The organism is Bradyrhizobium sp. 195 (assembly GCF_023101665.1).
GTDB lineage: Bacteria > Pseudomonadota > Alphaproteobacteria > Rhizobiales > Xanthobacteraceae > Bradyrhizobium.
In genome coordinates this window covers 5,573,920-5,626,628 of record NZ_CP082161.1, presented here as the reverse complement: position 1 = coordinate 5,626,628, position 52,709 = coordinate 5,573,920, and the positions used below count along the sequence as shown (strand labels likewise).

Annotated in this window: 60 protein-coding genes, 2 tRNA genes and 2 pseudogenes (2 of these 64 only partly in view); 34 read left to right on the top strand and 30 right to left on the bottom strand. The window is 64.8% G+C overall.

The window, feature by feature from the left end; all coding sequences use genetic code 11:
* Both IVB26_RS26385 and IVB26_RS26380 read left to right on the top strand, forming a co-directional pair.
* On the top strand, positions 1–683 hold the 3' portion of the coding sequence (locus IVB26_RS26385; RefSeq protein WP_247968065.1) for a metallophosphoesterase family protein. It extends 58 nt beyond the left edge of the window; the window shows 683 of its 741 coding nt (coding positions 59–741); its start codon lies off the left edge, out of view; it ends in the stop codon at positions 681–683.
* 5 nt (positions 684–688) lie between these two features.
* Positions 689–2,128, top strand: a complete 1,440-nt coding sequence (locus IVB26_RS26380; protein WP_247968064.1) for a serine/threonine protein kinase — start codon at positions 689–691, stop codon at positions 2,126–2,128.
* Between the two features lie 25 nt (positions 2,129–2,153).
* Here IVB26_RS26380 and IVB26_RS26375 read toward each other — a convergent pair whose 3' ends face one another.
* The 5 genes from IVB26_RS26375 to IVB26_RS26355 form a co-directional block, all read right to left on the bottom strand.
* The gene (locus IVB26_RS26375; protein WP_247968063.1) at positions 2,154–2,345 is read right to left on the bottom strand and encodes a hypothetical protein; all 192 of its coding nucleotides are present in this window, start codon (positions 2,343–2,345) and stop codon (positions 2,154–2,156) included.
* A 24-nt stretch (positions 2,346–2,369) separates the two neighbouring features.
* On the bottom strand, positions 2,370–2,549 hold the full coding sequence (locus tag IVB26_RS26370; RefSeq protein ID WP_247968062.1) for a hypothetical protein: 180 nt from the start codon (positions 2,547–2,549) through the stop codon (positions 2,370–2,372).
* 5 nt (positions 2,550–2,554) lie between these two features.
* Positions 2,555–2,698: a hypothetical protein gene (locus IVB26_RS26365; RefSeq protein WP_247968061.1), complete on the bottom strand. Its 144-nt coding sequence runs from the start codon at positions 2,696–2,698 to the stop codon at positions 2,555–2,557.
* A gap of 165 nt (positions 2,699–2,863) precedes the next feature.
* Positions 2,864–3,565 carry a ribulose-phosphate 3-epimerase gene (gene rpe, locus IVB26_RS26360; RefSeq protein ID WP_247968060.1) on the bottom strand — a complete coding sequence of 234 codons (702 nt, stop codon included), beginning with the start codon at positions 3,563–3,565 and terminating at the stop codon, positions 2,864–2,866.
* 163 nt (positions 3,566–3,728) lie between these two features.
* A complete protein-coding gene (locus IVB26_RS26355) occupies positions 3,729–3,959 on the bottom strand; it encodes a hypothetical protein (protein WP_247968059.1) in 231 nt (76 codons plus the stop codon).
* Between IVB26_RS26355 and IVB26_RS26350 the strand changes: the two genes are divergently transcribed.
* The gene (locus tag IVB26_RS26350; RefSeq protein ID WP_247968058.1) at positions 3,958–4,596 is read left to right on the top strand and encodes an EF-hand domain-containing protein; all 639 of its coding nucleotides are present in this window, start codon (positions 3,958–3,960) and stop codon (positions 4,594–4,596) included. The two genes, IVB26_RS26355 and IVB26_RS26350, sit on opposite strands and share 2 nt — an antisense overlap.
* Before the next feature lie 13 nt (positions 4,597–4,609).
* On the opposite strand, the gene IVB26_RS26345 is transcribed toward IVB26_RS26350, so the two are convergent.
* From IVB26_RS26345 to IVB26_RS26335, 3 genes are read right to left on the bottom strand one after another with little or no spacing between them, the layout of a single operon-like run.
* Positions 4,610–4,822 (bottom strand): KTSC domain-containing protein, encoded by a 213-nt coding sequence (locus IVB26_RS26345; RefSeq protein WP_247326913.1) that lies wholly within the window; start codon positions 4,820–4,822, stop codon positions 4,610–4,612.
* A gap of 50 nt (positions 4,823–4,872) precedes the next feature.
* Positions 4,873–5,868, bottom strand: coding sequence for a P1 family peptidase (locus IVB26_RS26340; protein WP_247968057.1), 996 nt, complete (start codon positions 5,866–5,868; stop codon positions 4,873–4,875).
* 58 nt (positions 5,869–5,926) lie between these two features.
* On the bottom strand, positions 5,927–8,734 hold the full coding sequence (locus tag IVB26_RS26335; protein WP_247968056.1) for a PAS domain S-box protein: 2,808 nt from the start codon (positions 8,732–8,734) through the stop codon (positions 5,927–5,929).
* A 242-nt stretch (positions 8,735–8,976) separates the two neighbouring features.
* On the opposite strand from IVB26_RS26335, the gene IVB26_RS26330 reads away from it, so the two are divergent.
* Entirely contained in the window at positions 8,977–9,363 is a 387-nt protein-coding gene (locus tag IVB26_RS26330) for a response regulator (RefSeq protein WP_246924951.1), read from the top strand.
* Between the two features lie 77 nt (positions 9,364–9,440).
* On the opposite strand, the gene IVB26_RS26325 is transcribed toward IVB26_RS26330, so the two are convergent.
* The 5 genes from IVB26_RS26325 to IVB26_RS26305 all read right to left on the bottom strand — a co-directional run bounded on the left by IVB26_RS26325 (position 9,441) and on the right by IVB26_RS26305 (position 14,532).
* Positions 9,441–10,559 carry a branched-chain amino acid ABC transporter substrate-binding protein gene (locus tag IVB26_RS26325; protein ID WP_247968055.1) on the bottom strand — a complete coding sequence of 373 codons (1,119 nt, stop codon included), beginning with the start codon at positions 10,557–10,559 and terminating at the stop codon, positions 9,441–9,443.
* A gap of 162 nt (positions 10,560–10,721) precedes the next feature.
* Positions 10,722–11,465 carry an ABC transporter ATP-binding protein gene (locus IVB26_RS26320; protein ID WP_247968054.1) on the bottom strand — a complete coding sequence of 248 codons (744 nt, stop codon included), beginning with the start codon at positions 11,463–11,465 and terminating at the stop codon, positions 10,722–10,724.
* A complete protein-coding gene (locus IVB26_RS26315) occupies positions 11,462–12,295 on the bottom strand; it encodes an ABC transporter ATP-binding protein (protein ID WP_247968053.1) in 834 nt (277 codons plus the stop codon). Before IVB26_RS26315 ends, IVB26_RS26320 begins: the two co-directional genes overlap by 4 nt.
* The gene (gene livM / locus IVB26_RS26310) at positions 12,292–13,587 is read right to left on the bottom strand and encodes a high-affinity branched-chain amino acid ABC transporter permease LivM (protein WP_247326921.1); all 1,296 of its coding nucleotides are present in this window, start codon (positions 13,585–13,587) and stop codon (positions 12,292–12,294) included. Before livM ends, IVB26_RS26315 begins: the two co-directional genes overlap by 4 nt.
* Before the next feature lie 27 nt (positions 13,588–13,614).
* The gene (locus IVB26_RS26305; RefSeq protein ID WP_246924939.1) at positions 13,615–14,532 is read right to left on the bottom strand and encodes an ABC transporter permease subunit; all 918 of its coding nucleotides are present in this window, start codon (positions 14,530–14,532) and stop codon (positions 13,615–13,617) included.
* Positions 14,533–14,808: 276 nt separating this feature from the next.
* Between IVB26_RS26305 and IVB26_RS26300 the strand changes: the two genes are divergently transcribed.
* Entirely contained in the window at positions 14,809–14,988 is a 180-nt protein-coding gene (locus IVB26_RS26300) for a hypothetical protein (protein WP_247968052.1), read from the top strand.
* Positions 14,989–15,172: 184 nt separating this feature from the next.
* Positions 15,173–15,712 (top strand): hypothetical protein, encoded by a 540-nt coding sequence (locus tag IVB26_RS26295; protein WP_246924934.1) that lies wholly within the window; start codon positions 15,173–15,175, stop codon positions 15,710–15,712.
* On the opposite strand, the gene IVB26_RS26290 is transcribed toward IVB26_RS26295, so the two are convergent.
* The 3 genes from IVB26_RS26290 to IVB26_RS26280 all read right to left on the bottom strand — a co-directional run bounded on the left by IVB26_RS26290 (position 15,674) and on the right by IVB26_RS26280 (position 18,330).
* A complete protein-coding gene (locus IVB26_RS26290; RefSeq protein WP_247968051.1) occupies positions 15,674–16,066 on the bottom strand; it encodes a carboxymuconolactone decarboxylase family protein in 393 nt (130 codons plus the stop codon). The two genes, IVB26_RS26295 and IVB26_RS26290, sit on opposite strands and share 39 nt — an antisense overlap.
* A gap of 106 nt (positions 16,067–16,172) precedes the next feature.
* Positions 16,173–16,955, bottom strand: coding sequence for a 3-oxoadipate enol-lactonase (gene pcaD, locus IVB26_RS26285; RefSeq protein WP_247968050.1), 783 nt, complete (start codon positions 16,953–16,955; stop codon positions 16,173–16,175).
* Between the two features lie 19 nt (positions 16,956–16,974).
* Complete coding sequence (locus tag IVB26_RS26280; RefSeq protein ID WP_247968049.1) at positions 16,975–18,330, bottom strand: 3-carboxy-cis,cis-muconate cycloisomerase; 1,356 nt, start codon at positions 18,328–18,330, stop codon at positions 16,975–16,977.
* 171 nt (positions 18,331–18,501) lie between these two features.
* On the opposite strand from IVB26_RS26280, the gene IVB26_RS26275 reads away from it, so the two are divergent.
* The 10 genes from IVB26_RS26275 (at position 18,502) to IVB26_RS26230 (ending at position 26,452) form a co-directional block, all read left to right on the top strand.
* The gene (locus IVB26_RS26275; RefSeq protein ID WP_247968048.1) at positions 18,502–18,948 is read left to right on the top strand and encodes an SRPBCC family protein; all 447 of its coding nucleotides are present in this window, start codon (positions 18,502–18,504) and stop codon (positions 18,946–18,948) included.
* Positions 18,949–19,083: 135 nt separating this feature from the next.
* On the top strand, positions 19,084–19,569 hold the full coding sequence (locus tag IVB26_RS26270; protein ID WP_212081488.1) for a (2Fe-2S)-binding protein: 486 nt from the start codon (positions 19,084–19,086) through the stop codon (positions 19,567–19,569).
* A gap of 27 nt (positions 19,570–19,596) precedes the next feature.
* Complete coding sequence (locus IVB26_RS26265) at positions 19,597–20,403, top strand: FAD binding domain-containing protein (RefSeq protein ID WP_247968047.1); 807 nt, start codon at positions 19,597–19,599, stop codon at positions 20,401–20,403.
* Positions 20,404–20,465: 62 nt separating this feature from the next.
* Positions 20,466–21,389, top strand: coding sequence for an AAA family ATPase (locus IVB26_RS26260; protein WP_247968046.1), 924 nt, complete (start codon positions 20,466–20,468; stop codon positions 21,387–21,389).
* Between the two features lie 138 nt (positions 21,390–21,527).
* Positions 21,528–22,730 carry a vWA domain-containing protein gene (locus IVB26_RS26255; protein ID WP_247968045.1) on the top strand — a complete coding sequence of 401 codons (1,203 nt, stop codon included), beginning with the start codon at positions 21,528–21,530 and terminating at the stop codon, positions 22,728–22,730.
* A gap of 10 nt (positions 22,731–22,740) precedes the next feature.
* The gene (locus IVB26_RS26250) at positions 22,741–23,064 is read left to right on the top strand and encodes an XdhC family protein (RefSeq protein ID WP_007602422.1); all 324 of its coding nucleotides are present in this window, start codon (positions 22,741–22,743) and stop codon (positions 23,062–23,064) included.
* A 2-nt stretch (positions 23,065–23,066) separates the two neighbouring features.
* Positions 23,067–23,768 (top strand): XdhC family protein, encoded by a 702-nt coding sequence (locus IVB26_RS26245; RefSeq protein WP_247968044.1) that lies wholly within the window; start codon positions 23,067–23,069, stop codon positions 23,766–23,768.
* Positions 23,765–25,369 carry an NTP transferase domain-containing protein gene (locus IVB26_RS26240; protein ID WP_247968043.1) on the top strand — a complete coding sequence of 535 codons (1,605 nt, stop codon included), beginning with the start codon at positions 23,765–23,767 and terminating at the stop codon, positions 25,367–25,369. Before IVB26_RS26245 ends, IVB26_RS26240 begins: the two co-directional genes overlap by 4 nt.
* A 217-nt stretch (positions 25,370–25,586) precedes the next feature.
* Positions 25,587–25,976: a DUF4189 domain-containing protein gene (locus IVB26_RS26235; protein WP_247968042.1), complete on the top strand. Its 390-nt coding sequence runs from the start codon at positions 25,587–25,589 to the stop codon at positions 25,974–25,976.
* A 65-nt stretch (positions 25,977–26,041) separates the two neighbouring features.
* On the top strand, positions 26,042–26,452 hold the full coding sequence (locus tag IVB26_RS26230; protein ID WP_247968041.1) for a DUF2000 family protein: 411 nt from the start codon (positions 26,042–26,044) through the stop codon (positions 26,450–26,452).
* 120 nt (positions 26,453–26,572) lie between these two features.
* On the opposite strand, the gene IVB26_RS26225 is transcribed toward IVB26_RS26230, so the two are convergent.
* Genes IVB26_RS26225 through IVB26_RS26215 form a run of 3 tightly spaced genes read right to left on the bottom strand, consistent with a single transcriptional unit; the run spans position 26,573 to position 27,795 of the window.
* Positions 26,573–26,986 carry a GFA family protein gene (locus IVB26_RS26225; RefSeq protein WP_247968040.1) on the bottom strand — a complete coding sequence of 138 codons (414 nt, stop codon included), beginning with the start codon at positions 26,984–26,986 and terminating at the stop codon, positions 26,573–26,575.
* Between the two features lie 12 nt (positions 26,987–26,998).
* Positions 26,999–27,463: an SRPBCC family protein gene (locus IVB26_RS26220; protein WP_247968039.1), complete on the bottom strand. Its 465-nt coding sequence runs from the start codon at positions 27,461–27,463 to the stop codon at positions 26,999–27,001.
* Positions 27,460–27,795 (bottom strand): ArsR/SmtB family transcription factor, encoded by a 336-nt coding sequence (locus IVB26_RS26215; protein ID WP_247968038.1) that lies wholly within the window; start codon positions 27,793–27,795, stop codon positions 27,460–27,462. Before IVB26_RS26215 ends, IVB26_RS26220 begins: the two co-directional genes overlap by 4 nt.
* Positions 27,796–27,905: 110 nt before the next feature.
* On the opposite strand from IVB26_RS26215, the gene IVB26_RS26210 reads away from it, so the two are divergent.
* The 7 genes from IVB26_RS26210 to IVB26_RS26180 all read left to right on the top strand — a co-directional run bounded on the left by IVB26_RS26210 (position 27,906) and on the right by IVB26_RS26180 (position 34,366).
* Positions 27,906–28,592, top strand: a complete 687-nt coding sequence (locus tag IVB26_RS26210; protein WP_247968037.1) for a TetR/AcrR family transcriptional regulator — start codon at positions 27,906–27,908, stop codon at positions 28,590–28,592.
* On the top strand, positions 28,589–29,377 hold the full coding sequence (locus IVB26_RS26205) for an HlyD family secretion protein (RefSeq protein ID WP_247968036.1): 789 nt from the start codon (positions 28,589–28,591) through the stop codon (positions 29,375–29,377). Before IVB26_RS26210 ends, IVB26_RS26205 begins: the two co-directional genes overlap by 4 nt.
* Positions 29,374–30,306, top strand: a complete 933-nt coding sequence (locus IVB26_RS26200) for an ABC transporter ATP-binding protein (RefSeq protein ID WP_247968035.1) — start codon at positions 29,374–29,376, stop codon at positions 30,304–30,306. The genes IVB26_RS26205 and IVB26_RS26200 overlap by 4 nt, the downstream gene beginning before the upstream one ends.
* Complete coding sequence (locus IVB26_RS26195; protein WP_247968034.1) at positions 30,303–31,466, top strand: ABC transporter permease; 1,164 nt, start codon at positions 30,303–30,305, stop codon at positions 31,464–31,466. Before IVB26_RS26200 ends, IVB26_RS26195 begins: the two co-directional genes overlap by 4 nt.
* 107 nt (positions 31,467–31,573) lie before the next feature.
* A complete protein-coding gene (locus tag IVB26_RS26190; RefSeq protein ID WP_247968033.1) occupies positions 31,574–32,881 on the top strand; it encodes an adenylate/guanylate cyclase domain-containing protein in 1,308 nt (435 codons plus the stop codon).
* A gap of 143 nt (positions 32,882–33,024) precedes the next feature.
* The gene (locus IVB26_RS26185; protein ID WP_247968032.1) at positions 33,025–33,252 is read left to right on the top strand and encodes a hypothetical protein; all 228 of its coding nucleotides are present in this window, start codon (positions 33,025–33,027) and stop codon (positions 33,250–33,252) included.
* A 199-nt stretch (positions 33,253–33,451) separates the two neighbouring features.
* Positions 33,452–34,366, top strand: coding sequence for a PhzF family phenazine biosynthesis protein (locus tag IVB26_RS26180; protein ID WP_247968031.1), 915 nt, complete (start codon positions 33,452–33,454; stop codon positions 34,364–34,366).
* 180 nt (positions 34,367–34,546) lie between these two features.
* Here IVB26_RS26180 and IVB26_RS26175 read toward each other — a convergent pair whose 3' ends face one another.
* Positions 34,547–35,008 carry a DUF488 domain-containing protein gene (locus tag IVB26_RS26175; protein ID WP_247968030.1) on the bottom strand — a complete coding sequence of 154 codons (462 nt, stop codon included), beginning with the start codon at positions 35,006–35,008 and terminating at the stop codon, positions 34,547–34,549.
* Between the two features lie 7 nt (positions 35,009–35,015).
* The gene (locus IVB26_RS26170) at positions 35,016–35,852 is read right to left on the bottom strand and encodes a DUF72 domain-containing protein (protein ID WP_247968029.1); all 837 of its coding nucleotides are present in this window, start codon (positions 35,850–35,852) and stop codon (positions 35,016–35,018) included.
* 103 nt (positions 35,853–35,955) lie between these two features.
* Between IVB26_RS26170 and IVB26_RS26165 the strand changes: the two genes are divergently transcribed.
* The 4 genes from IVB26_RS26165 to IVB26_RS26150 all read left to right on the top strand — a co-directional run bounded on the left by IVB26_RS26165 (position 35,956) and on the right by IVB26_RS26150 (position 39,587).
* Complete coding sequence (locus IVB26_RS26165) at positions 35,956–36,336, top strand: hypothetical protein (protein WP_247968028.1); 381 nt, start codon at positions 35,956–35,958, stop codon at positions 36,334–36,336.
* A 132-nt stretch (positions 36,337–36,468) separates the two neighbouring features.
* Complete coding sequence (locus IVB26_RS26160; RefSeq protein WP_247968027.1) at positions 36,469–36,672, top strand: hypothetical protein; 204 nt, start codon at positions 36,469–36,471, stop codon at positions 36,670–36,672.
* Positions 36,673–36,944: 272 nt separating this feature from the next.
* On the top strand, positions 36,945–38,078 hold the full coding sequence (locus IVB26_RS26155; protein ID WP_247968026.1) for a glycosyltransferase family 2 protein: 1,134 nt from the start codon (positions 36,945–36,947) through the stop codon (positions 38,076–38,078).
* Between the two features lie 6 nt (positions 38,079–38,084).
* On the top strand, positions 38,085–39,587 hold the full coding sequence (locus IVB26_RS26150; RefSeq protein WP_247968025.1) for a glycosyltransferase family 39 protein: 1,503 nt from the start codon (positions 38,085–38,087) through the stop codon (positions 39,585–39,587).
* A gap of 80 nt (positions 39,588–39,667) precedes the next feature.
* Here IVB26_RS26150 and IVB26_RS26145 read toward each other — a convergent pair.
* A pseudogene (locus IVB26_RS26145) lies at positions 39,668–41,553 on the bottom strand (CHASE2 domain-containing protein).
* A gap of 104 nt (positions 41,554–41,657) precedes the next feature.
* Positions 41,658–42,179, bottom strand: coding sequence for a FecR domain-containing protein (locus IVB26_RS26140; protein ID WP_247968024.1), 522 nt, complete (start codon positions 42,177–42,179; stop codon positions 41,658–41,660).
* A gap of 667 nt (positions 42,180–42,846) precedes the next feature.
* Between IVB26_RS26140 and IVB26_RS26135 the strand changes: the two genes are divergently transcribed.
* Positions 42,847–43,941: a DUF2778 domain-containing protein gene (locus IVB26_RS26135; RefSeq protein WP_247968023.1), complete on the top strand. Its 1,095-nt coding sequence runs from the start codon at positions 42,847–42,849 to the stop codon at positions 43,939–43,941.
* Between the two features lie 76 nt (positions 43,942–44,017).
* Here IVB26_RS26135 and IVB26_RS26130 read toward each other — a convergent pair whose 3' ends face one another.
* The 6 genes and pseudogenes from IVB26_RS26130 to IVB26_RS26105 all read right to left on the bottom strand — a co-directional run bounded on the left by IVB26_RS26130 (position 44,018) and on the right by IVB26_RS26105 (position 48,149).
* Entirely contained in the window at positions 44,018–44,839 is an 822-nt protein-coding gene (locus IVB26_RS26130; protein ID WP_247968022.1) for an SDR family NAD(P)-dependent oxidoreductase, read from the bottom strand.
* Between the two features lie 160 nt (positions 44,840–44,999).
* Positions 45,000–45,134: pseudogene (locus IVB26_RS26125) on the bottom strand (SIS domain-containing protein); the annotation flags it as partial.
* Positions 45,110–45,418 carry a MurR/RpiR family transcriptional regulator gene (locus tag IVB26_RS26120; protein WP_247968021.1) on the bottom strand — a complete coding sequence of 103 codons (309 nt, stop codon included), beginning with the start codon at positions 45,416–45,418 and terminating at the stop codon, positions 45,110–45,112. The pseudogene IVB26_RS26125 and the gene IVB26_RS26120, both read right to left, overlap by 25 nt.
* A 35-nt stretch (positions 45,419–45,453) precedes the next feature.
* Entirely contained in the window at positions 45,454–46,698 is a 1,245-nt protein-coding gene (locus IVB26_RS26115) for a caspase family protein (RefSeq protein ID WP_247968020.1), read from the bottom strand.
* 219 nt (positions 46,699–46,917) lie between these two features.
* The gene (locus IVB26_RS26110; protein WP_247968019.1) at positions 46,918–47,544 is read right to left on the bottom strand and encodes a glutathione binding-like protein; all 627 of its coding nucleotides are present in this window, start codon (positions 47,542–47,544) and stop codon (positions 46,918–46,920) included.
* 11 nt (positions 47,545–47,555) lie between these two features.
* Positions 47,556–48,149 (bottom strand): cysteine hydrolase family protein, encoded by a 594-nt coding sequence (locus IVB26_RS26105; protein ID WP_247968018.1) that lies wholly within the window; start codon positions 48,147–48,149, stop codon positions 47,556–47,558.
* A 130-nt stretch (positions 48,150–48,279) separates the two neighbouring features.
* Between IVB26_RS26105 and IVB26_RS26100 the strand changes: the two genes are divergently transcribed.
* The 6 genes from IVB26_RS26100 to IVB26_RS26075 all read left to right on the top strand — a co-directional run bounded on the left by IVB26_RS26100 (position 48,280) and on the right by IVB26_RS26075 (position 52,191).
* A complete protein-coding gene (locus tag IVB26_RS26100; RefSeq protein WP_247968017.1) occupies positions 48,280–49,110 on the top strand; it encodes a LysR family transcriptional regulator in 831 nt (276 codons plus the stop codon).
* A gap of 187 nt (positions 49,111–49,297) precedes the next feature.
* Positions 49,298–49,367, top strand: a tRNA-OTHER gene (locus tag IVB26_RS26095).
* A gap of 6 nt (positions 49,368–49,373) precedes the next feature.
* A tRNA-His gene (locus tag IVB26_RS26090) sits at positions 49,374–49,437 on the top strand.
* A 335-nt stretch (positions 49,438–49,772) separates the two neighbouring features.
* A complete protein-coding gene (locus tag IVB26_RS26085; protein WP_247968016.1) occupies positions 49,773–50,936 on the top strand; it encodes a slipin family protein in 1,164 nt (387 codons plus the stop codon).
* Positions 50,937–51,093: 157 nt separating this feature from the next.
* Entirely contained in the window at positions 51,094–51,840 is a 747-nt protein-coding gene (gene lepB / locus IVB26_RS26080) for a signal peptidase I (RefSeq protein ID WP_247968015.1), read from the top strand.
* A 63-nt stretch (positions 51,841–51,903) separates the two neighbouring features.
* Positions 51,904–52,191, top strand: coding sequence for a GIY-YIG nuclease family protein (locus IVB26_RS26075; protein ID WP_247968014.1), 288 nt, complete (start codon positions 51,904–51,906; stop codon positions 52,189–52,191).
* 132 nt (positions 52,192–52,323) lie between these two features.
* On the opposite strand, the gene groL is transcribed toward IVB26_RS26075, so the two are convergent.
* A protein-coding gene (gene groL / locus IVB26_RS26070) for a chaperonin GroEL (RefSeq protein WP_247968013.1) crosses the window boundary here: on the bottom strand, positions 52,324–52,709 show its 3' portion. Its footprint extends 1,255 nt past the window's final position; the window shows 386 of its 1,641 coding nt (coding positions 1,256–1,641); its start codon lies beyond the right edge, outside the window; it ends in the stop codon at positions 52,324–52,326.

Genomic DNA, 52,709 nt, shown 5'->3' with positions numbered 1-52,709 from the left:
TGAAGGTCGCCCGTGCGAAGGGCGCGGAGCGGTTCGTCCTGCTCGGCGATTTCGTCGGTTATGGCGCCGATCCCGAGTGGGTGGTGGATACCGCGATGGAGCTCGTCGCCCAGGGTGCTGTCGCCGTGCGCGGCAATCACGACCAGGCGGTCAATTCCTCGGCAGAGACCATGAACGCCGAGGCGCAAATCGCGATCGAGTGGACCCGCGGCCGGCTCGACACCGCGCAGCGGCGGTTCCTGGCTGACTTGCCGATGCTGGTAGAGGACAGCGATCGTCTCTTTGTGCATTCGGAAGCTTCTCACCCCCAGCGCTGGCACTATGTCCGCTCGACGGTCGAAGCCGCCAAGAGCCTGATTGCGACGCCGGCCCATGTCACCTTCTGCGGCCATATCCACCGTCCCGCGCTCTATTCGATGTCGGTGACGGCGAAGATGACGAGCTTCGTGCCGAAGACCGACGTCCCGGTGCAGCTGCTGCGCGGACGGCAATGGCTCGCCGTGCTCGGCTCGGTCGGCCAGCCCCGCGACGGCGATCCGTCGGCAGCCTTCGTCTTGTTCGACACCGAATCGTGCCAGATCACCTATTGCCGCGCGCCCTATGACATCGCGACCGCAGCAAGCAGGATCCGCGACAACGGCCTGCCGCACTGGCTTGCCGACCGCCTGTCGCAGGGCCGCTGACGGCTATGCCGAAATCACTGGTCAAATCCGGCGCGGAGATCGACGGTTATACCATCGGAGAATGCGTTCATGCCGGCGGCATGGCGACGCTGTGGACGGTCACCCATCCCGGCATCGACGTGCCCTTGCTGATGAAGATCCCGCGGGTGTCGGAGGGCGAGGATCCTGCCGCGATCGTCTCCTTCGAGATGGAGATGATGATCCTGCCGCGGCTCGCGGGTCCGCACGTCCCGACCTGTTTCGGCACCGGCGATTTCGCGCGTCAGGCCTATGTCGTGATCGAGCGCATCGGCGGCACCACGCTCTACAAGCGGCTGCCCGAGCTGCCGCTGCCGTACGACGAGGCGCGGCAGCTCGTCGCCAAGATCGCAACCGCGCTTGCCGATCTCCACCGGCAGAATGTGATTCATCACGACATCAAGCCGAGCAGCATCATGTTCCGCGAGAGCGGCGAGGCGGTGCTGATCGACTACGGCCTGTCGCATCACAACCACCTGCCGGATCTCTTGCAGGAGGAGTTCCGCCTGCCTTACGGCACCGCGCCCTACATGGCACCCGAGCGACTGTCGGGGGTGCGCGACGATCCGCGCAGCGATCTGTTTTCGCTCGGTGTGCTGCTGTATTTCTTCACGACCGGCGAGCGGCCATTCGGCGAGGGCGAGACGCTGCGTGCGATGCGGCGCCGGCTGTGGCGCGATCCGTACCCGCCGCGCACGCTCCGCGCCGACTATCCGCCCTGGCTTCAGGAGGTGGTGTTGCGCTGTCTCGAGATCGAGCCGGTGTGGCGCTATCCGACGGCGTCCCAGCTCGCCTTCGATCTCGCCCATCCGGACCAGGTCAAGCTCACCACGCGCTCGGAGCGGATCAAACGCGACTCCCTCGGCGTCGCATGGCGCCGCCGCTTCAATCAGGGCGTCATGGCGCCGCGCGCGAAATCGGATGTCGCCGCCCAAATCGCGTCGAGCCCGATCCTCGCTGTCGCGCTCGACACGGTGGAAGGCGCACCGGAGCTGAACGAGGCGCTACGCGTGACCACCGAGCGCATCCTCGCCACCTTGCCGTCGGCGCGGCTTGCCTGCGTCAACGTGCTCAAGCTGAACCGGATCGCGATCGACCGGACGCTGGACGAGCAGGGATCCAACAAGCATATCGACCGTCTGGTGGCGCTCAGGCATTGGGCGACGCCGCTCAAATTGGACGAGAGCCGGCTGTCGGCTCATGTGCTGGAGGCGGTCGATCCCGCCGCCGCGATCCTGGAGTTTGCCGAGGCCAACCAGGTCGACCATGTCATCATCGGCGCGCGGCAGGGCTCGTTCAGACGCACGCTGCTCGGCAGCGTGTCGGCCAAGGTGGCCGCGGAAGCGGCCTGCACCGTCACCGTGGTGCGGCCGCCGCGGATGGCTGGGGAAGTCGGCGAGCCCGATGTAGGCGAAGAGCCGGGATAGGCCGCCTGCCGACTTGAGAAGTGGATCAGGCCGCGTGAGCGGTGCGGGCGACGCGCTTGCGGCGGATCGGCCAGGAGAAATGCGGGCCGGGCTCGCCGTGATCCGCGCTGCCGCCAAAATACTGGATGATCTCGCGGCAAGGCTCGCAATTGAACAGGTTGCGCGAGGCGGATGCCTTGGTCATTTCCTTCAAGCAGTTCGGGCAGTGCGGTTTCATGGGAGGGGTCCGGAAAAGGAAGTCTCAGTGTCGTCGCTGCGAGGAAAACGAATGATCGAGATCCGAATTGTCGAGCCGGGCATCGTCGTCGGGCGCGCCATCGGCACGCTCGAGGCGGCCGAAGAAATAGTCGAGGCCCGGATGCGGGCGGCGCGGGATCCGGCACCTGCGCTTCGGCTGGCGCTTCACGAGTGCGATCTGCATGGCGCTCAGCCCCGGCGACGATGAAGGTGGATGATGCGGGCAGAAGCCACGACCTTCACCGGTCGTGCCACGTAGAAGCTGCGCGCCGCAATCGCCGCATTGAACCCCAACCACAACGCTACGCCAGTCCAAACCAGGGTCGTCGTCATGATGTGCTCCCGTCAAAAGCAAGCAGGAGTCACTTGCGGTGATTTGCGCGAATCAGTGAAGTCCGGATGAGTACGGATCAAGAGTGCATTTTTAGGCGTCGCGCGTTGCAACACCCGTAAAAGCCGCGGGATTTTCCGCCGTCCGCCTGCGCGGCTTGATGCAGCTCAAATCGCTTCGCCGCGGGCCCCCAGCGCAGCGTTGCGGATCGCGGCGATGTTGGTCTTGTAGGCTTCCTGCGTGCCGCCCCTGAACACTGATGTGCCGGCGACGAAGGCGTTGGCGCCCGCCGCGGCGAGCGCGCCCGCAACGTCGGCGCCGACGCCGCCATCGACCTCGATGTCGATCGGACGTCCCGCCGTCATCGCGCGGATATCGCGGATCTTGCCGATGGCGGAGGGAATGAAGGCCTGGCCGCCGAAGCCGGGATTGACCGACATCACGAGCACGAGGTCGACGAGGTCAAGGACGTATTCGAGCGTGCTGACCGGCGTGCCGGGATTGAGCGAGACGCCGGCCTTCTTGCCGAGCGCGCGGATCGCCTGAAGCGAGCGGTGCAAATGGGGACCGGCTTCCGCATGCACGGTGATGTGGTCGCAGCCGGCTTTCGCAAACGCCTCGAGAAAGGGGTCACAGGGCGAGATCATCAGATGCGCATCGAACACCTTCTTTGTGTGCGGGCGCATCGCCTTGATGACGTCGGGGCCGTAGGAAATGTTGGGAACGAAGTGACCATCCATGACGTCAAGATGGATCCAGTCGGCGCCGGCGGCGTCCACGCTGCGCACCTCCTCGCCGAGCCTGGAGAAATCCGAAGCCAGGATCGAGGGCGCGATTGCCAGGGGGCGGGGGACGAAGGCTTGGGTCATGGCGCGATTTCCCGTGGCGGCCGTGAAAGATGGCCTCGCCTAACATGGGCCTCCGTGGCGGGCAATGCATGGGAGGCGTGCTTCCTGTGGGCGGAAATTTCTGCCGCGACCGGCACGAATTGCCGGTGTTCCCGGGCCGTCCAAGCCGCGGCGGCGGCGGATTTCATTGAACTTTTTGCGCTGGCATGACGCTTGCTGACATCACCTGCAGAACATTGGCTGCGGCATGCCGCATCGGTTGGAGTTGTGCAATGTTGTTGGCCCTTGGCGCCGTATCCAGCGCGCTCGACGCGATCCAGTCGCTGACGAACTCGAAGGCGTCGTCGTCGACGCAGAAGGCGGGATCTTCGCAAGGCGCAACCAATCCGTTCGCGATCGACAGCACGGGCAGCATGACGACCTCGTTGGTCAGCTCAGGCAGCCCCCCACAGATCGCGCCGGCGACCATGAGCGCGCTGCTGGCGGCGCAGAGCCAGTCCACCGACGGCGCGAGCAGTTTGGCGACCTCGACCTCGTCGAATTCGTCGTCCTCCGTGTCGAAGGGCCGGGAGGCGGCGCTCAAGGATCTGTTCGCGCAGATCGATGCGGATGGCGACGGCAGCATAACCAAGTCCGAGTTCGAAGACGCGCTGGGCGCCGGCGGCACCAACCTCGCGCAGGCCAGCGACGTGTTCTCGAAGCTCGATGCGAACTCCGACGGCAGCGTCAGCCTTGACGAGATGTCGAAGGCGCTGAAGAGCGGCCACCACGGACACCATCACGCGCAAGGTGCCGGCGGCTCGGGCGATGGATCGGATTCCTCGTCGAAGTCCAAGGGCGGATCGACCTCGACCACGACGACAGCCGCCGACGGCTCGACCACGACGACCGTCACCTATGCCGACGGCTTCAAGATGTCGACGACGGTGCCGGGTGCCTCCAGCCCCCGTAATTCGGCCTATGATCTGTTTGCGCAATTGATGCAGCGGCAAGGCGGGCAGGGGCAGGCCGCCTCAGTGACAGCCGGCTCGTCGATGTCGATGAGCGTGTGAGCGGCATCCGAGACTAGCCGGCATATTCGTGCGTGATGTCACGATAGACATACCGGTCGCGGATTTCGTGGTTGAAGAACGTCCCCTTTGCGCGCGCGTCCCTGAACGCGGCGGCGACCTCTGGCGGAACGTCCTCGTAGACATAGAGACGTCCGCTGACAAAGGTCACCTTGAGCTCACGCGTGTCGGGCGCATAGCGAAAGAAGCGGATCACGGAAGACGGCATGACGGTAAACCTTGGCCTGCCAGGGTAACGCCGCATCCGCCGTTTCGTTTCTAACCGAATCTGTCCTTCCACGCCGGCTGCGCCCCCGGAAATGGCAGCGCGGTCGCGTTGTACACGCCGCTTGCAATCGCGCGCGCGACCACGTTGGCGGCGACCATGCCGAGCTCGGTGAGCTCAACCAGCGGCTCGATCGGTTTCTCGCAGGTGGCCGCGGCGAACAGCACGTCGCCATCCAGTGGAGCGTGCACCGGATAGATCGAGCGTGCAAATCCGGTCTGGGCGATCATCGCGAGCCGTTTGGCCTGTGCCTTGCTCAGAATCGCGTCGGTGACGACAAGGCCGATCGTCGTGTTCTCGCGCTCACTCGCGGCCGGACCGCCCTTGATACGCATCGCCAGCATGTCGGGCGTGAAGCTTGGCGGCAGGCCGCGCCTGCCGAACTCGCCGTTTTCCTCGAATGGTGCGGCCCAGAACCAGGGGCCGTTGCCGACAGTGACGCTGCCGACCGCATTCACCACCATGATCGCGCCGACCTTGATGCCGTTCGCGGTCACGGCCGACGCCGAACCGATTCCGCCCTTGAAGGTGGCGGTGGTGGCACCCAGGCCCGCGCCGACGCTGCCGAGCGCGAAGTCGGCGCCGGCGGAAGCCGCAGCGGCGTAGCCGAGGTCGCGATAGGGCGAAAAGCGGCCCCAGGCCTTGTCGCCGCCGTTGAGCAGATCGAACACGATCGCGCCGGGGACGACGGGGATGACGGCCTCCCTTACTCTGAAACCGCGGCCCTGTTCGGCGAGCCAAGCCTGGACGCCGCCACCGGCATCGAGACCGAAGGCGGAGCCGCCGGAGAGTGCGATCGCGTCGATCCGCTCGACCGTATTGGCGACGTCGAGCAGCGAGACCTCGCGCGTGCCCGGGCCGCCGCCGCGAACATCGATGGCTGCGACCGCCGGGGAATCGAAGATGATCGCGGTCGTGCCGGAGGCGACTTTGGCATCCTCGGCATGACCGACGCGGACGCCGGGGATATCGGTGAGGAGGTTGTTCAAACTGGCCTCGCGAGCTCAAAGGAGTTCGCCTCTGCGATAGCGCAGAGAGGTCGCGGGCTCAACTGGCCAGCGCCGTTCTGAGCATCTTGGCGAGCTCGGACTTGCGGTAGGGCTTGGCCAGCAGCAACACGCCGGAATCGAGCCGGCCATGATGGACGATGGCATTTTCGGTGTAGCCCGAGGTGAACAGCGTCTTGAGGTCGGGGCGGCGCCGGACCGCTTCGTCGGCAAGCTGGCGGCCGTTCATGTTGCCCGGCATGATGATGTCGGTGAAGAGCAGGTCGATGGCCTTGTCGCTGTCGATGATGGTGAGGGCCTCCGCGCCGTTGGCGGCCTCGAGCGCGGTATAGCCGAGGCTCTTGACCTGCGTCACAACATATTGCCGCACCAGCGCGTCATCCTCGACGATCAGGATCCTCTCGTTGCCGCCGGTGATGGGCGCGTTCTGGAGCACCTCGAAATCGGTTTCCTGCACCCCGGTCGAGCGCGGCAGGTAGATCTTCACGCTCGTGCCGTGGCCTACCTCGCTGTAGATCTTGATGTGGCCGCCCGACTGCTTGACGAAACCGAACACCATGCTCAAGCCGAGGCCGGTGCCCTTGCCGACCTCCTTGGTGGTGAAGAACGGGTCGAAGACCCGGTCGATCAGGTCCGGCGGAATTCCGCTGCCGGTGTCGCTGACGGCAATCATCACGTAATTGCCGGCGACGACGTCGGGGTTCATGCTGGCATAGCCGTCGTCGAGGAAGATGTTGCGGGTCTCCAGCACCAGGGTGCCGCCGTCGGGCATGGCATCGCGCGCGTTCAATGCGAGATTGAGGATCGCGGTGGATAGCTGGCCAGGGTCGACCAGCGTCGGCCAGGCGTCCTCGGTAAGCTGCGGCATGATCGTGATCTGCTCGCCCAGCGTCGGGTGCAGCAGCTTGGCGGCTTCGAGCGCCAGCGCGTTGACGTCGATCTCGCGCGGCTGCAGCGGCTGCTTGCGGGCGAAGGCGAGCAGATGCTTGGTCAGCTGCGCGCCGCGTTCGGCTGCGTCGTCGATCAGCTTGGTGATGGCGGCAAGCTCGGGCCGGTCGGCGACGGCGTCGCTGAGAATGCCGATCGTGCCGGTGATGACGGTCAGCACGTTGTTGAAGTCGTGGGCGACGCCGCCGGTCAACTGGCCGATGGAGTCCATCTTCTGAACCTGCCGGAACTGGGCTTCGGCGGCCTGCTTCTCCGTGAGATCTCGGCCGATGAAGAAATGGCGCTTCACCGGCTCGGACCAGGTGCCCATCCAGTTCAGCGTGACCTCGTGACCGTCGTAGTGATAATAGCGAGCCTCGAAGCTGCGCTTGACCGCGCCGCGCCGCGCCGCGCGCATTTCCTCCCGCGTCTTGTCGAGGTCGTCAGGGTGGATGAACTCGGTCGCACTGTGCCCGATCATGTCTTCCGGGCTGAAGCCGAGGATGTCCTTCACGCTCGGGCTGACCTGGATGAAATTGCCGAAGCCGTCAGTGACCAGGATCAGATCCTGCGAAGTCTCGAAGATGCGCTGGCGTTCCTCGATCTCGCGGCGAAGCTTCTCCTGCGCCTGCTTCTCCTCGGTGATGTTATGGGCGATCTTGGAAGCGCCGATGATCTCTCCGTTGTCCGACTTCAATGGCGAAACATTCAGGACAACGTCGAGCGCGCGGCCGTCCTTGCGAATCCGCACCGTCTCGTGCTGGGCAATCGTCTCGTTGTCGGCGATCCGGTTGAGGATACTCCGGACTTCGCCCTTTCGCTCCGTCGGCACGATAATGTCGATCGACCTGCCGACGGCCTCCGCGGCGGAATAGCCGAACAAGTGCTCGGCGGCCTTGTTCCACCCGGTGATGATGCCGTCGAGCGTCTTCGTGATGATGGCGTCGTTGGAGGATTCGACGACGGCGCCGTACAGCGCGAGGCGCTTGCCGTAGAAGTCGCGATCCGACGCCGATTGCTCGCGCAGCCTGCCGACGAGGCCCACCGTCCGGGCCTGAAGGCGGACGTTCTCGATCAGCAGCACCGCGAGCACGAAGCTCGACGCGCAGAGGCCATAGAGACGGCCGGCGTAGAAACCGAGATCGAAGCGCGCGACGTTGACGATTGCAGACAGCGCGATGTCGAACAGCCATGCGCACATCACCACCATGAGCCAGATGTCGATCACCGAATGCGGGCGGCGGAACCACAGCGACACGAGCGCGGCGAAGCTCAGCGACCACACAAAGGATACGACCCCGATCATGGTCGGTGTGTAACGGCCGTCGCGGAGCAGGACCGGCAACAGATCGTGCTGGACGGTGACAATCCAGGTGAAGGCGGCGATGGTCGCGACGACGCCGAGCACGATGGCGTAGATCGGGCTGATTGTCGCGCCCCGGATCCTGGGGCCGCCGTCCTTTTCCTTCAGCCAGGCATAGCCCAGCACGAACAGCGGGAAGCCGCCGTGCCAGATCATGTAGAGCCAGACGGTGGTCTGGCTGCCGGCGCCGAACAGCCCGGTCGGTGTGAACAGGCCGGGGAAGGTGAGGGCATGGACCAGCGCTGCCGCGGCGGTGAACAGGTAGGCCGTCGACAGCCACAGCAGTGCGCGGGTCCGCAGCACCGAAAACTGCGACAGCAGCAACACTGCCGTGATGATGTCGCTCACGGCCAGGGCGGATTGATAGCTCGCGACGAAGGCAGGGACCGGCGGCAGCGAGATACCTGCGAACGGAACGGCCAGTGCGAACAGGATCGAGGACACACCGACGATCCACAATGCCGCGGTCCGGTCGGCCGACGTGGCCGGCAGCGTTGAAAGAAATGTGCTTCGGTCGATCGTAGGCGCGTTCATCTCTTGCAGACCCGTTTTGAGCATCCCGCAGTTCCAAGATCCGGCAGATTTGACCTTCGACCTCCACGGTAGCCCGTTCCGGGAGCGTGTCGTGGACCGTTGCAGCGACGACTCAACCGAAGGTTACAGCTTACTTAATTTTGGTGAGAACGCGGAGTAGGTACCGGGTAAGATGCGCTTTACTGGGGCGGTGTCATAATGCCCTCCCGCCGCGGCGGGTTCCAGGTTTGAATCACACGAATTGATCGATCTGCGGGATTGTTCCCATGCCTCGCGTTCTCATCATCGACGACCAGAAGGCCGTGCGCGCGATGGTCGCGATCGTGCTTCGGGTCAACCAATACGAGGTCGCCGAGGCCGAAAGCGGCGCGGCCGGGCTGAAAACCTTCACGGAAAGCCCCTTTGACGCGGCGATCGTCGATATTTTCCTGGGTGACACCAGCGGCGTCGACGTCATCGCGACCCTGCGCGAACGTGTGCCGGGGCTGCCGGTCGTGGCGGTGTCCGGGATGACGACGCTGGATTTCATGGACCAGGCGCCACACCTCGCCAACGTGGTCTGCCTGCAAAAGCCGTTTCGGCCGAACGACCTCCTGCAAGCGCTGCGGAAAGCCCAGGCCGCGGCCGGCGGCGAACTGCCTGCAGCCGTCTGACACTCCCGCCAGAAGAAACGCCCCGGGCAAGCCGGGGCGTGGTGATGATTGGATGCCTTCAGGCCCGGCAGGCGGGCTCAGGTGCCGTCACTCTTGATCTCGGAGTAGCCGCCCTTGGCATCCCATTTGTAGACGACGTAGTCGAGCTGCTTGATATCGCCCTTGGCATCATACTCGATCGGGCCGATCACGGTGTCCCACTTACCGGCCTTGATCGCTTCCATGACCTTCTTGGCGTCGGTGGAGCCAGCCTTCTTGGCCGCCTGCGACCACACCTGCATCGCCGCATAGGTGTAGAGGGTGTAGCCCTCGGGGTCGATGTTCTTGGCCTTGAAAGCCTCGACGATCTTCTTCGCGGTCGGCTTATTGCGCGGATCGGGGCCGAAGGTGAACAATGTGCCTTCGCCAGCCGGGCCGGTGATGGAGGCGTACTCCTTGTCGGCGAGGGCGTCGCCGGCCATCAGCACGGTCTTGAGGCCCTGGTCGCGCATCTGACGCAGGATCAGGCCGCTCTCCTGATGGTAACCGCCGACATAGACGAGGTCGATGTTGTCGCGCTTCAGACGCGAGACGATCGCGTTGAAGTCCTTGTCGCCTTTGTTATAGGACTCGTACATCTTCTCGGTGACGCCGGCCTTGTTGAGCGCCTTCTTCGTCTCGTCGGCCAGACCCTTGCCGTAGGTGGTCTTGTCGTTGAGGATCGCGATGTTCTTACCCTTGTAGTTCTTGGCGATGTACTGGGCCGCGATCAGGCCCTGCTGATCGTCACGGCCGCAGACGCGCGCCACGTTCCAGAGCTTGCGCTCGGTGAACAGCGGGTTGGTCGAGGCCGGCGTGATCTGGAGCACGTTGCCGTCGGCATAGGCTTCCGAGGCCGGAATCGACGACGACGAGCAATAATGCCCGGCCACGAAGGGGATCTTCGCGCCGGCGATCTTTTCGGCGATCGAACGCGCCTGTTTCGGGTCGCAAGCGTCGTCCTCGACGGACAGCGCGAGCTTCTTGCCGTTGACGCCGCCGGCGGCATTGATATCGGCCACGGCCATTTCGGCGCCGTTCTTCATCTGGCGGCCGAAGGCGGACTCGCCGCCGGTCATCGGGCCTGCGACTGCGACGGTGACATCCTGCGCGAATGCCGCGCTCGACAGCGCGAGCGATGCGCCGAATGCCAGACCGATGAGCTTCAGTGATTTCATGAGATACCTCGCGGGTGGTCGCCTGTGGACGTTGCCGGGCATGCCCGGTTCAAACCGGCGCCATTCTTGAATGAATTCGAGGAGAAGTCACCGGCAAAATACGGGCATTGGCGCAGATATCTCGCCGCATTCGGCCGCACGGGGGGCGGGCTTGCGGCTCGGTCAGCCGTGCCGGCCGCCTTCCAGGTAGGCGGCGCGAATCTCGGGGCGCTGCAACAATTCGGCGCCGGTGCCGGCCAGCGTGATCAGGCCGTTGACCATGACATAGCCGCGATGGGCAAGCTTGAGGGCGTGGTTGGCGTTCTGCTCGACGATCAGGACGGTCAGGCCGTCCTGCCGGTTCAGGGTGCGGATCGCATCGAAAATCTGACGCGCGATCAGCGGCGCCAGGCCAAGCGAGGGCTCGTCGAGCAGGAGCAGGCGGGGGCGGCTCATCAAGGCGCGGCCGATCGCCAGCATCTGCTGCTCGCCGCCGGACAGGGTTCCGCCGCGCTGGGCGTAGCGTTCCTTCAGCCGCGGAAACAGCGTGAAGACGCGCTGGAGCGTCGCCTCGCGTTCGGCCTCGGTGCATTCGGTGGCATCCGCCCCCATCTGGAGATTTTCCGCCACGCTCATACGCGGGAAGATGCGGCGGCCCTCGGGCGATTGCGCGATGCGCAAATGCGCGATTGCGTGGGTGGGGACGTCGGTGATGTCGCGGCCTTCATACAGGATCTGGCCGGCGCGGGCGCGCGGCTTGCCGAAGATCGTCATCATCAGCGTCGACTTGCCGGCGCCGTTGGCGCCAATCAGCGCGACGATCTCGCCGGCATTGATCTCGACGTCGACGCCCTTCAGCGCCTCGATCTTGCCGTAGGCGGCGCGCAAGCCCCGGATCGCGAGCAGAGGAGAGGGCGCCGGCGTCACGAGCCGCCCTCCATCACGGCTGCCGCCTCTTCCTCGTCGGCGCCGAGATAGGCGGCGATCACCTTGGGATCGTCGCGGACCTCGCGCGGCGTGCCTTCCGCGATCTTGACGCCATGGTCCATCACCACGATGTGGTCGGAGATCGCCATCACCACCGACATGTCGTGCTCGATCAGGAGGATCGAGGTACCGAGCTCGTCTCTGATCGAGAGCAGAAGCTCGCTCAAGGCCGCGCTCTCACGCGCATTGAGGCCGGCGGCGGGCTCGTCCAGGCACAACAGAGCAGGCTCGGTGCACATGGCGCGCGCGATCTCGAGCCGGCGCTGATCGCCATAGGCGAAATTGCCGGCGGCATCGTCGGCGCGGTCGAGCAGGTTGACCCGCTTGAGCCAGTCCGTGGCGAGATCAATCGCGCGCTTCTCGGCATCGCGATAGCCGGGCGCGCCGATGAGGCCGAGGAAAGTGAAACCGGAGGCGCGCATCAGCGCGTTGTGCTGCGCCACCATCAGGTTTTCCAGCGCGGTCATGCCGGGAAACAGCCGGATGTTCTGGAAGGTGCGGGCCACCTTGGCTTGCTTGGCGATGCGGAAATCGTTCAGCCGCTCCAGCGCGATCGTCCTGCCGTCGTCATGGGTGAGGCGAATGGCGCCGCCGCTCGGTTTGTAGAAGCCGGTGATGCAGTTGAACACCGTGGTTTTGCCGGCGCCGTTCGGTCCGATCAGCGCGGTGATCTTCTTCCGCTCGGCGGCGAAAGAAAGGTCCTGCACGGCAACGATGCCGCCGAAGCGCATGGCGAGCCGGTCGACGCTAAGAATCTTGTCGCCGCTCATCCGTGCCCTTCCTTGACGAGGTCGGAGGAGATCGCCTTCGCCTTGGTCAGATACACGGTGGGGGCTCGATGGCCGATCAGGCCGCGCGGCCGCCAGATCATGATCAGCACCATCGCCATGCCGAACACCAGCATGCGATAGGTCTCTAGGCCGCGGAACAGCTCGAAGCCGCCGATCATGGCGAGAGCGGCCAGCGCGACGCCGAGCTGCGAGCCCATGCCGCCGAGCACGACGATGGCGAGCACCAGCGCCGATTCCTGGAAGGTGAAGGATTCCGGGCTGATGAAGCCCTGGCGGGTGGCGAAGAACGCGCCGGCAAAGCCGCCGAACATCGCCCCGGTCGCGAACGCCGTGAGCTTGGTGGTCGTGGTGTTGATGCCGAGCGCGCGGCAGGCGACCTCGTCCTCGCGCAAGGCTTCCCAGGCCCGCCCGATCGGCAGGCGGCGCAGGCGGATCGTCGCCCAGTTGGTAAGCAGCGCGAGTGCCAGGATCAGATAGAACAGGAAGACGATGCGGTGCGTCGGCGAATATTCGATGTCGAGCTTGGCGGCGAGCCCGTCGTCGCTGTTGTCGAGCGGGATGCCGAAGAAGGAGGGGCGGGGAATGCCGGAGACACCGTTGGGCCCGCCGGTGAGATCCTGCCAGTTGATGATGACGAGGCGGATGATCTCGCCGAAGGCGAGCGTCACGATGGCGAGATAGTCGCCGCGCAGGCGGAGCACGGGGAAGCCGAGCAGCACGCCCCAGAACGCTGCGAGGATGCCGGCCAGCGGGAGGCAGACCCAGAACGACCAGCCGAAATTGGTCGCAAGCAGTGCGTAGGAATAGGCGCCGACCGCATAGAATGCGACATAGCCGAGATCGAGCAGGCCGGCGAGCCCGACCACGACGTTCAGTCCCCATCCCAGCATGACATAGGTGAGCACGAGGATCGCGAGGTCGAGGATGTAGCGCTGGTCATAGAAGATCACCGGCACCAGCAGCGTGAAGATCAGAAGTGCCGGCGCAAGGTAGCGGCCGATAAACGACATGCCGCTCTTCACCGCTGGCGGCACCAGGTTCTCGGCACCGGTCGGGCCGATCCATTGCCGCAGCAGCTCGATCACGATCGAGCCGCCGAATACCGCACCGACGAGGGAGGCAAGTTCGCCGAAGCGCGTCCAATAGGTGAGTTGGCCCGAGGCGCCCGCCTCGGTGCGGATGCCGACCATCAACGAGAACAGCACCAGCGCGACCAGCGCGTTGATGAAAGCCGTCTTCAGGATGGAGGGGATGCCCGGTTTGGCCTTCATGGGTAAGGAAGCTGCCACGCGCGACCGTCAGACTTTTTCGACTTCGGGACGACCGAGCAGGCCGGTCGGCATGAAGATCAGCACGACGATCAGGATCGAGAACGCCGCGACGTCCTTGTATCCGACCGAGAAATAGGCCGACCAGAACGTCTCGATCAGGCCGATCGCAAGGCCGCCGAGCATGGCGCCCGGCAGCGAGCCGATGCCGCCCAGCACGGCCGCGGTGAACGCCTTGATGCCGGCGACGAAGCCCATGAAGAAATCGACCGTCCCGTAGTAAAGCAGGTACATCAGGCCGGCGACTGCGGCGAGCGCGGCGCCGATCACGAAGGTCATGGAGATGGTGCGGTCGACGTCGACGCCGAGCAGCGCCGCCATGGTCTGATCCTGCTCGCAGGCGCGCATGTCGCGCCCGAGCCGGGTGCGCGACACCAGCCAGGTGAAGAGCGCCAGCAGCACGACGGTGGTGACGACCACCATGATCTGGATGTTGGAGAGCTGGATCACGAAGCCATCCGTGCTCTCATGCAGGGTGTAGCCACCGGTGATGAAGGGCGGGATCGGCTTGACGCGCGCGCCTTGCGCAACCTGCGAATAGTTGGTCAGAACGAAGGACATGCCGATCGCCGACAGCATCGGGGCGAGGCGAAAGGAATGGCGCAGCGGCCGGTAGGCGATGCGCTCGATGGTCCAGCCATAGAGCGCCGTGATCGCCATCGAGACCAGCAGCACGACGAGCAGGATCAGCGGGATCGCGGTCAGCCCGAACGAGATCAGGATCAGGAAGGTGATCAGGGCAATGAAGCCGCCGATCATGAAGACGTCGCCATGGGCGAAGTTGATCATGCCGACGATGCCGTAGACCATCGTGTAGCCGATGGCGATCAGGCCGTAGATCGAGCCCAGGACCAGGCCATTGATGAGTTGCTGGGTGAAATAATCCATGGGCTGCCGTACCAAACCTGACGCGGGCTCAAAGAGAGCTCTTAGGAGAGTGGGTTGGAGTGTGGTTTTCTTGGGCCCCGGCAGCCCCTAGGCATTCTTCCGGTTTTGTAACAGGAGGGAACTGGCGGCTGCAACTGGTCACGCTACGCCAGAAGGTCTTGTACAGAGGTCATTTAGCCTTGGGTTCCGCAACTGCGAGGAACCGGGTTCCGCGGGCAACCAAAATGGATGCCGGCCGTTATCTCGCCTCTGACGTCCAACAAGGGAGTTCCCCGAATGACGAAGCAGCAGAACCAGAATCCGGGTCAGCAGAGTCAGAACCCCGGCCAGCAGCGCCCAGGTCAACAGCCGGGCCAGCAGGGTGGCGGTCAGAAACCTGGACAGCAGCAGCAGAACGATCCGATGCGTCAGGGCGATCGCCCCGGTCAGCAACAGGGTGGTCAGCAGGACAAGTAATCTGGGAGCCCAAGCGTAAAGAGGGTGATGAGGGCCCCGCCGAGAGGCGGGGCTTTTTTTGTGTTCGCCCGGGCAATTAAGGTAAACAAAGGGTTTAAATTGCCGCCACAGTCTGATGCGAGTTAGCTCCCGTGAAGCCGCTGCCTTCCGTCGAAGGCCTTCGGCAAATCAAGTGGGAAGCGGCATGTTCGGGAATTGGCGGATCGGCTCGGTCAACGGCGCGCTGCTGGCGGCCTATTTCATTCCGGCCTGGAGCCTCGTTGCCTTCAACATCATGGTCGCGCCGGTGCATGGCCTCTTTGAGCGGCCGAGTGTCGCAGTTGCGCTGTTCCTCAGCGACCATCTCGAGATGGCGGGGATGAGCACGGTGCGGGCCGCCTGGCTGTTGGCGCTAGGCCGGATGACCGTGGTGGCGTTCTTTGCGATCTACCTCGTGCTTCTGTGCATCCCCCGCGCCCGCAAGGGCGGCGGCAGCGACGAGGCGCTTGGCATTGCGCTCGCGATCGGCAGCCTGATCTCGTTTGCCAGCATGGTAATGGCTTCGAAGGTCGGCGAGATGGCCGCGCTCCGGCTCCATGCCACCGAGCTGCTGCTCCTGCTCGGCGCTGCCATCGTGGTGGTGATCGAACGGCCCGAGCCTGCGCCGAAGATCGTCGAGAACGTCGCGCCGCCGAGTCTTCAGCCGCTAGGTCTTGAGCAGGCCGAGCTCCTGCACAATCGCTGAGGCCTCCTTCACGGCGTGGTTCGCGGCCGGCACGCCGCAATAGATCGCCTGCTGCAGCAGGATCTCCTTGATGTCGTCGGGGGTGAAGCCACCCTCGGCGAGCGCCGCGCGCACGTGCAGGCGGAATTCGTCCCATTGCCCGAGCGCGACCATGGTGCCGATCACCAGCACGCGCCGCGTGCGCTCGTCGAAATGCGGCCGCGTCCAGATCTCGCCCCAGGCGTAGCGCGTGATCAGGTCCTGGAAGTCGGTGTTGAAGGCGTTGCGGTTGGTAATCGACTTGTCGACCCAGGCATTGCCCAGCACCTTTCGGCGCACGTTCATGCCGGCATCGCGGCGCTTCTGGTCGTCCATTCTATCCTCCTCTCAGTCATTGCGAGCGAGCGAAGCAATCCAGAAACTTTCCGCCGAGACGGTCTGGATTGTTTCGTCGCTTCGCTCCTCGCAATGACGGCTGCGGTTAGCGCTGCGTCAAGAATCCCACCACCGCATCCGTAAACGCATGCGGCTGCTCGACGTTGGAAATGTGCGCGGCGTCGATGATGGTCATGCTGGCGCCGGGAATGTTCGAGCGGATCAACTCTCCCGCCGAGATCGGCGTCGCCATGTCGTGGCGGCCGGCGATCACCAGTGTCGGGCTCTTGATCTTGGGAAGCAGTTCGCGCTGGTCGAGCGTCGACAGCGCCTCGCAGCAGGCGAGATAACCTTCGACCGGGGAGGCGAGCAGCATCGATTTCATCCTGGCGGTGATGTCAGGCTCGCGCTCGCGAAAATCTTGTGTCAGCCAGCCTGCGATCACGGCATCGGCAACCGCGGCGATGCCGCCTTTCTTCACCGCGTCGATGCGCTCCAGCCATTTGGTCGGCTCGGCATAGTAGCAGGAGGTGTTGGCGAGAATGAGCTTGCCGAAGCGTTCCGGTGCGTTGGCGCCCAGCCATTGCCCGACCATACCGCCCATCGACAGGCCGCACCAATGCACCTTCTCGATGTTGAGGTCGTCGAGGATCGCGAGCACGTCGCGGCCGAAGCGCTCCATCGTGTAGGGACCAGGCGGAACGTTGGACTTGCCGTGGCCGCGGCGGTCGTAGCGGATGACGCGGAACACCTGCGTCAGCGCCTTCATCTGCGGCTCCCACATCTGCAGCGTGCAGCCGAGCGAATTGGACAGCATCAGGGTCGGCCCGCCGTCGCGGCCCTCGACGGAGACGTTGATCAGGCAACCGTCGGCATCGATCATGGGCATGAAGGCGTCTCCGTCGTATTTATTCGGGGTCGAGGCTGTCGAGCAGCCGGTCGATCAGGGCTTGGGAGGCCCCTTGATAGGCCATCGGCTCGAACAATGCCGCAATTTTTTCCGGAGAAAGGTGCGCAGTGACCTGCGAATCGGCCGACAGCACCTCGCGCAGATGTTTCTTCTCGGCGACTGCACGCTTGCTGGCGCCCTCGATCAGATGATGCGCATCGCTCTTGCCGATCTTTTCGGCCAGCGCAAAGGTGACCGCTTCCGCCATGATCAGCCCCTGCGTCGCGTCGAGATTGCTGCGCATGCGCGCGGCATCGACGTCAAGTCCTTCGGCGATGTCGACGACGGCGGCAAGCGCCCCCGAGGTGACCAGCATCAATTGCGGCAGCGTCGGCCATTCTGCGTGCCAGGGGCCGGCGCTGCGCTCGTTGTCCTGCACTTGAGCAGCAAAAATTGTCGCGGCGAGCTGCGGAGCCATTGTAGCGGCGCCCAGCGCACTGGCAGCGGCGACCGGGTTGCGCTTGTGCGGCATGGTCGAGGAGCCGCCGCGGCCTTCGCCGGCCGGCTCGAACGCTTCGGCGACGTCGGTCTGCATCATCAGTGAGACGTCGCGCGCGATCTTGCCGCAGCTTCCGGCCAGAATAGCGAAGCAGGAAGCGGCCTCTGCGATGCGGTCGCGATGGGTGTGCCAGGGCGCCTCCGGCAGCGGCAGCTCGAGCTCGCGTGCGAGACGTTCCGCCACGGCAAGCCCCTTGTTTCCGAGCGCGGCGAGCGTGCCGGCGGCGCCGCCGAATTGCAGCGCGAGCCCCTCGCGGGAGAGCCGCCGCAGGCGGCAGCGGGCGCGGGCGAGGCTCGACGCATATTCGGCGGCTTTCAGGCCGAACGGCATCGGCAGCGCGTGCTGGAGCCAGGTCCGTGCCACCATCGCGGTGTTGCGATGGTTGCGCGCCAGCGCGGCAAAGCCCTTGATGGCGCGGCTGAGGTCGGCGTCCAGCGTATCGATGCCGGCGCGAAGCGTGAGCATGGTCGCAGTGTCGATGACGTCCTGGCTGGTTGCGCCCCAATGCACGTAGCGCGCGGCCTCCGTGTCGGCCTTGCCGACATTGGCGGTGAGCACCTTGACCAGGGGAATCGCGAGATTGCCCGATCGCGTCGCGGCCTCTGCCAGTGCAGCCATGTCGAAGGAATCGGCCTTGCACGCGGCCTCGATCGGGCTCACCGCGGATGCGGGAATCACACCCGCGGCCGCTTCGGCCCGGGCCAGGGCTGCCTCGAAATCGAGCATGTTCTGGAGGGTCGACCGGTCGTCGCAGACCGCGCGCATGGCTGGGCTCGACAGCATTGGCGCGAGCAGGGGGGAGAGGGATGTGCTCATATTGTGCGGGACCTAACCACCATGGCCCGCCTGTGCCAATCCCCAACCATCAGCGCAAGCTTTTTGCAGTTGCGAATATGCATTGCACGTGACCGGGTGCCACCCTTTCCTTTGCGGCTCCCGTGCGTTACTTGATCAGCATTATAGTTGCGCGATCCCGGGAGGCACCCCATGGCCATGACGATGAACGGCGAAGTCCAGCTTGCGGCGCCGCGCGAGGCCGTGTGGGAGAAGCTCAACGATCCCGAGGTGCTGAAGGCCTGCATCCCCGGTTGCGAGGAGCTTGAGAGGACCGACGACGGCGGTTTTCGCGCAACGGCGAAAATGAAGGTCGGCCCGGTGTCGGCACGCTTCAAGGGCAAGGTCACGCTCTCCGATCTCGATCCGCCGAACGGCTATAGGATCTCGGGTGAGGGCGAGGGCGGGGTCGCCGGCTTCGCCAAGGGTGGCGCGGTGGTCAAGCTGGCGGAGAAGGACGGCGGCACGCTGCTCTCCTACGAGGTCGAGGCGCAGATCGGCGGCAAGTTGGCGCAGCTCGGCCAGCGCCTGATCAACGGCGCCGCCAAGAAACTTGCCGACGAGTTTTTCGCGAACTTCGCCAAGGCGGTACAGGGCTGAAGGCTATCGCCTTTCGGCATGGCGCCTTGCATCCCGGGCGATGTTGCCCCGGGGCATAATGGCCCATATGATGGGTTGGAATAATTATAAGAACCGCTTCGATGGGACCCGTCGGGGCGCTGATAGAGAGTGCTTATGGCAAAAATCTCCCTCATCGTGAACGGCAATCCTGTCACGGCCAACGTCGATCCCCGCACCCTGCTGGTGCAGTTCCTGCGCGAGAATCTGCACCTGACCGGCACCCATGTCGGCTGCGACACCTCGCAGTGCGGCGCCTGTGTCGTGCATCTCGACGGCAAGGCCGTGAAGTCCTGCACCACGCTGGCGGTGATGGCTGACGGCCACGAGGTCAAGACGATCGAGGGGCTGGCCGCAGACGGCGCGCCGCTGCATCCGATGCAGGAGGCCTTCCGCGAGCACCATGGCCTGCAATGCGGCTTCTGCACGCCGGGCATGATCATGACCGCGATCGACATCGTGCACCGCAAAGGCAACGAGCTCGACGACCATACGATCCGGGAAGAACTAGAAGGCAATCTCTGCCGCTGCACCGGCTACCAGAACATCGTCGCCTCGATCTCCGCCGGCGCCAAGGCGATGGCGAAATCCGATCTCGCGTAACGCGCATCCCGCGATCAGGACACTCAGATGTACGAATTCAAATATCATCGCCCCGGGACCGTTCGGCAGGCCGCCAACCTTCTGGTGAAGAACGAAGACGCCAAGGTGATCGCCGGCGGCCACACGCTGATTCCCGTCATGAAGCAGCGCCTCGCCAGCCCCCCACACCTGGTCGACCTCTCCCATATCGAGGGGCTCAACACGATCGAGATGAAGGGCCGCGCGCTCGTGATCGGCGCCACCGCCAAGCACGCCGAGGTCGCAAGCTCGCCGATCGTCGGTGAAGCCATTCCGGCGCTGGCGAACCTTGCCGGCGGAATTGGCGATCCCGCCGTGCGCCACAAGGGCACGATCGGCGGCTCGCTCGCCAACAACGATCCGACCGCGGACTATCCGGCCGCGGTGTTCGCGCTGGGGGCGACCATCGTCACCAACAAGCGCCGTCTCAAGGCCGAGGAGTATTTCCAGGGCCTGTTCACGACCGCGCTGGAAGCCGACGAGATCATCACCAAGGTGATGTTCCCGCTGCCTAAGAAGGCGGCCTACGTCAAATTCCGCAACCAGGCCTCGCGCTATGCGCTGGTCGGCGTGTTCGTGGCACGGCGTCCCTCCGATGTGCGGGTTGCCGTGACCGGCGCCGGCTCCGAAGGCGTATTCCGTGTCAGCGCGTTCGAGGAGGCGCTCAAGAAGCGCTTCGCCGCCAAGGCACTTGACGGCATCGAGGTGCCGGCCGAAGGCCTCAACAGCGACATCCACGGCAGCGCCGAGTACCGCGCGCATCTCATCGGCGTGCTGACGCGCCGCGCCGTCGATGCTGCCAACGCCAAGGAGTGAGGTGATCTCACGCCTCGGCCCAAACTTGTCCCCGGTGAGGGCGTAGCGAGACTGGCTTTTTCATGACTTCAGCGGCCAATTCTTCCGGTGCTTTGCCGGCATCGGTCGATGCGATGCTCGAACTCCTGACATCGCGCGGCTACCTCGCGGAGCGGTCACTGGCGACGGTGACGTATCTGTCGCTGCGCATGGGTCGGCCGCTGTTCCTGGAAGGCGAGGCCGGCGTCGGCAAGACCGAGATTGCAAAGGTCTTGTCGGCCGCGCTGGGGCGGAAGCTGATCCGCCTGCAGTGCTACGAAGGCCTCGACGTCTCCTCCGCAGTCTACGAGTGGAATAGCGCCGCGCAGATGATCGCGATCCGGATGGCGGAAGCGGCCGGCGACACCGATCGCGACCAGCTCTCGAGCGACATCTTTGCCGACCGCTACATGATCAAGCGGCCGCTGCTGCAGGCGCTGGAGCCCGACGTTGCGGGCCCACCGGTGCTGCTGATCGACGAGCTCGACCGCGCCGACGAGGCGTTCGAGGCGTATTTGCTTGAAATCCTCAGCGACTTCCAGGTGACGATTCCGGAGTTCGGCACGGTGAAGGCGCCGAGCCCGCCGATCGTCATCATCACCTCCAACCGCACCCGAGAGATTCACGACGCGCTGAAGCGGCGCTGTCTCTATCACTGGGTGGATTATCCCGCCGCCGAGCGCGAGCTCGCCATCGTGAAATCGCGCGTGCCCGGCATCTCCGCGAAGCTGTCGCAGCAGGTCGTGCGCTTCGTCCAGGCGCTGCGCAACCAGGATTTCTACAAGTCGCCGGGCGTCGCCGAGACCATCGATTGGGCCACCGCGCTGTCCGAGCTCGACGCCCGCTCGCTGACCCCGCAAGTGGTCGGCGACACGCTGGGCGCGCTGCTCAAGTACCAGGACGACATCACCCGGATGCAGGGCGACACCCTGCAGAAGGTGCTGAAGGAAGTGACGAGCGAGAATTGATGCGCGTGCGTCATAATGAACTCGTCATTCCGGGGCGCGCGTAGCGCGAGCCCGGAATCCATACTCCCGATCGTGGTTATGGATTCCGGGCTCGCCGCTGACGCGGCGCCCCGGAATGACGGCTGAGAGTGTTGAACCATGGCCATCAACCACCTTGCCCCCGAGCAGACCGAGCAGTTCGCCGACAACATCGTCGGCTTCGCCCGCGCGCTGCGTTTGGCGGGCATGCCGGTGGGCCCAGGCGCCGTCATCGACGCCATGAGCGCGCTGCAGGCGATCGACATCGGCAACCGCGCCGACGTCTTCACCACGCTGGAGGCGATCTTCGTCAAGCGCCACGAGCACGCGCTGATCTTCAAGCAAGCCTTCAACCTATTCTTCCGTGCCTCCGAGGAATGGAAGCACATGCTCGATTCGGTGCCGCTACCGGACGAGGCCAAGAAGAAGCCGCAGGCCGGCTCGCGCCGTGTCCAGGAGGCGATGTCGCGGCCGCGCATGACCGAGACGCCGCAGCATCAGGAGCAGGATCTGCGGCTGTCGGTCTCCGACAAGGAAATCCTCCAGAAGAAGGATTTCGCGCAGATGAGCGCCGCCGAGATCACCGAGGCGCTACGTGCCGTCGAGCGGATGCGGTTGCCGCAGGCCGAGCTCCTGACGCGCCGGCACCGACCCGATCCGCGCGGGGTTCGCCTCGACCTGCGCCGCACGCTGCGTGCATCCTTGCGCACCGGCGGCGACATCATCGACATCCATCGGCTCGGGCGGATCGAGAAGCCGGCGCCGATCGTGGCGCTGCTCGACATCTCGGGCTCGATGAGCGAGTACACCCGGCTCTTCCTGCATTTCCTCCATGCCATCGGCGATGCGCGCAAGCGTGTCTCGGTGTTCCTGTTCGGCACCCGTCTCACCAACGTCACCCGCGCGCTGCGCCAGCGCGACCCGGACGAGGCGCTGGCGAGCTGCTCGGCCTCGGTCGAGGACTGGGCCGGCGGCACAAGGATCTCCGCCTCGCTGCACAACTTCAACAAATTGTGGGCGCGGCGCGTGCTGAGCCAGGGCGCCATCGTGCTGCTGATCTCGGACGGGCTGGAACGTGAGGCCGATTGCAGGCTTGCCTTCGAGATGGACCGGCTGCACCGCTCCTGCCGGCGGCTGATCTGGCTCAACCCGCTATTGCGGTTCGGCGGCTTCGAGGCCAAGGCGCAGGGCATCAAAATGATGCTCCCGCACGTTGACGAATTCCGCCCGGTACATAATTTGAGTTCGATCCAGGAGCTGATCACGACGCTCTCCCGGCCGCTGCCGCCGCATCACCGCAGCCTGATCCGCTCTGCAGCTTGAGAGGCACCCCATGCTCGATCGCGACGAGGATATCCTGAAGGCGGCGGAGGACTGGCAGAAGGCCGGCCGTGGCGTCGCGCTGGCGACGGTGGTGGAGACCTGGGGCTCGGCGCCGCGCCCGGCGGGCTCGAGCCTCGTCATCAACGACGAGGGCACGTTCCTGGGCTCGGTCTCCGGCGGCTGCGTCGAGGGTGCCGTGGTCACCGAGGCCATGGATGTGATCCAGAGCGGCAAGCCGCGCATGCTTGAGTTCGGCGTGGCGGATGAGACCGCCTGGAATGTCGGGCTGTCCTGCGGCGGCACCATCCGCGTCTTCGTCGAGAAAGTCGGCTAGCCGTGAAGCTCGAGATCCTGCACGAACTCAATGCCGAGCGGGCCGCGCGCCGGCCGGCGATCCTGGTGACGGACACCGAGAGCGGCGAGCAGCGCCTCGTGAAGGCTGCGGCTTTTTCCAAGGACCCGTTGCGTGCCGAGCTTGAGAAGCAGCTTCGCATGGGCAAGAGCGCCAGTGTCGAAGTTGGCGGCAAGAAGCTGTTCCTCAACGTCTATGCCCCGACCGCAAAGCTCGTCATCGTCGGCGCGGTCCATATCAGCCAGGCCTTGGCGCCGCTGGCGCGCTCGCTTGGCTACGACGTCACCGTGGTTGATCCGCGCACGGCGTTCGCCAGCCCCGAGCGCTTTCCCGACGTTCCGCTGGTCGCCGAATGGCCGGATACCGCGCTGCCGCCGCTCAATGTCGATGCCTACACGGCTTTCGTCGCGGTGACGCACGATCCGAAGATCGACGACCCCGCGCTGCTGCACGCCTTCGAGCGCAATTGCTTCTATATCGGCGCGCTCGGGTCCCGGAAAACGCACGCCAAGCGCGGCGACCGGCTGCGGGCGCAGGGCGCGAAGGAGAGCGACATCGCGCGCATTCACGCGCCCATCGGGCTTGCGATCGGCGCGGTCTCTCCGTCCGAGATCGCGGTGGCGATCATGGCCGAGATCACCGCGGTGCTCCGCCTGCCTCCCAAAGAAAAAGAAGAAGCGGCATGAAATTTGGCCCGGCGAGTCCCAGGGATGCGATCGGTGGGGTGACCGTCCACACCCTGCGCCAGGGACCGCTGGTGCTGAAGAAGGGCACGACGATCGGCCCCGCCGAGGTCGAGGCTCTTGAGCGTGCCGGCATCAAGGACGTCGTCGTGGTGCGTATGGAGGCGGGCGACGTCTCCGAGGACGTTGCGGCCGCCGGCATCGCGCTTGCCGTCGGCGGCGAGGGCATCCATGTCGAGCGCGCCTTCACCGGCCGCGCCAATCTGTTCGCCGCGCGCCCGGGCGTGCTGGTGATCGACCGCGCCGCGGTCGACCGCATCAACAATATCGATGAGGCCATCACCTTTGCGACGCTCTCGGCCTACAAGCCGGTGGTCGAGGGCGAGATGGTCGGCACCGTCAAGATCATCCCGTTTGGGGTCGAAGGCAATTTACGCGATGCCGCGGTGAAAGCCGCCGGCAGAGACGTGCTGAAGATCGCGCCTTACGTTATCCAGCGCGTCGGCGTGGTCTCAACCCTGTTGCCGGGCCTGTCCTCCAAGGTGATCGACAAGACGCTGCGGGTCACGGCCGAGCGACTCGCGCCGGCCGGCGCCAGCATCATTGCCGAACGTCGGGCCCAGCACGACGAACAGGCGCTGTCGGCGGCGATCAAGGAATTGCTCGCGCTCGGCGCCGAGCTTGTCATCGTGTTCGGAGCGTCTGCGATTGCCGATCGCCGCGACGTCATCCCGGCAGCCGTCACCGGCATCGGCGGCGAGATCGAGCATTTCGGGATGCCGGTTGATCCCGGCAATCTGCTGCTGATTGCCCGCGCCGGCAATGTGCCGCTGCTGGGCGCGCCGGGCTGTGCGCGCTCGCCGGTCGAGAACGGCTTTGACTGGGTCTTGATGCGGCTGCTTGCCGGCATCAAGGTGACGCGTTCCGAACTGATGGGCATGGGCGTCGGCGGCCTCCTGATGGAGATCGTCACGCGGCCGCAGCCGCGCGCCAAGCCCGAGACCGAGGGTAACAGCCAAGTCGCCGCCATCGTGCTGGCGGCGGGACGCTCGACCCGGATGAATGGGCCGAACAAGCTGCTCGCAGAACTCGATGGCAAGAAGCTGGTGCGCCTCGCCGCCGAGCAGGCGCTGGCTTCGAGGGCGTCCGAGGTGATCGTCGTCACCGGCCATCAGGCCGAGTTGGTCGAGCAGGCCCTGCAAGGCCTGAAGGTGAAGTTCGTCCGCAATCCCGATTTTGCCGGCGGCATCGCAAGCTCGGTCAAGGCCGGCATCGCCGCCGTGCCAGAGGCTTGCGACGGCGCCGTAGTGTGCCTTGGCGACATGCCGCTGATCGATGCCGGCCTGATCGACCGCCTCATCGACGGCTTTGCGCCGGATCGCGGCAACCTCATCGTCGTGCCCGTCAGCGAAGGCCGCCGCGGCAATCCCGTGCTGTGGTCGCGCCGCTTCTTCAGGGAATTGATGACGCTCGACGGTGATATCGGCGCGCGCCATTTGATCGCCAAGCACACCGAGGCGGTCGCCGAAGTGCCGGTCGACGGCGAGAGCGCCTTCCTCGACATCGACACGCCGCAGGCGCTGGAAGCGGCAAGACGGGGATGAAGGCGCCGCAAATGACGGTGCCGTAGGGTGGGCAAAGGCGCATAGCCGTGCCCACCATCTCTCCGTTGCAATCTACAATTCGTGGGCACGCTTCGCTTTGCCCACCCTACGGCGCCTATGGTCGCTCCTGGCTTCCGATTTCAACCACCCGTTCACCATCTGGAAACGACCGGCGCTTACAGTCGCCTCCACCTGCCTTGGGGGGAGGGGATTTTCCATGGCTTCGAACGTCGTCGCGCGCCGTTGCGCGATGTTTTTCTTTGCGTTGTCGGTTTGTGTTTCCGGCGCCCGCTACATCACCGACGCCCACGCCGCTGGCGCCATCGCGGTCGGCAAGTGCGGCGCCTATGGCCAGGCTTTTGATTACGGCGGCGAGCACGAGGCGCGTGCCGCTGCGCAGAAGCAATGCAAGGGCGATTGCACCACGGTGACGATGAAGCGCGCCTGCGCTGCGATGTCGGTCGATCTCGCCAATCCTTGCGGCGCCTATGGCTACGCCGTCAAGCCGAAGATCTCGGCTTCCCTCAATGCCGCCACGCGCGAGTGCTACAAATACGGCGGCAAGGAATGCGTGATCCGCGCCTGGGCCTGCGACGCGAAAGGCTAATTCCTCTTGCTGTCAGTCCGCACCGATGCGTAGCATCTCGTCAGGAATGACAGTCGAGGAATTGCATGCAGTTCGACACCAAGATCGCAGTCGTGATCCGCACCGATCTTCAGGCCTGGCAGAAGCTCAACGTCGCGTCCTTTCTCACCAGCGGCATCGCCGCGGCTTTTCCCGAATGCATCGGCGAAGCCTATGAAGACGCCTCGGGCACGAAATATCATGCGCTGATCGGCCAGCCGATCCTGATCTATGGCGCCGACGGTCCGGCGTTGTCGCGCGCGCTGGACCGTGCGCTCGCGCGCAACGTCAAGCCGGCGGTCTATACCGAGGACATGTTCAGCACCACGCACGACGCCGCCAATCGCGAGGCGGTGAGGGCAGTAACGCGCACGGACTTCAATCTCGTCGGCATCGCCATGCGCGCCGAGCGCAAGGTGATCGACAAGGTTATCGACGGCCTCAAATTCTACAGCTAGTGAGGATGCTCGACAGCTTCCACGTCGTCATTGCGAGCGCAGCGAAGCAATCCAGAATCTTTCCGTGGAGGGTTTCTGGATTGCTTCGTCGCAAGTGCTCCTCGCAGACGGAGTGCGTGGCTATCCCGCCGGCATGCCTTCGAACTTCGTCAGGCTGGGGTCGATCTGATCCCAGTCATGACCGCGCGCTGCGAAGGTGACGGCCTGCGGCTTGTAGCGGGCGGGCTGGTCGAGGCTGGCCGCGCGGATGGTGAAGACGTCGGGCTGCGCTGCGAAGGTCAGGTACACAGGCACGCCGCACTGCGTGCAGAAGCCGCGCGTCTTCACGTTGCCGCTGTCGGCGACCATGTCCCAATGCTTCGCCTCGCCGGTTAGCCTGACGCCGGCCCGCGCGAACGTCGCGTACGAACCATGCGCGCTGCCGCTTTCGCGTTGGCAGTCCCGGCACTGGCAGTGATTGCTGAACAGGGGCTCGCCGACAATCGAATAGCGGATCGCGCCGCAGGCACAGCCGCCGGTATAGGGCTTGTCCATCACAATGCTTCCTTATTTGTCTTCGCCGGAGATGGTATCGAGCCGCTGCAGCACCTTGACCCAACCGTCGCTCATGTTGCGATAAGCGGTGTCGTTCTTCGGCGTCACGAAGCCCGAATGCACCACGCGTACGCGTGTTCCTGCTTCGACCGGCGTGAGCGACCAGGTGACGACGGTGTCGAGCGCTGAACCGTAACCGGTATTGCTCTCGTCGCCCCCCTTCCAGGCGTAGGCGAAGCGCTGGTTCGGAACGACCTCCAGAACGCGGCAATGGATCGTGCCGTCCCACGCGCCGGCGGGATTGGTCTTGAACATAAAGGTGTTGCCTTCGACCGCTTCGAAGCCGGTCGGCGGCATCAGCCAGCGCGCAATGAGTTGGGCGTTGGTCAGCGCCTTCCAGATCGTCGCGACGGCGTGAGGGAAGACATCGTCGAGGACGATGTCTTGAGTTTGGACTTTGGAAGCAACTGCACTCACGGATCGATCTCCTTCAAGAGGTCACGCAGGTTCTGGAAACGCTCGCGCCAGAACACGCCGTAATGGTCCATCCAGGTGACCAGGGGCTCGAGCCCTTTCGGCGCGGCGCGGTAATAGACGTTGCGGCCCTCGGCACGCTCGGCGACGAGGCCCGCCTGCTTCAGGGATTTCAGGTGCTGCGAGATCGCGCCCTGAGTCACGCCGCTACCGCGGGTAAGCTCGGCGACGCTGATCTCCTTGCTCTCGAAGACGCGCTCGAACACGGCGCGCCGGGTCGGGTCGGCGAGGGCGCGCATTACGGCGGTGATGAGATTTGGGGCGGCGTCGATCATGTTATTTGATTAGCAAGTACTAATACATTAGTCAACACTAATTATTTGATGGCCGTCTACGTCAGTGTGGTTGGCTTGACGATGACTGACTGGTCAGTCATAGTATCGAGATGGTAAGGAAATCGACCAAACTAGCCAAGCCGCCTGCAGAAGGCGGGAGCCACGCCTCCGCAGCCCCCAGAGAGGTGCCTGTGTCGAACCGCGCTACCCGCGCACAGGAGCGGCGGGCGGCGATCGTGGAGGCGGCGATGGAGGAGTTCATCGCCCGCGGTTTTGCCGCAACGCGCCTCGACGACATCGCCAAACGTGCCGGTGTCGCCAAGGGCACGATTTACCTGCACTTCAAGGACAAGGAATCGATGTTCGAGGAGCTGGTGCGCATCGTGATCGTGCCGGTTGTGGCGCGGCTGACCGCGCTGCCGCCGCCGACGGGCTCGGTGCGCGACCTCATCGAGGCCTTTGCCAGCAACTTCCTGAAAGAGGTCATCGGCACCAGGCGCGGCGATCTGGTTCGCCTGATCGTGGCGGAGGGGCCGCGCTTTCCAGCCGTCGCCGACTTCTACTACCGCGAGGTCGTCTCGCGCGGTATCGCCGCCATGCGCGGGCTGATCGAACTCGGCATCGCCCGCGGCGAGATCCGCCAAAAGGACCTCGCGCGCTATCCGCAGATCCTGGTCGCTCCCGCGATGATCGCGGTGATCTGGCAGAGCCTGTTTGCGCGGCATGCGCCGCTCGACGCGCAGGAGATGCTGCGCGTCCATCTCGATTTGATTTTTGGCGAACGGAGGACGACATGACGTCGTCGCAAGCAATTTTCAGATTGGCATTGGTCGTTGCGCTCGCAACCGGGCTTGCCGGCTGCAAGGAGAAGCGCGATCCGGGCTTCCAGGGCTGGGTCGAGGCCGACATGATCTTCGTCAGCCCGGACGAAGCCGGCCGGGTGACGAAGCTCAATGTCCGCGAGGGCGACGAGGTCAAGGTCGGCGATCACCTTTATTCCGTCGACGACGATCTCCAGCTTGCAGACCTCAACCAGAACAAGGCGACGCTCGCCAACGCACAGCAGACCTATGATCGGGCGGCCTCGCTGAACAAGACCGGCTCGGGCACGCAAGCCAATCTCGATTCCGCGGTGTCATCCCTGCGCGTCGCGGAGGCGCGGGTGGCGACCTCAGAGACGCGGATGGCGCGGCGCAAGGGGTTTGCACCTGTTGCCGGCACCATCCAGCAGATCTACTTCCGCGAGGGCGAGATGGTGGCGGCGCAACGGCCGGTGCTGTCGATCATGCCGCCCGGCAACATGAAGCTGCGCTTCTTCGTGCCGGAGACCGCGCTGCCGAAGCTCGCGATCGGCGATACGGTGCGCATCTCTTGCGACAATTGCGCGGCCGACCTCACCGCAAAGATCTATTTCATTGCGACCTCGGCCGAATACACCCCGCCCGTCATCTACAGCCTCGATGAGCGCAACAAGCTGGTCTATTTGGTCCAGGCGCGGCCATCGCGGCCCGACGCGCTGCGGGTCGGACAGCCGATCGACGTCTATCTCAATCCCAAAACCCCGGTGGCGGACAAGCGATGAACGGCGGCAACGGCATCGCGATCGACGTCAAGGGCCTGACCAAGTCGTTCGGGGGCCGCGAGGTCGTGCACGATCTCTCGATGCAGGTGAAGCGCGGTTCGATTTACGGCTTCCTCGGGCCCAACGGCTCGGGCAAGACCACGACCATCCGCATCCTCTGCGGGCTGCTCACGCCGGACAGCGGCGAGGGCACCTGCCTCGGCTACGACATCCGGCGCGATGCCGAAAAGATCAAGCGCCAGGTCGGTTATATGACCCAGCGCTTCAGCCTGTACCAGGATCTCTCCGTGCGCGAGAACCTCGAATTCGTGGCGCGGCTCTATGGCCTGGCCGATGCGCGAGGTGCCGCGCGCGGCATGATCAAGCGGCTCGGGCTCTCCGGGCGCGAGGAGCAGCTTGCGGGCGAACTCTCCGGCGGCTGGAAGCAGCGACTGGCGCTCGGGGCCTGCACGCTGCCCAATCCGCAACTCCTGCTGCTCGACGAGCCCACCGCCGGCGTCGATCCCAAGGCGCGGCGCGACTTCTGGAACGAGATCCACGCGCTCGCCGCCGAGGGCCTTACCGTGCTGGTCTCGACTCATTACATGGACGAAGCCGAGCGCTGTCACGAGATCGCCTACATCGCCTACGGCCATCTGCTGACGCACGGCACGGTGGAGCAGGTGATCGCCAAATCTGCGCTCACGACCTACACTGTGACGGGCGAGGATCTGAACGAGCTCGCGGCCGAGCTTACCGGCAAGTCCGGGATCGACATGGTGGCGCCGTTCGGCACCTCGCTGCACGTGTCCGGCCGCGACGTCACGGCGCTCGAAGCCAGCATCGCGCCTTGGCGCGACAAGAGCGGTCTGCATTGGCAGAAGTCGCAACCCTCGCTCGAAGACGTGTTCATCGAGCTGATGGGTCGCTCCAAGGACAATTTCCAATGAGTGCTGTGGATCATCCCGCACCACGCCACGAAATCCGGGAACGCTTCGGCTTCCTGCGGCGCTCTTATGCGATGCTGGTCAAGGAGTTCATCCAGCTCAAGCGAGATCGCGTGTCCTTCGCGATGATCGTGATGCTGCCGGTGATGCAGCTCATGCTGTTCGGCTATGCCATCAACACCACGCCGCACCATCTGCCGAGCGCGGTGTTGCTCCAGGAGGACTCTGATCTTGCCCGTTCGGTCCTGAAGGCTCTCGAGAATACGGCCTATTTCCGCTTCCTCTATGAAGTGCACGACGTCGACGATTTCGACAATCTCCTGAAATCCGGCAAGGTGCTGTTCGGCGTCGAGATCCCGCGCGGCTTCGAGCGCGCCGTGCGGCGCGGCGACAGGCCGGCGCTGCTGGTGGCGGCCGATGCGACCGATCCGGTGGCGGCGAGCGCGGCGATCGGCTCCCTCGGCATGGTCGTGCAGACCGCGCTCAAGCACGATCTCTACATCGGCGATCCCCCGGATATGCCGTTCGAGATCCGCGCGCATGCCCGCTATAATCCGGCCGCGGCCTCCAGCCTCAACATCGTGCCGGGGCTTGTCGGTACCATCCTCACCATGACGATGCTGATCTTCACCGCGCTGTCGGTCACGCGCGAGGTCGAGCGCGGCACCATGGAAAGTCTGCTGTCGATGCCGATCAAGCCGGTGGAGGTGATGTTCGGCAAGATCGTGCCTTACGTGCTGGTCGGCTTCCTGCAGGCCTTCCTCATCATCGGCATCGGTGTCGGCCTGTTCGGCGTGCCCGTGCTCGGCAATCTGTTCCTGCTGGCGCTGCTGTCGACGCTGTTCATCACCACCAATCTGGCGATCGGCTACACCATCTCGACGGTGGTGCAGAACCAGCTCCAGGCCATGCAGATGTCGATGATGTTCTTTCTGCCGAGCATCCTCCTGTCCGGCTTCATGTTCCCGTTCGCGGGCATGCCGGCCTGGGCCCAATATCTTGGCGAAGCCCTGCCACTGACGCACTATCTGCGCATCGTCCGCGCCATCATGCTCAAGGGAGCGACCATGCAGAACCTTCGTTTCGACACGCTGGCGCTGGCAGCCCTGATGCTGCTCGCCATGACCATCGCCGTGACGCGCTTCCGCCGCACGCTGGATTGAGGCAAACTGTCTGCGATGTCATTCCGGGGCACGCAAAGCGTGAACCCGGAATCTCGAGATTCCGGGTTCGATGCTGTCGCATCGCCCCGGAATGACGCGGGGGGACAATGGTCAGGTTTGCGAGCAGGAAGTCGCGGCAGCATGCCGTGCTATCGGAAGATTTCGAACGGGAGCTGACGCGAGAAGTGCTGCGCACCGAGCTGTTGCGGGTGCGGGCGCTGATCATGACGGGCTGCGTCATGATGTTGTTCCTCACCGCGATCTATCTGATCGACCCTGCTGTGGTGAACCGGGTCTGGCGCGGAACGGAGGGGATCGTCGAGGTTTACGGCCTTCTGGCCGGCTTCATCCTGTTCGAGGTCTGGGTCCACACCCAGATCAGGAAGAACCTCCGGCTCGACCGCGATCTGCCGGTGATCCGGCGCTATATCGGCACGCTGATCGAGACGTCGCTGCCCACGGTGATCCTCGTTCTGCAGATCCGGACCATGGGCGCGGCCCAGGCGCTCGGCTTCGCCGTGCCGCTGATGTACTTCATTTTCGTCATCCTCTCGACCCTGCGGCTCGACTTCTGGCTCTCTGCATTCACGGGTTTCGTCGCCGCAGCCGGACTTCTGTCCGTGGCGCTGCTCTACAACGCGGCTGACGAGACCGGCGACCCCCTGATCTATTTGCACGCCGTGCGCAGCGTCGTCATCCTGATCTGCGGCGTGCTGGCGGGCGCCGTCGGCGCTCAGTTGCGCCGCCAGTTCGCCGCGAGCATCGCGGCGGCGACCGCGCGCGACCGGGTGACGAACCTGTTCGGCCAGCACGTTTCTCCGCAGGTGGTGGAACGGCTGATGGCGGCAGGCACCAGCGGGGGCGGTGACGTCCGCCGCGTCGCGGTGATGTTCGTCGATTTCCGCGGCTTCACCGCCGGCGCGCAGTCGCGCACTCCGCAGGAAGTGGTCGACCGGCTGGACGGCGCCTTTGCAGTGCTGGTCGACATCCTCGACAAGCACGGCGGCATCGTGAACAAATTTCTCGGTGATGGTTTCCTCGCGCTGTTTGGCGCACCGCTGGAGGCCTCCGACGCCGCGCAGCGCGCGGTCGCCGCGGGCCGCGAGATGCTGAGCGCGATGGATCGCATCAACGCGCAGACGAGCTGGCCGCTTCGCATCGGCATCGGTATCCATTTCGGCGAGGTCGTCGCCGGCAATATCGGCTCGCCGCGGCGCAAGGAGTACACGGTCATCGGCGACACCGTGAACTTCGCCTCGCGGCTGGAAGCGCTGAACAAGGAGTTTGGCTCGCAGCTCCTGATTTCGGCGACCGTGCGCGAGGCACTGGGCGAGGCCGGCAGCGATGCGGTCGCACTCGGCGAGGTCGAGGTGCGCGGCTATGAACGGCCGGTGGCGGTGTTTCAGTTGGGGTAGCGCCTTCACCTGTAAGTCGCGTTTCGTTGAAGCGGAATCGCGCTCCGTTGAACGCGCGTGATGAACGATCTTTGGTAGCTTTCGGGTCTCGCACAGTGGAAGCCGAGACATCTCGTCTTCCGAATACAATCCGGAGAAAACCAATGACCCGAATGACCCTTGTTGCGGCCGCCTTGATCGCTGCCGCCGTCACCCAGACGCAAGCTGCATCGGCACGCCACATCGCCCCGACGCGCGCTGCCGCAACCCAGGTGACGACTGACTCCTGTGTCAGGGCGCCGGCAGAGGGCGCATATGCGTCCGACCCCTACAAGCAGCCGCCCTGCCTGCCGAACACGGGGTATTCGTACCCGTATTCCTACGCCTACTGACGATCGTGGGCGAAGAGGCCGGGCTGGTGAAAAAATCTGCCAGCCCGGCGTCGCGAAAGTCTGCACTTCTCTGCCTCCAGCACCTCGTCACGATTGCTCCGATTGCTCCGAATTTTGGGGCATGACGAGCGATATCGCCGGCCTGTAAACTGCCGGCGATGCGGCCGGTTGCGGCCGCGACTTGCATGAGGGATCGAAGATGCAGCGCCGCTACATCACCGTCGACGTGTTCACCGACCGCGCCTTCGGCGGCAATCAGCTCGCCGTGGTGCTGGATGCCGGCGGGCTCACGACCCAGCAGATGCAGACGATCGCCACCGAATTCAACTATTCCGAGACCACCTTCGTGCTGCCGCCGCGCGACAAGGCCAATGATGCGGAGGTGCGCATCTTCACGCCTGTTAGGGAGATGCCGTTCGCAGGTCACCCCAATATCGGAACGTCCTTCGTGCTGGCGAGCCTCGCGAAGGAGCCGAAGCCGTGCCTGCTGTTCGAGGAGAAGGCGGGACTCGTGCCGGTCGAGATTCGGAGAGAGCAGGGAAAGGTGGTCAGCACCGAGCTGACCGCGCCGCAGCCGCTGTCGCGGCTTGCGCAGCTGTCCGCCGCGGAGGTCGCGGCCTGCCTCTCTTTGACGGCCGATGACATCGGGACCGATCACCACGCGCCACAGGTCGTCGGTGTCGGGACGCCGTTCGTGGTTGCGGAGGTGCGATCGCGCGAGGCGGTGCGGCGGGCCAAGCCCGATGCCGCGGCATTCGGCCGGATGCTGCCGCGCGACGGCGCCTTCTCGGTCTATTTCTACACGCGCGATGTGCCGGCTGCGGAGGCGCCTTGCGAGCGCCAGGCGCGGATGTTCTTCCCCGGGGCCAGCGGCCTGATTGAAGACCCCGCCACCGGCAGCGCGACGGTCGCCGCGGCCGCGCTGTTCGCCGATCTCGATCCCGCGCGTGACGGCGAGCTCAAGCTCACCGTCGGCCAGGGTTTTGACATGGGCCGGCCGAGCATCCTGCTGACGCGCGTGCGCAAACAGGACGGCAAGATCGTCTCCGCCCATGTCGGCGGGCAATGCGTGCAGATGATGGAAGGAACGTTCCGGCTCACGGGGGAGGGGTAGCCGTCATTCCGGGGCACCGCGAAGCGCTCTCGACCGTCATCCTGAGGTGCGAGCTCTTGCGAGCCTCGAAGGATGAACGGCCGCGGTGCAGCCTCGGGGCACGCCGTCGTCCTTCGAGGGCCGCTGAAGAAGCGGCCACCTCAGGATGACGGCTACGGCTAAAGCCGGCGCCAACGACGTCTACACCTGCCGTCCCGCCAAATTCTTCACCGCCACGCCATCGCGGTCCTCGATGATCTCCGCGATCATCTGGCGGTGGCAATGGGTGTGGTCGCGCTCGTAGCAGAGCAGGCAGACGGGGCCGGCCTTCTTCACCAGCGCCGAGAGCTCGTCCATCGCTTCCCTGGCCTCGGGCGCCTTCAGGTGCTTTGAGAAAATCTTCTCCAGCACGTCGTACTTGCCGCTGCGCGCGGCGAGGCGGCCTTCCTTGGGCGTGCCGAGGGCTGCGAGATGAACATAGGCGATGCCGCGTTCGTCGAGCCCTGCCGACAGCTGCTTCTTGGAAAAGCCCGGGCGCCGCGACGACGTCACCGCGCGCACATCGACCACGAGCTTGACGCCGGCCTGTTCCAGCTCGTCCAGCACGGCCTTGGGCGGCGTCTGCTCATAACCGATGGTGAACAGCTTCTTCGCCTTTGCCATGGGCACCTCAGCTCACCCGTGCGATCAGTTCCATGGCGCCGTGAGGTGCGCGCACCTTGCCCTCGTGGATGACGTAGGCGAACACGTCGCGCGGCTCCTTCTTCGGCTTGGCCTTGTCAACTTTCGGCAGGTCATCCGGTTCACCGCCCGAAGCCCAGGCCTGGAAGCGCTCGGCCCAGGCGTCTAACTGCTTCGGCGGGTAGCAGGTCTTGATCTCGTCATTGCCTTTCTGAAGCCGGGCATAGACGAAATCGCCGGCGACGTCGGCGATAGCGGGATATTTGCCGTGCTCGGCGAACACCACAGGCGTCTCGAACTCGCGGATCAGCGCCACGAAGTCCGGCGCGCAGAAGCTGTCGTGGCGGACCTCGACGACATGGCGGAGCGCGCGGCCCTCGAGCTTGCGGGGCAACAGTTCGAGGAACTTGCCGAAATCGGCGCCGTCGAACTTTTTCGTCGGCGCGAACTGCCAGAGCACCGGCCCGAGATGGTCGCCGAGCTCCAGCACGCCGGAATCATAGAACCGCTTGATGGAGTCGCCAGCCTCGGCGAGCACGCGGCGGTTGGTGGCGAAGCGCGGTCCCTTCACCGAGAACACGAAACCATCGGGCACCTCGCTTGCCCATTTGCGAAAGCTCTCCGGCTTCTGCGAGCCGTAATAGGTGCCGTTGATCTCGATCGAGGTCAGCTTCGAGGCTGCGTAAGACAGCTCCTTCGCCTGTGTGAGTTTCTCCGGATAGAACACGCCGCGCCAGGGCTCGAAGGTCCAGCCGCCGATGCCGATGAAGATGTTGCCGAATTTTTTTGACGCGGTTTTTGCTTTGGCCACGGGAGGATCTCGCATCGACGGGGAGGGAGGGCTTCATCCTAGTCAAACGAGATGTGATTGGCCAGTTCTCGCGTCGAGTCTAAGCTCGGCAGCGCGATCTGCGAACAAGGAGAACAAGATGCGGATGCTGATGGTGGGAGCAGCGCTCGTTATGATGACATCTGCTGCCATGACATCTTCGGTCATGGCGGATGATGACGATGCGAAAGGCGCGCAGAAGCTCGCCCAGCAGGGCCGCGACGATTACTGGCATTGCCTGGCGCGGGAATATTCGCGCGACAGCAATCAGGGAATGACGGAACAGGATTTTGGCCGCTCGGTCGCGGGCGCCTGTCCATCGGAGCGGCAATACTACCGGGTGGCGCTGCTCGACTATCTCACCACACAATATCCGAACATCGATGCCGGCGCCCATCTCGCGACCGCGAACAGGGCGGTGGAGTCCGCGCAGAAGGACATCGTGACGGCCTTCGTCAAGCACAGGCCGCCCGCGAAGTAGGGGAGGCGAGCGACGATTAGGGCAGCGGCCAGGGTTGCCTCGTTCGCTACACCATTGGCCCCTTCGGCAGCCCTTCCGGCTCCGCGTGCATCCGTGGTATCACGGAGCGCATCTGGAACGGGGATGGGTTTCATGTCGTCTGAGTCGATGGGGGGCATTTTGGGCGCGATCGTCGCCGCGACCGTGCTTGCGGTCGCCGTCGTGTTCGGGCCGATCGGCCAGTATGGCAAGCCGCCCAAACCGGCGAAAGTCGAGCCCGCCCCGGCTGCGGCCCCCGCAACTCCCGCCGCGCCGGCACCGCGCGGTCCGATAATCCGGGAAGTGCCCAACCAATAGGGCCAGAAAATCGTGGTTTTCGCCCCTTGCGGAGGGATCTCGTCGTTCCTATCTAGCTTCTAACGGCGACGTTGAGCGAAACTCCGGCGCTGGGACGACCTTGGAATAGCTTGGGCTTGCGCCGGATGTACGCGCGGCCCGCCGTTCCGGGGTCGTTGGCATTTTGGGACCCCTTTTGGGGCATTTCCCACAGACCCCCCGGCTTGGCAGCGCAAGAACTTGGCAGCGCAAGAGCTTGGCAGCGTAAGACGCGGCGGATATACGCTGCCGTCATGAATGAAGCGATCAGACCGGGCTCCGACAATCCGCCGCAGGCTCAAGAGGGGCCGGAACTGTCGGTCATCGTCCCGACCTTCAACGAGCGCGACAATGTCACGGTATTGTACCGGCGGCTGGAAGCAACGCTTGCCAACGTCGCCTGGGAAGTCGTGTTCGTCGACGACAATTCGCCCGACGGCACCTGGGACGTCGTGCGCGCGCTGGCGCAGCAGGACAGCCGGGTGCGTTGTGTCCGCCGCGTCGGCCGTCGCGGCCTGTCGGGCGCCTGTATCGAGGGCATCCTGGCCTCGAGTGCGCCGTTTGTCGCGGTGATCGACGCCGATCTCCAGCACGACGAAGCGCAGCTGCCGAAGATGCTGTTGCTGCTCGCAAGCGATCAGGCCGACCTCGTCGTCGGCAGCCGCTACATCGAGGGCTACAAAAGCGAGGGCTTCAACAAGCAGCGCGCCGGCGCCAGCGCGCTTGCGACCGAGTTCGCAAGGAAGATGCTGCGGGTCGAGATCGCCGATCCCATGAGCGGCTTCTTCATGATGCGCCGCGATCGCTTCGAAGAGCTCGCGCCAAAGCTGTCCGTGCATGGCTTCAAGATCCTGCTCGACGTCGTCGCGACCGCACACGGCACCCTGCGGGCCGTCGAGATTCCCTACACTTTCGGCGCCCGCCAGCATGGTGAGAGCAAGCTCGATTCCATGGTCGCGCTCGACTTCCTCGGTCTCGTGCTCGCCAAGCTGAGCAACGACATCGTCTCGCTGCGCTTCATCCTGTTTGCGATGGTCGGCGGCATCGGCCTCGTAGTGCACCTCACCACGCTGTTCATCGGGCTTCAGCTGTTCAAGGCGCCGTTCGCGGAGGCGCAGGCCGCCGGTGCCATCGTCGCCATGACCAGCAATTTCGTCCTCAACAACTTCCTCACCTATCGCGACCAGCGGTTGAAGGGTTTTGCGCTGCTGCGCGGCCTGATCGCCTTCTACATCGTGTGCAGCGTCGGCCTGCTCGCCAATGTCGGCGTCGCCTTCTCGGTCTACGACCAGGAGCCGATCTGGTGGCTGGCCGGCATGGCCGGTGCGCTGATGGGCGTGGTGTGGAACTACGCGATGTCAGGCCTGTTCGTCTGGCGCAAGAAGTAATCCGCGATGGGCGGAGCTGACGCGCGGATCATCCGCAACACCGCGCTGCTGATTCTCGCGCTGGTAGCCCTGCGGCTCGTCGCGGCCGCGTTCACGCCTGTTACCTTCGACGAAGCCTATTACTGGATGTGGTCGAAGAACCTGGCGGGCGGTTATTACGACCACCCGCCGATGGTCGCCTATGTGATCCGCGCCGGCACCCTGATCGCCGGCGATACCGAGCTCGGCGTCCGCCTGGTCTCGATCCTGCTGGCGCTGCCGATGAGCTACGCGGTCTATCGCTCTGCCGCGATCCTGTTCGGCGGTGCGCGCGTGGCCGCCACCAGCGCCATCCTGCTCAACGTGACCATGATGGCCTCCGTCGGCACGCTGATCGTGACGCCTGATGCGCCTCTTCTGGTCGCATCCAGCTTCGTGCTGTTCTTCCTTGCCAAGGTGCTGGAGACCGGGCGCGGCGCCTGGTGGCTCGCGGTCGGCGCGGCCGTCGGCGCGGCGCTGCTGTCGAAATACACGGCGATGTTCTTCGGGCTGGCGATCCTGATTTGGCTCGCTGCCGTGCCGAAACTCAGGCACTGGTTTCTCTCTCCCTGGCCCTATCTCGGCGGCCTCGTTGCGTTCGCGCTGTTCGCCCCGGTGATCCTCTGGAATGCGGACCATCAATGGGTCTCGTTCACAAAGCAGCTCGGCCGCGCCAAGATCGAGGGCTTTCGTCCGGTCTTCATCGCCGAGCTGATCCCGACCCAGATCGCGTTCGCAACTCCGCTCGTCTTCATCCTCGGCGCGATGGGCCTGCACGCGCTGACCTGGCGCAGGGCCGGCGCACTGGCCTCGCGCGTGCTGATCGAGACGATGTTCTGGACCATCGTCGCCTATTTCGTCTGGCATTCGCTGCATGCCCGCGTCGAGGCCAACTGGTTTGCGCCGGTCTATCCGCCCTTCGTCGTCGCCGCGGCCGCCGCCGCCAACCTCGTGCAATGGAAGCCACGGACCCGCCGCCTGGCGGATTTCTGCCTGCGCTGGTCCGCACCCGTCGGCATCGTGATGTTTGCAGCGCTCATCGTGCAAGCCAACACCGGCTGGCTCTCTGGATATCGCCGCGATGCCACCGTGCGCAGCGTCGGCGTCGGCTGGCGCGAGCTTGCCGCCGAGATCGAAACGGTGCGCGCGCGCCATGGCGCGACCTGCGTGCTCGCGCAGGACTACGGCACCACGGGCTGGCTCGCCTTCTACTTGCCGCGCGGCACCTGCGTGGTGCAGCAGAACCAGCGCATCCGCTGGGTCAATATGGGCGAGCCCGATCCAAAACTGCTTGCGGGCAAGCTGCTCTATGTCGACGAGCTGCGTCCGGAGGGGCATCCCGTCCTCAACGACCTCTTTGTGAAGGTCACGCAGGTTGCGCAATTGCAGCGCAAGCGCGGGCCGCTCGTGGTCGAGACCTACAGCGTCGACCTGCTGGAAGACGCCAAGGGCGACGTGCTGGACCGCTCGCCGCCGCCGGAGGCGAGGTAGCAGGGCTCACTGCCTCCACACTGTCGTCCCTGCGAACGCAACGCGTTCGCGGGGAGAGTGTGTGGGTGCAGCGGTGGTCTTCAGCCAATCATCTCGGCCTTTGCAGCATCCTGGTCTGGCCCGCCCCGATCCCGCCAGAACCAGACCGTCACGACCCCGGAGCGGCCGCGGACCTGGGCGAGCAGGGGGCCCGACAAGACGCCGTCGGGAGCCCCGTGGAAGTCGGCTGCATCGAGCAGCGTGTCGCTCAGCGCGAGTCGCGCGCCATTCTGAACGGCGACCTCCACAGCCGGCTCGCGACGTTGACGGTGTCGCCTGTCGCCGTGATGTGCTGGTGACTTTCACCGAGGCGGGAGGCGACGATCTCGCCGAAATGCGCGCCGATCTTGAAGCCGAGCCGATCGCCGATCGCTGACGGCAACGAGGCGATCCAGCGTTCGACGCCGCGATGGAGGTCGATCGAACATTTCAGCGCGCGTGCCGCATCATCGGGCATCGCGCGTGGCAGCCCGAACAGGATCATGGCGCCGTCGCCGAGAAAGCCGGTGATCGTGCCGCCGCAATCGACCGCAATGTTGTCGATCAGCGCGTGAAATGTCTTCAGGATCTCCTGGATCGCGTCCGGATCGGTCTGTTCGCTCAAACCCGTGAAGCCGGAGAGATCGATGAAGACCACGGCGGCGTTTTGCCGGACGGGTTTGGAGAGAAAATCCGGATCGCGCGCCAACCACTCCTGCACCGCAGGCGCCTGGAACTGCGCAAGCGACCTGCTTTTGGCAGCGAGATATTGCGTGCGGCGGCCTCCGGCCCATAGCTGTACACCGGCAAAGATCGCAACCGGGGGCACTGCGGCGGCGAGCGTGGTTGCTGCATTCAGCCAGACACCATGCGTGAACGCGAACGTATTGAGGCCGGCCCAGGCGATCATCACCGCGGCCGCCGCCATGATGCCGAGCGCGCTGCGCCGCCAGGCCAGCAAGCCGACCAGTAGCAGCGGCAGCAGGATCGCCGCGAGCGCGTCGGCGATACGAACCCTGTAATCGCGCACGATGCCGTCGCCGGCAACGAGATGGGTGATCGCAGTCGAGACCACTTCGACGCCGGGCATCAGGGAATCGAACGGGGTGGGATAGAAGTCGCCGCCGCCGGCGACCGAGGCGCCGATCACGACGATCCGATTCTCGATCGCGGCGCGATTGAGCGTGCCGTCGAAGATGCTCTGTGCGCTGACGGTGCGGATGGTGCGTCGCGGACCGTAATAGGTGATGGGCAGCGCGAAATCGGTGTCGGTCGGCACCGCGTGATCACCGAGCATGAGACGATCCGGCGCGATCGTCAGCGGCTTGCCGAGCGCGCGGGTGGCGACGCGCAAGGGGAACGACAGCTCGACCTTGTCATGCGTCCGGAACAGCATCGGCACCGACAGAGGTGAGCCTGATTGCCCCGTCGCGACATTGACGACGCCGACCTCGGCGTGGTCGGCGAACGCCGGCAACGGCAGCAGGAAGCGTTCGGCCTGCGGCAGCACGGCGAGGGGGCCCTGGCTGCTGGCCTCCACGGTCTCGCTGGCGCTGGGAAAGATCGCCGCGGCGGCGAGCACCATGGGGCCGGTGGCGAGCGTGTTGGCCAGCGTCGCATCTCCGATCGCGGCGCTGCGGTCGACCAGCAACAGGTCGATCGCGACGACCTTCGGCTTGAACTGCACGATGGTGTCGACAACACGGGCGAGATCGGCGCGCGGCAGCGGATAGCTGCCGCCGCGCTTCACCACGGTGTCGTCGATCGCGACGATGGTGACGAGATCGGGCGGACGCTGCACGCCTCGCACCTGGGTCCGCCAATCCGTCAGCGTTGCCTCGAGGCGGTCGAGAAAGCGCAGATGACCGTGGGCGTGCGCGGCATAGATGCCTGCGCCCCACAGTGCGGTGAGGATGAGTGCCACCAGGATCTGAACGCGTCTAGTCACTACGTGCTGCAATCTTCTTTGCTCTAAGTCCTGTTGACCAAGCCTTATCGACCAAGCCTTTATTGACCAAGCCTTTATTGACCAAGCCTTTATTGACCAAGCCTTTATTGACCAAGCCTTGCCATCAGCGTGTCGACGCGCGGTTGACCCCATGTCTTGACGGTCAACGGGCCAGACGTTTCCACGTCGACGCCTTCGCCGGGGCCTAGAACGACGCCACGCCCACGAGCCCTGCGGCTGACGCCGACACGACCGTCAGCGACGAAGACGGAGGTCTTGGCCTCAGCGGCATCGACGGCCCACTTCGTGCCGCGCACCGCGGCAATCGCCTGCGGGGTCAGCACCTTGAAGGGATTGCCGCGGGGCTTCTTGGGCACCTCGATCAGCAGGGCTTTGCTGCTCAACTCCACGGAGTCTATATGTCCGTCGCGGTTGGCGTCCTTAAGTTCAAATCTGGCGCCGTTTTCTGCAACGATCGTAATGCCGTTGTCGCAGCGCCAGGTCTGCGTGCTCGGGGCTGAAATCGACGCCGTGCAACCGGCATTGGCAGGCTGCGCGGCCGCATATCCCATCAACAGAGGCGACCACGCCAGCGCGAAACATCCGGCGCGCGCGAACCTTCTCATGCCAGCCTCCGTTTGCATGCCCGGCACAGTTCAAAGCGATGTTGATACGGTACCGTATCACACGCAGAGGCTGCTGAAAAGTGCCGCTCACCAGCTATTTTCTCAGCACGTCCTTTTCCAGAGCGGCGCGATCAACTTTCGGTCAGGAGGGCCGTAGGCGTGCAGGACAATAGGTTCGGTGAAGTCGCGCTCGGCACGGCGGGTGACCTGAGCGGCCCACCGCAGACGGCATGTGAAAGGGCGCATCGCACACCAGCCTCGCGCAATGCTTCCCCGTTATCGTGCGGACATTGAAGACCACGAAAAGGACTTGGTTGGTGGGTCTAGAGAAGGCGGCCGGAGACGTCCGCTGAATGCGCCGATCCGGCCGAGAATTATGGTTAACAGACGCGCCTAAGTCCGTAGTTCTGCGGGCTTTTTTCTCAGAATGAGACAGCGCTTACGCGCTGCCCTACATCTGCCCGAACTTAATCCGCATTTAACTAAAAGTCGCCTTAATGACGCTCCGACCCTCTGCGAGATGCTGTTCCCGGATCGTGACCAGCGGCACTTTGAAGGGGGACCGAGTGACACCGTCCTGGACGCAAGGCGAATGAGTAAGAGTATCGCTGCGCAGAGTAACGCGGCACGGAAGTCCAAGAATTCTCTTCGGAAGTCTTCCCGGAAAATGACCACGACCAATTGGCTTGGCGCCGCGGCGATCAGCTGCGTCGTGATGGCTGCCGGCTGGACCATCTACAGCAACGTCTTCGGCGCCAGCGTCTATCCGAGCGTCGGCAGCACCGGCTACGACGAGCCGGTGATCAAGCGTGCGCCCAGGGTCGCGCTGCGCGAGGCCGGCGACGCCATCAAGGAAGCTTTTGCGCTCCTGCCCGACCGGTTGCAGGTGGCCGCGCCGATCTCGCGCGAGATGTTCAACGAACGCTTTGCCGCGGCTGCGACGCAGGGCGTGCAATCGAACGCGGCCAGCGCCGCGCCAGCGACCCAGGTTGCGCTGGCCAAGGACGCGCCGAAGCAGAGCGTGATCGCGAAGGTCGCGGAAGCGCTGAAGCCGGCGGCTCCGGCCAAGATCACTGACAAGTCCACTGACAAGACCGCCGACAAGGCCAAGCGCGCTCCGGATGCCCAGATGCAGCTCGCCTCGGCCGATCCGGCCCAGATCGTGCCGGCACCTGAAGCCAAGCCGAAATCGTTCGCCGATCGCGCCAAGGCGGCGGTGATGTCGATTACCGGTCCGCGGCAGTCGATGGTCGAAAAACTCTGGGGCAAGCGCGAGCCGTCCGGTGGGCTGCTCGCCTATGCCTCGGCCGATGCCAGCATCACCGCCTCCATCGCGCCGAAGGAGCAGAACCCGATGCTGGGCGGTGCGCCGCCCTATGAGCGCGATACCGCAGTCTACGACATCACTGCCAAGACGGTCTATCTGCCCGACGGCACCAAGCTCGAGGCGCATTCCGGCCTCGGCTCCAATCTCGACGATCCGCGCTCCCAGCGCACGCGCATGCGCGGCGTGACACCACCGCACATCTACACGCTGAAGCCACGCGAGGCGCTGTTCCACGGCGTGCCCGCGCTGCGCCTGACCCCGATCGGCGGCGAGAGCGCGATCTACGGCCGCGACGGTCTGCTTGCCCACACCTTCATGCTCGGGCCGAACGGCGATTCCAACGGCTGTGTGTCGTTCAAGGACTATTACGCGTTCCTCGACGCCTACCGCAACAAGGGCATCCGCAAGCTCGCGGTGCTGGCGCGGGTCGAGTGATCTCGGCCAATTCTCGATGATGCAAAAGGGCCGCTTGCTGCGGCCCTTTTTCCTTTTCTTGTGTCGCGGACGTGTTTCAGCCTGGCCAGCACTGTCCGCCGCCGTCGATCCGCAGCACCTGGCCGGAGACGAACGCGCCCATGGGACCTACGAAGAACTCGACGACGCGTGCGACCTCGTCGACGGTCGCGATGCGGTCGAGCGTGCCCGTTTCGACCATCCTGTCAGGGTCCACCTCGCGCGTGCCGAGGAAGCGGCCAGTGCGGGTATCGCCGGGCGCGATGCAGTTGACGGCGATGTCGTAGGGACGCAGCTGGTCGGCCAGGCATCGCGTGTAATGCGTCACGCCGGCCTTCGAGACTGCATAGATCGAGCCGTTGGTGCGCCCCTTGAAGGCGGCGACCGAGCCAAGCGTGACGATGCGGCCGCGCCGGCGTTCCATCATTCCCTTTGCGGCCGCCTGGCAGATCAGGATGGTCGAGAGCAGGTTACGCTCCAGCACCGCGCGCACATCGGCCTCCTTGATGTGGACCGAGTCGTTCGGATCGGGTTTGCCGCCCGCGGCCGCGATGTCACCGCCGGCATTGTGCACGAGGATGTCGATCGGGCCTAGCGCGGCTTCGGTCTCGGCAATCACCCGCGCGATGTCCTCGCCCTTGGTGAGATCGCCGAGCACGCGCTGGCTCCGGACGCTGAATTGCTGGCCGATCTCGGCGGCCACCGCGGTCAGCGTCGTGCCCTCGCCATATTCCGCCGGCCCGTTCTCGCGCATGCCGTGGATGGCGACGTCGGCGCCGAGCGCGGCGAGCTTCTCCGCGAAGGCGCGGCCGAGCCCGCGGCCAGCGCCGGTCACCAGCGCCACTTGGCCTGCCAATACTTTCCCGTCATGTGCTGCCATGATCTTCTCTCCTGCTTTGAAACCCTAATCGGCCGCGAGGTCGAGGCCGATCGCCATCGCCTGCACGAGGCACATCGGTGCGACCAGCGTGCGCAGCGCCGGCTCGGGCATGTCCTGGGATCTCGAATACCACATGCGCGCCTTCGACGATCGGGCTCAACAGGCTGTCGGTGATGGAGATCGTGGGGACGCCGCGCGCGACCAGTTCGGGAAACAGCCGCGCCGTGTCCGGATAGTAATTCCGGAAGCTGATGGCGACGAGCGCGTCCTCTACTGTTGCGGCATGCGACTGCATCGTGGATGCTGCCACCGGTGCAGCGCCGGCAACGAGGCGTGAACGGAACACCGCTGCATCTCGGTGAAGCTACCGAATCCCAGCGCGTGGGCGAAGCGAACGATCGCTGACGGCGGCACGCCCGAACGCTGCGCCACCTCCGCCACCGTGCCGAGCGCGACATCCGTCGGGTGATCGAGCACGAGCTCCGCGATCTGTTGCAACCGGCCGGATAGCGCCCGGTGCCGCTGCGCAATGGCGCCGCGCAGCTCGTCGTAGCTCATCGCGCCTTGTGACTTGTTCATCCAAATTCATCAGCCAGACTGGCGTATAACCGCGACTAGCGCTTGACGAAGGTGAAGCTGCACGGGCGCAGTTCGTTGCGTTTGCCGCTGCCGCGGCTACGCTCGAATTGTGCGTCGATCGTGTACCCATACGGCGAGCCGGGAGCGCTATTGTTGACCGTGTAGGCGCTCGGACCCGTGAGGCCCCGTGCACTGAGTGTGGTCTTCCCGTCAGCCGATACCTGTCCGTCGATTGCGAGCGTGCTGTTTGTACGCGGGTCCCGATCCTCCGCATGAAATACGCCGCCGGCGATGGTGGCCGACAGGGTTCGGGTATAGCCCAACGCCTTGCCGGAGCTGGCGCAGTTCACGGTGACGTCCCACTTGCCATCGAACATCCTGCTCTCGCCGGTCGCAGGCGCCAGCGCCACCTTCTGCTTCAGGCCGTCGATCCGGGCCTTGGCGAGGCTGGCGAAGCTGCAGCTTGAAAATCGCGCCAGATGATCCTCGAAGGCGCTGACCGTGCCGATGGTGTAGGCCGCCTTCCAGTGCGCCTCCGCGGATGCGCAAGGGTCGGGCCGCGGCGCGCCTTGCGGTGCCGCGGGAGCGATCGTGACTGACACCGGGCCGTTCAGGTAGAACTTGCCGATGATCGACAGTGACAGCTCCGGAAGCTGCGTCTTGCCGCTGGCATCATAGACGTCGCTGCTGATGTCGCGAAAAACGTCGCCGATCTCGTGCGGCTCCTCGATGTGCTTGAGGAACGCCGTCGTGTACGGGCTGTTGCGGCCGGTACCGTCGGCGGCGACCTGGCCTGATTGCGTCGAGAACGACACGATCGTCCCGCGCGGCGCTTCGACCTTCGACAGGCCGCGTCCGACCGAAGCCGCGCGCGTCGCAGAGCGCTTCAGCATGTCGGCAAGCGGATTGTCGCGGCAGGAATCGAGCACCAGGATGCGCAGGTTCTTGGCCTGCTGCAGATCGTTCACGATGTCGTCGACCCGCACGAAACGCTTGAGGTCGGCCTCATCCGTCAGCGTGGCGTCGACAGGCATCAGATAGTTCACGCCGTTGTACTGCATTGCATGGCCGCTGTAATAGAACACGGCCACGTCGGCCCTGCTGGCGGCGCGCGCGAAGCGGATGGTCAGGTCCTGCATGTCGGCCTGGCGCAGGTCGACGCCCTGGATCACCTCGAAACCGCTGCGCCTCAGCGAAGCCGCGACGTCTTCCGCATCATGCGACGGGTTGGGAATCTGCGCCGTGCTGACATAAGCGCCGTTGCCGATCACCAATGCCACCCGCGTGTCCGCCGATGCAGAGCGAGACGAAGAACGTCAGACAAAAACCGGGCAGGTAAAGTCCGGGCAGGCAAAATCCGGCGAAGCAAAGTCTGGAAAGAGCACTCATGAATGCCTTCCGAGAAAATATCGAAAATATTCCTCCAGATTAACGCGTGACGCGTCGACTTCAATGCCCTCGCCAGATAAACGCTCGGATTTCGCGACCGTGACGTCCGGTCACACCATCGCTTTGCGCAGGCCCATTTCGGTGGCAATCGCTTCCCGTACGGCCGGCCGCGCCTGCATGCGCTCGAGATAGGCCGACAAGGACGGCCATTGCGCGATGTCGACGCCCGCGGGTCGGAGCAGCAGCAAGGCCCAGGTGAGGTGCGCATCCGCGACCGTGAAGCCGTTACCGACGAGGAATTCGCGCTTCGCCAGATGCGCCGACGCCACCGACAAGGTCTGTGTGATCCTTGCGCGCGGTTTGGTGAGCGAGCCGTCGTCCTTGTACCAGAAGGTTGGAAACAGGAATGCCTTGTGGATCTCGGCGCCGACGAAGCTCAGCCATTCCTGCAGGCGATAGCGATCGGGATCGCCGATCGCCGGTGCAAGGCCAGCCGTCGGCTTCACATCCGCGATATATTGCAGCACCGCCGCGCTCTCGGTCAGTCGTTCGCCGTTCTCCAGTACCAGAACCGGCACCGCGCCCTTCGGCGAGACGCCGCGGAAATCGCTGCCGTCGTCCATGACCTGCTTGGTCCAGATATGGGCGAGGTGATACTGCGCCTCGATACCAGCCTCCATCAGCGCGATACGACTCGAGAGCGAGCACGCCATCGGAAAGAAGTAGAGTTGCAGCATCGCTGGCTCCCTCACGTCAGCGCATCGCCGCGCGCGATGATCGCGAAGCGGTCCGAAAGCTCGGCCAGCGCGACCTCGTGAATCGTCCGGGCGTCCAGCGTGCCGCCGCGGCCGTCCGGCAGGTCGCGGGTGGCGCAGGCATCGGCCGCGATCGTCGTCCGCAGGCCGAGGTCGAGCGCCGCGCGCGCGGTCGAAGAGACGCACATGTGGGTCATGAAGCCGGCCAGCACGATGTTCTTGCGTCCGGTTGCGGCCAGCCGGGCTTGCAGGTCGGTGCCGGCGAACGAGTTGGGCAGCGCTTTCTCGATCACGGGTTCGCTCGCGAGCGGTGTCAGGCGCTCAACGATCGCGCCGCGCGCGGCTTCGCGGTCGAACAGGCCGCCGGCGCGGCCTTTGTGCGCGACATGGATGATCACAGCGCCGCTCTCCCGTGCCCGCGCCAGCAGACGCGCCGCCACAGTGATCGCGAACTGCGCATCGGGCAGGGCCAGCGGGCCGGTGCAATATTCGTTCTGGATGTCGATCAGCACGAGGCAGGATTCATTGAGCTTTGGCGGATTGAGATCGGCGCCGGCGAGTTCGAGCAGGGTCTGGGGAACGGTCATGGTGGTCAGGCCTTCCAGGGATATCGGATGGCGCGATACTAGCGCAGCATGGGCCTGCTAATGTGCAGGACTATTGCAGCTTACGGCTGCAGATTTGCAGGATGCGGCATCACCTGCTAGGCTCGCCTGGATGAACTGGGACGATCTGCGCATCATTGCGGCGGTGAGGGACGAGGGGACCTATGCCGGTGCCAGCGCGCGGCTGCGCATCGACGAGACCACCGTCGGCCGCAGGCTCGCGCGGATCCAGCGCGATCTCGGCGTACCTCTGTTCGATGCGGTGGACGGGCTGCGGCGGCCGACACGCCATTGCGAGGCGGTGCTCGAGCATGTCGGCGCGATGGCCGCCCACGTCGCGGCGATCGACCGCATCAAGGAGAGCCAGCCCGGGCCGGTCGGCCGCCTCCGCATCGCCTCGACCAACGCGGTCGCCGAAGAATTGCTGGCGCCGCGGGCGAGCGCGTTCCTGCGCGATCATCCCGGCCTGACCCTTCAATTCCTCACCTCCAGCGGCAACGTCAAATTCTCCCGCTGGCAGGCCGACCTCGCCATTCGCCTGCGCAAGCCGGAGAGGGGCGACTTCACCATCTCCAAGCTCGGCGATGTCAGGCTGTATTTCTTCGAGCCCGCAGATCGCTCCGGTGACCCGGTCGCCTGCGTCTATCCGGACGAGCTCGACACCATACCCGAAGCGCAGTTTCTGCGGGCGAAGCGGCTGAAGAACGTCCGCTGCATCACCGACAATGTCCGTATCATCAGGACCATGATCCAGTCGCATCAGGCTGTCGGGGTGCTGCCCGAGCACAGCTGCGAAGGCTTGCTCGCCGACCGCGGCCTGCGCGCCACGCTGCTGCCGAAACGGCGCGACGTCTGGCTGCTCGTGCAAAATCATCTCAAGCGCGACGCCGCAACACGCGTGACGATCGACTGGGTGCGGGCCTGCTTCACGCCGCGTTCTTGACGCCGCGTCGCGTGTGATCATCGCGTCACAGTGTGCGATGCGCGACAAAAAATCTTCGAGCACCCTCTTGCAACCCGAATGTGCTTCGTCTATTAGCCCGCTCCTTCGCTAGGCCACGGGTTCGGGCTCTCTGAGATCCCGACTGGCGCGGGCCGGTCTCCGGTTTCGTGTTCCGCCGAATGAAGATGCAGGATGTAGCTCATGGAGAGCGTCGGGGTGACCCGAAGGCATCGGTTCGATTCCGGTCTCTTGTACCAACCAAGGGATAGCTCAGTGGTAGAGCAGATGACTGTGAATCATCGTGACGCGGGTTCGAATCCCGCTCCAGCGCTCCGATTCAGCCTGAAAAGCTGATTCCTCTGACGAGGACCGGACGCGCGCTTCAGTCGCCGTCCGGCCGTTTTGCCCAAAAGGCTTCCGTCCGAACAACGACACTGTGAGACCGGCTCTGCGCCGCGGGTAGATACCGCTTGCGCTGATGCCGGGTGGCTTCGCATGACCGCGCGACACACGTCGCGCGATCGCGCGCGTGCGCCCGTCATCATGCAAGCTCAAGCCTCGGTCCGTCGATCTCCCAGGAAGCGTCGTCCGCGTCCTCACGTCCTTTGCAGATGAAACCTGTTGTCCGGCATCCGGCCGGGCGCAAACGAAGGAGGCGTGCCATGACTTCTGAAAAGACCTGGCATTTGCTGATGCTGAACGTGACGGTGAAGGATGGCGAGCGTGCGCTGCTCACGCGCAACGGGCAGCTCGTGCGCGTGCTCGCGCCCGGTCGGCACCGGCTGTTCGATCCCGTGCACGAGCTGAAGGCCGAGCTGTTCGACGTCGTGCGTGCGGAATTCTCCGCCGATCGCTACGCGGTGCTGAAGGCCGCGCGGCCTGATCTGGCCGCCGAGCTGTTCGAGGCGGTCGAGACCAAGGCGGACGAGGTCGCCATCGTCAGCCTCGACGGCCGGCCCGTGCATCTGATGACGCCCTGGCAGGTGCGCGTCTACTGGAAGGTCGCAACCCGCGTTGATGTCGAGCGCATCGACGTGTCCGGCGATCCCAAGGTCAGCGCGCGGCATCTGGCCATGATCGAGCGCAACCGCTCGGCCGTGACGTCGGAAACGGTGGTCGAGAACCACGAGGCGGGCCTGCTCTATGTCGAGGGCCGGCTCACCGAGCGGCTCGCGCCCGGTCGGCACGCCTTCTGGACCGTCGGCCGCAAGATCGAGGTGAAGCGCCTCGACCTGCGGCCCCAGGCGGTCGAGATCACCGCGCAGGAGATGCTGACCAAGGATCGCATCGCCCTGCGGGTGACGCTGACGGCGTTCCGCCGGGTGATCGATCCCGAGCGGACGGTCGCGACCGTGCCCGACGTGGATGCGTGGCTGTACCGCCTGGTGCAGTTCGCGATCCGCGAGGCGGTCGCCGGCCGGACGCTGGACGAGGTGCTGTCCGCGAAGGCGGCGCTGGACGCGGAGCTGCGCGACTATGTGCGGGCACGCGTCAGCGAGTCCGGCGTGGAAGTGACCGAGCTCGGCGTCAAGGACGTGATCCTGCCCGGCGAGATCCGGGAGCTGGTGAACAAGGTGGTGGAGGCGGAGCGGGTTGCGAAGGCGAACCTGATCCGCCGGCAGGAGGAGACCGCGGCGACGCGTTCGCTCCTGAACACCGCCCGCCTGATGGAGGAGAACCCCCTGCTGCTGCGGCTCAAGGAGCTGGAGTCGCTGGAGCGGCTGGTCGAGAAGGTCGGCCGCATCGACCTCCATGCCGGCGAAGGCGAGGGCCTCGACGCCCTGCTGACCCGGCTCGTGCGCCTGAAGGCGCCCGCGACCGCATGAAACCGAAGGGCCGCCTACGGGCGGCCCTTCACATCTCCGTTGTCGTCGCTTTGCCGTGAACGCGTCACGGTGCCTGTGCGACCAAAATCACGGAGCCGGGATTGCACGCGCGCGAAGGTTGCGTAATCTCGCGACGAGACTTGATCAGGGCAAGTGCATGACCACTCTTTCGGAAACGATCCGCACCTCGAGGGCGCAATCGCGGGAATGGAAGGCGATCTTCGTCCTGATTCTGCTGGTCCCGGTGCTGTGGTCGCCGCTGATCCTGTTTCGCTTCGTCCTGTACCAGCCGTTCAGCATCCCCTCTGGGTCGATGGCGCCGACACTGATGGTCGGCGACTACGTCTTCGCCGCGAAATACGCTTACGGCTACGGCCGCTATTCCCTGCCTTTCGCGCCGTCCTGGATCTCAGGCCGCGTCTTTGCCGCCGACCCCGGATATGGCGACATCGTCGTGTTCCGGACGCCGAAGGACACTTCGGTGGACTACGTCAAGCGCGTGGTTGGGCTGCCCGGCGACCGCATCCAGATGCGGCAGGGCCAGCTCATCCTCAATGACCGTCCGGTGACGCGCGTCGCGCTCGAGTATGGGCTCGCCGACAACGCCTGCGGTGTCGATGGCGGCGTCAAGGTCAAGCGCTGGCGCGAGACGCTGCCGAAAGGCGCGTCCTATGTCACCAACGATTGCGTCGACAACGGTTTCCTCGACAATACCAGCGTCTTCACGGTGCCGCCGGGCCACTTCTTCGTGCTCGGCGACAACCGCGACAATTCCACCGACAGCCGCATGTCGACGTTCGGTTTCGTGCCGATGGACAATCTCGTCGGCAAGGTGACGCGGATCTTCTGGTCGCTCGACGAAGACGGCGAGCCGCACATCGAGCGGCTGGGGAAGGTAAGGTGAGGCTCCCGTCATTCCGGGGCGCGCGAAGCGCGAGCCCGGAATCCATAACCACAGGCGGATGGAATGGCCTACTATGTCTACATTCTCGCGAGTAAGAAGTACGGCACGCTCTACATAGGCGTAACGAACGACCTCGTGCGTCGCGTGTTCGAACACAAGACGAAAGCGGCTCCCGGCTTCACGACCAAGTACGGCGTCGACAAGCTCGTCTTGTTCGAAATCTATGACGACCCCTTGACGGCCATCACCCGCGAGAAAGAGCTCAAAAAGTGGCGACGGGATTGGAAGACCCGTCTCATTGAGGAGCAGAACCCCAATTGGGATGATCTGTATCCGGGAATCACCAACTGACGTTCGTGGTTATGGATTCCGGGCTCGCGCCCAAGGGGGCGCGCGCCGGAATGACGAGGGGATGGAATTTTCCCACAAACAAAAACCCCGGCATCGCTGCCGGGGTTTCGTAGTTCTTGAGATGGCCGGACCTTAGAAGTCCATGCCGCCCATGCCGCCGCCCGGGGGCATCGCCGGACCGGCGCCGCCCTTCTTGGGCAGCTCGGCGACCATGGCTTCCGTGGTGATCAGCAGCGCCGCAACCGAAGCTGCGTTCTGGATCGCGGTACGGACCACCTTGGTCGGGTCGATGATGCCCTTCTTGACGAGGTCGGCATATTCGCCGGTCTGGGAGTCGAAGCCGTAAGCGTAGGTCTTGTTCTCCAGGATCTTGCCGACGATCACCGAACCGTCTTCACCGGCGTTGATCGCGATCTGGCGAGCGGGAGCCGAGAGCGCCTTGCGCACGATCTCGACGCCGGTCTTCTGGTCGTCGTTCTTGGTGCGCAGGCCCTTGAGCTGCTCGGAGGCACGGAGCA

What these genes read in the sequence shown, in the direction of transcription:
- IVB26_RS26130 (WP_247968022.1), bottom strand. Translation starts at nt 44,839, where the DNA reads ATGGCAGCACATGACGGGAAAGTATTGGCAGGCCAAGTGGCGCTGGTG.
- IVB26_RS26370 (WP_247968062.1), bottom strand. Translation starts at nt 2,549, where the DNA reads ATGCAGATCGCACTCGTGAAGCGCCAGCCGAAGCGCAGGTGCCGGATC.
- IVB26_RS26215 (WP_247968038.1), bottom strand. Translation starts at nt 27,795, where the DNA reads ATGATCGACGCCGCCCCAAATCTCATCACCGCCGTAATGCGCGCCCTC.
- IVB26_RS26305 (WP_246924939.1), bottom strand. Translation starts at nt 14,532, where the DNA reads ATGGATTATTTCACCCAGCAACTCATCAATGGCCTGGTCCTGGGCTCG.
- IVB26_RS26105 (WP_247968018.1), bottom strand. Translation starts at nt 48,149, where the DNA reads ATGACCGTTCCCCAGACCCTGCTCGAACTCGCCGGCGCCGATCTCAAT.
- IVB26_RS26110 (WP_247968019.1), bottom strand. Translation starts at nt 47,544, where the DNA reads ATGCTGCAACTCTACTTCTTTCCGATGGCGTGCTCGCTCTCGAGTCGT.
- IVB26_RS26195 (WP_247968034.1), top strand. Translation starts at nt 30,303, where the DNA reads ATGAGTGCTGTGGATCATCCCGCACCACGCCACGAAATCCGGGAACGC.
- IVB26_RS26085 (WP_247968016.1), top strand. Translation starts at nt 49,773, where the DNA reads ATGACTTCTGAAAAGACCTGGCATTTGCTGATGCTGAACGTGACGGTG.
- IVB26_RS26300 (WP_247968052.1), top strand. Translation starts at nt 14,809, where the DNA reads ATGACGAAGCAGCAGAACCAGAATCCGGGTCAGCAGAGTCAGAACCCC.
- IVB26_RS26185 (WP_247968032.1), top strand. Translation starts at nt 33,025, where the DNA reads ATGACCCGAATGACCCTTGTTGCGGCCGCCTTGATCGCTGCCGCCGTC.
- IVB26_RS26180 (WP_247968031.1), top strand. Translation starts at nt 33,452, where the DNA reads ATGCAGCGCCGCTACATCACCGTCGACGTGTTCACCGACCGCGCCTTC.
- IVB26_RS26345 (WP_247326913.1), bottom strand. Translation starts at nt 4,822, where the DNA reads ATGCCGTCTTCCGTGATCCGCTTCTTTCGCTATGCGCCCGACACGCGT.
- IVB26_RS26290 (WP_247968051.1), bottom strand. Translation starts at nt 16,066, where the DNA reads ATGGACGACCAGAAGCGCCGCGATGCCGGCATGAACGTGCGCCGAAAG.
- pcaD (WP_247968050.1), bottom strand. Translation starts at nt 16,955, where the DNA reads ATGCCCATGATCGATGCCGACGGTTGCCTGATCAACGTCTCCGTCGAG.
- IVB26_RS26365 (WP_247968061.1), bottom strand. Translation starts at nt 2,698, where the DNA reads ATGACGACGACCCTGGTTTGGACTGGCGTAGCGTTGTGGTTGGGGTTC.
- IVB26_RS26120 (WP_247968021.1), bottom strand. Translation starts at nt 45,418, where the DNA reads ATGAACAAGTCACAAGGCGCGATGAGCTACGACGAGCTGCGCGGCGCC.
- IVB26_RS26255 (WP_247968045.1), top strand. Translation starts at nt 21,528, where the DNA reads ATGGCCATCAACCACCTTGCCCCCGAGCAGACCGAGCAGTTCGCCGAC.
- IVB26_RS26135 (WP_247968023.1), top strand. Translation starts at nt 42,847, where the DNA reads ATGACCACGACCAATTGGCTTGGCGCCGCGGCGATCAGCTGCGTCGTG.
- IVB26_RS26225 (WP_247968040.1), bottom strand. Translation starts at nt 26,986, where the DNA reads ATGGACAAGCCCTATACCGGCGGCTGTGCCTGCGGCGCGATCCGCTAT.
- IVB26_RS26330 (WP_246924951.1), top strand. Translation starts at nt 8,977, where the DNA reads ATGCCTCGCGTTCTCATCATCGACGACCAGAAGGCCGTGCGCGCGATG.
- IVB26_RS26170 (WP_247968029.1), bottom strand. Translation starts at nt 35,852, where the DNA reads ATGCGAGATCCTCCCGTGGCCAAAGCAAAAACCGCGTCAAAAAAATTC.
- IVB26_RS26230 (WP_247968041.1), top strand. Translation starts at nt 26,042, where the DNA reads ATGCAGTTCGACACCAAGATCGCAGTCGTGATCCGCACCGATCTTCAG.
- IVB26_RS26250 (WP_007602422.1), top strand. Translation starts at nt 22,741, where the DNA reads ATGCTCGATCGCGACGAGGATATCCTGAAGGCGGCGGAGGACTGGCAG.
- IVB26_RS26325 (WP_247968055.1), bottom strand. Translation starts at nt 10,559, where the DNA reads ATGAAATCACTGAAGCTCATCGGTCTGGCATTCGGCGCATCGCTCGCG.
- IVB26_RS26355 (WP_247968059.1), bottom strand. Translation starts at nt 3,959, where the DNA reads ATGCTGCCCGTGCTGTCGATCGCGAACGGATTGGTTGCGCCTTGCGAA.
- IVB26_RS26210 (WP_247968037.1), top strand. Translation starts at nt 27,906, where the DNA reads ATGGTAAGGAAATCGACCAAACTAGCCAAGCCGCCTGCAGAAGGCGGG.
- livM (WP_247326921.1), bottom strand. Translation starts at nt 13,587, where the DNA reads ATGAAGGCCAAACCGGGCATCCCCTCCATCCTGAAGACGGCTTTCATC.
- IVB26_RS26205 (WP_247968036.1), top strand. Translation starts at nt 28,589, where the DNA reads ATGACGTCGTCGCAAGCAATTTTCAGATTGGCATTGGTCGTTGCGCTC.
- IVB26_RS26155 (WP_247968026.1), top strand. Translation starts at nt 36,945, where the DNA reads ATGAATGAAGCGATCAGACCGGGCTCCGACAATCCGCCGCAGGCTCAA.
- IVB26_RS26265 (WP_247968047.1), top strand. Translation starts at nt 19,597, where the DNA reads ATGTACGAATTCAAATATCATCGCCCCGGGACCGTTCGGCAGGCCGCC.
- IVB26_RS26375 (WP_247968063.1), bottom strand. Translation starts at nt 2,345, where the DNA reads ATGAAACCGCACTGCCCGAACTGCTTGAAGGAAATGACCAAGGCATCC.
- IVB26_RS26175 (WP_247968030.1), bottom strand. Translation starts at nt 35,008, where the DNA reads ATGGCAAAGGCGAAGAAGCTGTTCACCATCGGTTATGAGCAGACGCCG.
- lepB (WP_247968015.1), top strand. Translation starts at nt 51,094, where the DNA reads ATGACCACTCTTTCGGAAACGATCCGCACCTCGAGGGCGCAATCGCGG.
- IVB26_RS26335 (WP_247968056.1), bottom strand. Translation starts at nt 8,734, where the DNA reads ATGCTCAAAACGGGTCTGCAAGAGATGAACGCGCCTACGATCGACCGA.
- IVB26_RS26100 (WP_247968017.1), top strand. Translation starts at nt 48,280, where the DNA reads ATGAACTGGGACGATCTGCGCATCATTGCGGCGGTGAGGGACGAGGGG.
- IVB26_RS26280 (WP_247968049.1), bottom strand. Translation starts at nt 18,330, where the DNA reads ATGAGCACATCCCTCTCCCCCCTGCTCGCGCCAATGCTGTCGAGCCCA.
- IVB26_RS26150 (WP_247968025.1), top strand. Translation starts at nt 38,085, where the DNA reads ATGGGCGGAGCTGACGCGCGGATCATCCGCAACACCGCGCTGCTGATT.
- IVB26_RS26270 (WP_212081488.1), top strand. Translation starts at nt 19,084, where the DNA reads ATGGCAAAAATCTCCCTCATCGTGAACGGCAATCCTGTCACGGCCAAC.
- IVB26_RS26240 (WP_247968043.1), top strand. Translation starts at nt 23,765, where the DNA reads ATGAAATTTGGCCCGGCGAGTCCCAGGGATGCGATCGGTGGGGTGACC.
- IVB26_RS26200 (WP_247968035.1), top strand. Translation starts at nt 29,374, where the DNA reads ATGAACGGCGGCAACGGCATCGCGATCGACGTCAAGGGCCTGACCAAG.
- IVB26_RS26350 (WP_247968058.1), top strand. Translation starts at nt 3,958, where the DNA reads ATGACGACCTCGTTGGTCAGCTCAGGCAGCCCCCCACAGATCGCGCCG.
- IVB26_RS26075 (WP_247968014.1), top strand. Translation starts at nt 51,904, where the DNA reads ATGGCCTACTATGTCTACATTCTCGCGAGTAAGAAGTACGGCACGCTC.
- IVB26_RS26165 (WP_247968028.1), top strand. Translation starts at nt 35,956, where the DNA reads ATGCGGATGCTGATGGTGGGAGCAGCGCTCGTTATGATGACATCTGCT.
- IVB26_RS26190 (WP_247968033.1), top strand. Translation starts at nt 31,574, where the DNA reads ATGGTCAGGTTTGCGAGCAGGAAGTCGCGGCAGCATGCCGTGCTATCG.
- IVB26_RS26315 (WP_247968053.1), bottom strand. Translation starts at nt 12,295, where the DNA reads ATGAGCGGCGACAAGATTCTTAGCGTCGACCGGCTCGCCATGCGCTTC.
- IVB26_RS26380 (WP_247968064.1), top strand. Translation starts at nt 689, where the DNA reads ATGCCGAAATCACTGGTCAAATCCGGCGCGGAGATCGACGGTTATACC.
- IVB26_RS26160 (WP_247968027.1), top strand. Translation starts at nt 36,469, where the DNA reads ATGTCGTCTGAGTCGATGGGGGGCATTTTGGGCGCGATCGTCGCCGCG.
- rpe (WP_247968060.1), bottom strand. Translation starts at nt 3,565, where the DNA reads ATGACCCAAGCCTTCGTCCCCCGCCCCCTGGCAATCGCGCCCTCGATC.
- IVB26_RS26260 (WP_247968046.1), top strand. Translation starts at nt 20,466, where the DNA reads ATGACTTCAGCGGCCAATTCTTCCGGTGCTTTGCCGGCATCGGTCGAT.
- IVB26_RS26140 (WP_247968024.1), bottom strand. Translation starts at nt 42,179, where the DNA reads ATGAGAAGGTTCGCGCGCGCCGGATGTTTCGCGCTGGCGTGGTCGCCT.
- IVB26_RS26235 (WP_247968042.1), top strand. Translation starts at nt 25,587, where the DNA reads ATGGCTTCGAACGTCGTCGCGCGCCGTTGCGCGATGTTTTTCTTTGCG.
- IVB26_RS26295 (WP_246924934.1), top strand. Translation starts at nt 15,173, where the DNA reads ATGTTCGGGAATTGGCGGATCGGCTCGGTCAACGGCGCGCTGCTGGCG.
- IVB26_RS26275 (WP_247968048.1), top strand. Translation starts at nt 18,502, where the DNA reads ATGGCCATGACGATGAACGGCGAAGTCCAGCTTGCGGCGCCGCGCGAG.